Genomic DNA, 57,671 nt, shown 5'->3' on the forward strand with positions numbered 1-57,671 from the left:
GCTGACGCGCTGACGCGCTGACGCGCTGACGCGCTGACGCGCTGACGCGCTGACGCGCTGACGCGCTGACGCGCTGACGCGCTGACGCGCTGACGACCGGGCCGGGCCGGCGAACGGCACCCCCTCTTCCGCCGTGCGAGAGGCCGAGCAGCACGTCCACCGCTGTCGGCAGGAGCTGAGGGCGCGAGCCGGCCCGCCTGCGTCTGAGTGACCGGGGCAAGCCGGACGGCCACGCTGCTCGCGATCGGGATGCGCTCACCGGGCCGCTCCCGGCCCGGCCCGGCGGCCAGCAGGTCGAGCGTGTAGGGATGGGCGGGCGCGCGGAACAAGTCGTCCGCCGGGGCACTCTCCACCACCCGTCCGGCCCGCATGACCACCACATGGTGCGCGATCTGCCGTACGCCGGCCAGGTCGTGCGAGACGAACAGGTACGCCACTTCGGTGTCGGCCTGCAACCGCGCGAGCGGCCGCAGGATCTGTGCCTGGACTGAGACGTCGAGGGCAGGCAGACCGGCTCGTCGCACACCACCAGGTCCGGCGAGAGCGTCAGCGCGCGGGCGAGCGCCACCCGCTGACGTCGGCCGCCGGACAGTTCGGCGGGCCTGCGCTCGAGCGTCGACGCGGGCAGCGCCACCTGGTCCAGCAGCCCGGCCACGCGGGCCGCCCGACCAGCCCGGTCGCCCACCCGGAAGGCGCGCAGCAGCTCGCCGATCACCATGGCATCGTCCGCACACTGCCGACGCAGGCTCCGCTCGGCACATGACAAGCCCTTACAGAGGGTGACCGGCTGAGCTGTTGGCCTCCGCCCTCAGCGGCGCCCACTCTGGTGTTCGGCGAAGGGCGCGACACCGCTGACCTATGATTAACCATCCCTGGAAGATAATTCTTCGGAAGATGAGTGATGGCTGACCTGAAGCGGCTGTACCGGGAGCTGGTCTCGCTGGAGATCGAGCTGTGGAATGGCATTGAGGGGCGGTTGCGGGCCGAGTACGACCTGCCGCTGACCTCGTTCGAGGTGCTGCACCTGCTGTTGCGTCGGCCCGGGCCGCGGATCCAGGACATCGCGGAGGAGTTCTCCATCACCGTGGGCGGCACGAGCAAGGTAGTCGACCGTCTGGAGACGGCGGGCCTGTGTGAGCGGCGTGCCAATCCCAACGACCGCCGTTCCTCGATCGTCGAGTTGACGCCCGAGGGACGGAAACTGGTGGACGGAGCACTGAAGGTCTTCGAGGACGAACTGGAACTGCGGATCGGGTCGGCGATTCCCGAGAAGTCCGTGCGCGAGGTGACGGCGGTCCTCAGCAGGCTGCGGGCAGCCGGACGGGCTTTGGACGCGGAGCGGAAGGCCGCCGGGCAGACGCCGGTACCGGGCATGCGGGCGCCGAAGCAGCCCGGCCGGCCGGCGTCGTGAGCCGGGTCGGTCGGCGCTGCCGTCGAAGGCGCTGACCTTGTCGGTGCGCCCCGGGCGAGGAGGTTGTTCAAGGCCGCCGTTGCGTGCGGCGTACTCCTCGGCGCGGTCGTTGCCCATGCGGCGGGCGCCGAGGAGGTCGCCCCGGTGCAGCGTGTCGTCGGGGTCCTCGGAGATCTCGGCGCGTCCTCGGAGCAGGGCGAACGCGTACGGTGGCCGGTCCTCGTCGACGCAGAGGGCGAACCATCCGTCGCGGGCGAGGTTGCGGCCCTTGACGCCGTTCTTCTCGGTGGTGAGCACGATGTCGTCGCGGTCTGGGAGGAAGCAGACCGGTGTCACGTGGGGGCTGCCGTCGGCGCGCACAGTGGAAAACTGGCCGGTACGGGTGCCGTGCGTGACGAACACCCGCCACCGCTGCTCGGTCGTCTCCCGCATGCGGGCGCCTTTCGTGTGGCTACGCATCGACTCGTGGGTGCCCGGGACCGAGGCGGCCTCGGGCACCGCAGGTTCTAGCCCCAGAAGGTGTCTTCGGTGGCCGGGTCGGCGGAGAAGAGCCACATCTCGGTGATCTTGCCGTTCTCGACGCGCAGGACGTCGACGCCGTCCATGCTCATCGACGCGTCGCCGTGGCGGCCGGTGAAGTGGATGGTGGCGGCGACCAGGTCCCCGTTGCCCATGAGAGTGTGGATCTTGTCGATGGCGAAGGTGCCCTGGCTGGTCTCCATCATGCTGCCGAGCATCTGGAAGACGGCGCCCTGGCCCTTGTGCTCTCCGGAGAACCGGTTGGCGCCGGGCTGGTGCCAGACGATGTCGGCGTCGAGGAGTTTGCCGAGAGCACCCATGTCTCCGGCCTGGACGGCCTGGAAGTAGGTGCGGGCGATGTCGATGTTCGCGCTGGTCATGTAGTTCGCTCCTTGGGCTCTTGTACGGGGGTGGCAGTCATCCGGCGAAGTCGAGGCGGTCGGCGAGGCCGGCGTCGGTGAACGCGCTCTCGATCTCGTTTCGGCCTTCCTTGAAGTGGGCCCAGCTGTCGAAGTGGGCGGGGACGACCCGGCGGGCGCCGAGCATCTTCGCGGCCTGGGCACCCTGGGTGCTGTCGAGGGTGAGCAGGGCGCCTTCGAAGGCGAAGGCCATACGCGCGCCGCCGAGGAAGAGGACCGCGGTGTCGACGGGAGCGAACCTCTCGGCGATCTCCTTGACGTGCTCCAGGGCGGCGTTGTCGCCGCTGACGTAGACGGAGGGCAAGTCGTCGGAGGTGAGGATGAAGCCGATGACGTCGCCGGTGACCGGTTCACAGCCGACGGGACCGTGCCGGGCGGGTACGCCCGTGACGGTCACGGTGCCGCCGTCGGGCCGCTTGAGCTCGGCGGTCTCCCAGAAGGCCAGCCCCTGTGCGCTGCCGCCCAGACGACCGGCGCCGCTGACAGTGGTGAAGACGACCGGAACGTCGGGCAGGAAGGCGCGGCCGGAGTTGTCCAGGTTGTCGTCGTGCTCGTCATGGGAGAGCAGGATGGCGTCGATGCGGCCCAGGTCGGCGGCGGTGACAGGTGACGGCTCGGTCTTGACGAGCTTGTGGTCGCCGGGGAGGGGCATGGGGTACGCGCCGGGCGGGTCGAAGGTGGGATCGGTGACGAACCGGAGCCCGCCGTATTCGATCACGGTGGTCGGACCGCCGTAGACACGGACAGGGATCTTTTCGCTGGTGGCGCTGGCGCCGGACATCGGGAACCTCCAGGCGGGGAGCAGGGAAGACGTGGCCTTGCAGAACCGGTCAGGGGGCGGGCACGGAGAACACGCCGAAGTGGTTGCCCGCCGTGTCCTGCAGCCGGGCGAAGGTGAAGGCCGCGGAGTCGGAGACCGGTGCCATGAGCACCTCGGCGCCCAGCTTCTCGGCGCGCTCGACGGTCGCGGCGACGTCCCGGACGAGGACGTAGAAGATCGCGTAGTTGGGGAAGCCGCCCTCCGACTCCCACACGCCGCCCGCCGGCTGCTGGGCGCCCGGCGTCATCACCGAGTGATAGGTGACCCCCGGGGTGTTGGTGTTGAGGACGTACTTCCAGTCGAAGAGCTCGCCGTAGAACTCCTTGACCTTCTCCGGCTGGTCGGTGCCGAACTCGAACCAGGCGACCGAGTTGAAGGCGGGAACGGTCATGACACTCACTCCTTACGCCCCATCGGGGGAGAAATATGTCTTTCCATGGCAGGCCGAATCCAGGCGGTGACGCCACTCCGTGGTGGGGCGCCTTGCCGGAACTGGCAGAGGCGAGGCGGGGCGAGGCGGGGCGAGGCGAGGGTCCTCGTCGGTCCGGCGCCCAGCAAACCATTTATCTTCCATGGAAGCAACTTCCATGGATTATTCTTCCAGGGTGTGGTTTCGTCGGCCTTCAGTCGGCCGGCCCATGGAGAGGACAGGAGCCCGGCGTCTCGGACGCGGACGGTCGGGTCAGCAGGCAGGAGGCGGACATGGAGCCGGTCGAGATCCAGGCGAAGACCCTGATCCAAAAGTCGAAGACCCATCCATATCTTTCGGATTTCGGCGGTCGAGGATGTCGAGAACGTGCCACCGGCTCCGTCCCAGAGACATCAGCGGCCAGCACCGGCCGCACGAGAAGAAGGAGAAACCAGCATGGCGATTCAGCGGATGGACAACGTCGGCATCGTCGTCGAGGACATGGATGCCGCCATCGCGTTCTTCGTGGAACTCGGTATGGAGCTGGAGGCCAGGGCGGAGGTCGAGGGCCTCGTCGCCGACCAGTGCACCGGACTCGACGGCGTCCGCTGTGACATCGCGATGCTCCGGACCCCGGACGGTCACGGCCGGCTCGAGCTGGCGAAGTACCGCAGCCCCGCGGCGATCAGCGCCGGCCCGCGCAACCGGCCGCACAACATTCTGGGCACGCACCGCGTCATGTTCGCCGTCGACGACATCGAGGACACCGTTGCCCGTCTGCGCCCTCACGGCGCCGAACTCGTCGGTGAGATCGCCCGGTTCGAGGACAGCTATCTGCTCTGCTACGTCCGAGGCCCGGAGGGCATCATCGTCGGACTGGCCGAGCAACTGCACTGAGACAGAGGAACCGAACCGTGCAGCCGAACGAGGTCATCGAGGTTCTGAACCGCCCGGTCAGCCAGGAGCCGCTGGCCCGTGACGCGACCCGCCTGGCCTACGCCGTCAAGGACGGAACCCCGCGCAACGTACCGATCGCTGCCACCGGGAACGGGGTGACGCGTCGTCATGTGTACGACGAAGAACGCGCCCAAACTCCCGTGACCACCCTCGCGCACAGGCTCCTGAAACGACGGCGCGAATAGGTGAGGCACGTCTGAGTGCCTGGAAAACCGTCCCTTTTCGGCTCCGCCTCGCCTCCGTTTCCGATCGTGCGGTGTGCGCGGTGATGGCCCGCTCCGGTGTTCGCATCACGAAGGCTCGGTGTCGATGGCCAAGACGGAGAAGACAGAAGGCGCCTTCCCCGGCGCCAAGAAGATGGCCGACGCCATCATCACCTCGCAGACCGCCGAGATCACCAGGGTGAACGACCTCCTCGGCAAGAGCTGGCCCACCCCGGCAGTGGGGGTGTGGTGTGCCTGCGCGGTCGGCACACCTTCACTGCTTGGCACACTCCACCACTTCCCGGGAATACCCCCTAGGGGTATATTGTTGTGGTGTGGGACGCGAGATCGGGCCACACTGGACGGGAAGGGGATGACGGTCATGGACCACACTGCACACCACACCGGCACCGCTCACGACCACGCCGCACAGGCGGCCGGGGGGCACGGTGGGCATGGCGGCGCATCCTGGGGAACGGCGGCGAAGGCAACGCTGCACTGCCTGACTGGATGTGCGATCGGCGAGATCCTCGGCATGGTCATCGGCACCGCCCTGCTGTGGGGCGACGTGCCCACCATGGTCCTGGCGATCGCCCTCGCGTTCGTCTTCGGCTACTCCTTCACCCTGTTCGCCCTCCGCAGGGCGGGCCTGGACTTCAAAAGCGCCGTCAAGGTGGCCCTGGCGGCGGACACCGTCTCCATCGCGATCATGGAACTCGTCGACAACGGCGTCATCGCCCTCAGTGGTGCGATGGACGCCCACCTGTCCGACGCCCTGTTCTGGACCGCGCTGCTCGGCGGCTTCGCTGTCGCCTTCGTGATCACGACCCCGGTCAACAAGTGGATGATCGGCCGGGGCAAGGGTCACGCCGTCGTCCACGCCTACCACTGACCTCTCACACCGAAGCGCGCCCGGGCGCGTATGCACTGCAGGCGTCATCTGGTGGTGTCCGGCGACTGACTGACCGACCGACCGGCCCGGGACACAGGTTCAGTGAGGCAGGAGGCTCTGCTCGCGCCGGCGGCGGCGACCGTAGCGGGGCACGCCTCGCGGCGGCGGATTCGACGACCAGGTCCGGTCGGACGGGGCGGTACTCCAGTTCGCCGCGGGTTCCCCACCCGGCGCTGAAGTGCCGCCCGTGCCAGGGGTGTTCGGTGCCTGCGGGTGCCAGCCGCCGGCCCACGTCGCGCCGGACCGCGGTGTTCAGCGATGTGGTGCGGGCGACCAACCGCAGGCGACCGGTATCGCAGTAGCGGCGCAGTAGCGGGGTGAGCGGAATCTGGGCGGATGGTGAAACTGCGCGGACTCAGCCCTGTGAAGTGGGCTGTCCAGGACGACTCTCATGCCGTGATCAGTCCTGTCGCGATCAGGTTGATCCCACTTCGAGATCACTTACGAGGTGACCGTTCGAGTGGCGCCGATCCGACTGCCTCCTTGCGCCCGGCCAACGGGAGGGCTTCGAGACGCTCCATGTGTTCCTCGCCCCACTGGCCGAGTGGGACGAGAGCGGTGATGAGCGAGTGACCGAAGTCGGTCAGTGAGTACTCCACCTTCGGTGGTACCTGGTGATGGACCTCGCGGTGCACCAGGCCGCTGGCCTCCAGTTCCCGCAGCTGCAGGATCAGCATCCGTTCACTGATACCGGACACCGTCCGGCGCAACTCGCCGAAGCGCAACGGTCCTTCGTCGAGCCAGAAAAGGATCAACCCCTTCCATTTCCCTCCCATGACGTCGATAGCGGCGTCCAGCCCGCAGGTATAGCTCCGCCTCTTCATCAGCACTCTCTCCCTAACAAGAATGTGGGTACCGGACAAAATTGTAGGTACTTGCAGAAGCGTTGGCGCCCCCGCAGCATGGAGCAGGCATCGCACCGGGATCGCACCAACTCGGTGCCTACGCCTCATACCTGACGTTATTTCAGAGCATCAAAACGATCGGTCTCAGGCAGGAGCAACTAATGACCGGGCACCACCGCACTCCCGTGACCGTCATCGGGCTGGGCTCGATGGGCAGCGCACTGGCCGAGGCATTCATCGACGCCGGACACCCGACCACCGTCTGGAACAGGACCCCGTCGAAGGCCACGCCACTCGTGTCCAAGGGTGCCGTTCACGCGCACACGATGGACGAGGCGATCGCTGCGAGTCCGCTGGTCATCGCCTGCCTGACCACGTATGACAGCACCATCGAAGCCCTGGAGCCAGCCGCTGCCGCGCTCAAAGGCCGGGCCCTTGTGACCCTGAACAGCGGTTCACCAGCCGGGGCCCGTCAGATGGCCGAATGGGCGCTCGGGCACGGCGCACGCTACCTCGACGGAGCGATCAAGAACGTGCCGTCCGCCGTGAGCGCCGAGGACACCCTCCTGTACTACGGCGGCGACAACAGCGTCTTCGACGAGTTCGCATCGACGCTACGGGTGCTGGGTGGCGACACCGTCTACCTCGGCGCCGACGCCGACCTCGCCGCCCTGTATGAGATGGCGGTGGGCGGCACCCTGCTGCCCGCGCTCGTCGGTTTCTTCCAAGGCGCGGCAGCGATGCAGGCCCGTGGACTCACGGCGGCCTCAATGGTTCGGTTCAGCATCAAGTGGTTCGAGATGATCAACTCGGTACTGCCGGTCTTCGCTGAGGAGATTGACAGCGGCGACTACAGCAAGCCCGGCTCCTCCGTGAACCTGTTCCTGGCCGGAGCCGCCCATGACGAGGAACTCGGCAAGGAAGCCAACCTCGACATGAGTTGGCACAAGCCCTACCACGACCTGCTCAAGCGAGCGGTCGAAGCCGGTCACGGCGACCACAGCATCTCTGCCCTGACAGAGATCCTTAAGAACCCTGGCCAGACCGGATAACCCCGGACGGCACCCAGCCAGGTGGGAAGCAGGCCAGTCACCCAGCTACCTGGGCCCCGGACGGCGCGCTCGACCTCGGCGCGTCGAACATCCTGCGAGGCCAGCCCCCGCAAGGACCAACGCCGGCGTACGGACAGCTTCGCTGGGTAGCACGTATCCCGGCACACATCATTCTTTGCCGCACGCTCGGCACCTGAGCGGCTCGTTGAGACGAAGGCCGTGGCCGCCGTGCCCCACCGGCTCAATTGCGGGACACCCTTCAGCTCCTCCGACTCGCCGACCGGGCGGAAGGGGCCGTCCGGCGAGTCCGACCACGCCGAGCCGATGCACTGCCGATCGCTCGCTCGGTCATGGGCGGTGTACTGCAGGGTGACGTCACTGCCGTTGTCGAAGACCTCCGGTGCCCACACCAGATCGGGCCGGGCACCGCCCATGCGCCGAGCGCGGGCAGCAGGTCGCGGTCGACGACGGCCGGCGGGGGACGGCCCGCCGGGGTCGTCCGCGCCGATCGCCGTCGCCGTCTGTCCCACGACGAGGGCGAATGCGGCTCCGAGAAGGCCGACTCCGATCGACCATCGACCATCGGTGAGTCGGGCGGTCGAGAGTCATGCGGGTTCCGTTCGGTACGGCACTTGGCGTGATCATGTGCGAGTCGGCCCTGGGTTGCGCCCTCGGCGCCCTGACCAGCGCCCTGACCGGTGTCAGGTAACCGCTCGCTCAAGTGCCGGTAGCCGTCAGCTTCTTGGGCGTGTGCCGGCGGGTGGCCGAAGGTGTGGCGGAAGACGTCGATGAACGCGTCGATAAACGCGTCGGCGGACGACCATGACGCGGCCGGTGGCCCGGTCCAGGTGTGTGAGGCGGGCAGAAGTGACCTTCGATGAGGTGCAGGCCCTCGTTGGTGCCGATGACGATGAAGCTCGGCACCTCAGCGAACAAATAATCGGTTGCCTATCGGCGATGGTGGTGGATCCAATGACCCGCATGATCACCCGGGCGCGCCTGCTGCGGCGAGACGTGACGATCGCGAACCGCCAACCCCGGCCGACGCGTGATCCGGGCGGACCGCGACCGCATCATCCCAGGGGAGACGCCACCCGATGAACACGCCACCATCGCTGTCCGGAGCGGAGCCCACGGACGGCTCGTCTGTCCGTCTGGGCGCTCTCGTCCCGCTGACGCGGCCCGGCTGGGTCGAGGCGGGCCGACACCTGCTCGCAGGACTCGACCTGGCCGTTCGCGAGGTCAACGACGCTGGCGGGATCGACGGCAGACCACTGGAGCTGGTCGTCCGGGACACCGCGGCCGATCCGGAGCGGGCCGCCGCGGCCGTGGACGAACTGGCTGGCCTGGGCGTGGCCGCCGTGGCGGGCGAGTACCACAGCGTCGTCGCCCGCGCCGCCGCCGCCCGGGCCGATGCCCTCGGCGTGCCGTTCCTCTGCTCGTCCGCGGTGCTCGACGCGCTCACCGAGGAGCCGACGGACTGGGTCGCGCGCCTGGCCCCGGCCCAGTCGCACGGCTGGCGGATCTACGCGGACTTCCTCCTCGGCGCGGGCCGGCGTCGGATCGCCGTGGCGGCCCAGCCGAGCGTCTACTGGGCGTCCGGGACCCGCGTCCTGCGGGACCACCTCGCTCCCCGTGGCGGCACGGTCGTCGAACTCGACACGAACGCGCTCACCCCCGAGGCCCTGTGCGACGCGCTCGTCGACCACGGCGCGACGGCGCTCCTCCTGCTGGTCGGCCACCCGGAGCCGGCGGTGCCGATCGTCAGGGCCGTCCGGGGCGACCGGCGGCTCGCGGAGATCTTGATCGGTGCTCCGGCCGGACAACCGGAGTTCGCCGAATGGGCCGCCGTGCTGGGCGAGGACGGCGCCGGGATCCCGTTCCTGCGCTACCTGCCCGAGCGCCTCGGTCCGCTCGGCGAACGCGTCGGGAAGGAGCTCCGCGAGCGGCTGGGCGAAGCGCCCTCCTTCGTCGCCTTCGAGGGCTGGGACACCGTCGCCGTCCTCGCCGACGTGCTGCGTTCCCACGGCACGGACCGGGCGGCCATCGCCGGGTCATGGCCGAGCGTGGCGGTCGAGGGCACCCGCGGGCCGATCCGGTTCTCCCGCACGCCGGGCATCAGCGTCTGGCAATGGGTTTGGACACCCGTCCAAGTCGTTGACCGGGACCCGGCGGAGCCCGATCGCTTTCGGATCGTCCACGCCGGCTGAGAGAGCACGGAGGCCCAACTGCCGAGACCTGTCCGGGTTTGAGGTTGTCTACCTGCCCATACGGGCTCTCAGCTTCGCGGCGGGGCCACGAAAGCATTCTCGGGCTGTCGTGCGGCAGTCGGCGCCGCGATGGTGACCCAGTCGGTGATCGGCATGTCCACGGCGTCCATGAGGCCGGGCGGTCTACCTCTCCTGAGAGCTGAGAGCATCTTGCCGAACCCGACGGGGCCGGGCCTCATCCGTCAAAGCGTTGGCACCCGTCCAACGTCGCTAGGAGCTGTCCGGCCGATCATCGTCGTGGGCGGTACGGCATGATGCCGGGGTGAGCACCATCGTCGAGTTCTTCGCGGCTCCAGATGACGCGTCAGCGGCTCTGGCTCTTCAGGCCGGGCCGCGACGCGCATTCGAGTCGCTCTCTTTCGGCAATTTCGATCCCGAAGAGGCTGTGGTCGAGTGGGAGTGCCTGTTTGCCGGCGGCAGCTTCGAGGAACTTGTCGAGGCTGGTGAGCCTCGTCTCGTCGCCGGTCAGGACGACGACGGGTGCGTCGTTTTCGCGATCTCGCCTCGCCTGTCCGCCGTGCTCGCCAAGGCCGGGAGGTCCGAGTTGAGGGATGCCGCTGTCGCGTGGTCCTTGCAGCGGGCCAAGGACGGCGAGGTCATCGACACGGAGATCGCCGAAGTGATTCTGAGTGATCTGGCCGCTCTCGTCAGCAGCACCCGACGCCAGGGCCAGAACGTCTACTGCTGGGTCGCGTAGAGGTTCACGTTCGGAGCCAGATGAGCAGTGCTGCCGCGGTGACGGTGCCCAGGTAGACGTATCCGAGCTTGTCATAGCGGGTGCCGTCGCTCTGAACAGCCTGAGCTTATTGATCGCCCTCTCGACCGTGTTGCGCTTCCTGTACCGGGCCTTGTCGCAGCCGCACCGGGAGTTGTCCCAGGGGGTGTGGCGGGAATTAGGGCTGCGGCAGAGACCGGAGTCGTCACATACGCCGCCGCGGTCGGCGGAGTGGTCGGGACCGGAGTCGGCAGTGCTGCGGGCCCTGGTGCTGTGCTGCCGTAGTCGGTAGTTTCGCGCCTGGAGGTGCCGCGGGGTACTACGGAGCGGACATCGTCGCTTACGGGTAGCACGGGACATAGCTGGAGCAGGGATTCTGGCGGCTATCGCCTTCCTAGGTCATCGGAAGACTCGCTCCTGACACGGTCAGGAAGTCGTTGCGCCACTTCCAGCAGGAGCGCAATGCCTTCGCCTCAAGCCCGTAGCGCCCGCGCTACGGCAGATCAAGGACGGTGTCGTCTTCATGGTCTCGGTCCGGCGGCCGTCTCCTCGCGGTAGAAGTGCGGGGCGACACCGGTCACCCGGCGGAACACCCGGCTGAAGTAGGCGCGGTCGCGGAAGCCCACCGCCCGGGCCACGCTCTGCACACTGTCGTCGCTCAGCCGCAGGCGTTCCGCGGCCCGCCCGATCCGCACCCGGGTCAGGTACTCCCAGACCGTCAGGCCGTAGCGCTGCTGGAAGAGCCTGCCGAGGTGGTCGGGGCTGACCCCGGCGGCCTGTGCCACCTGCCAGCGGGAGATCGGCCGCCGCCAGTGTTCGTAGAGGAAGACCAGGGCCTCGTCGAGGACGTCCCGGGTGCGCGGCGGCAACCAGCCGTCCTGGCCTGCCAGGTCACGGACGAGCGCCGCCGCCTCGTGAGGGGCGAACACGTCCAGGTCGAGCATGAGCAGCGCCGGGTGCGGCCGGCCGCGTCGCGCGTCGGCCGCGGTCAGTCCCTCGTGCCCGGCGACGACGACCGGGCACAGCGCCCGGCCCGCGCCGTCGTGCAGACGGTCCACGACGTCCAGTCCCTGCATGTCGGGCAGGGCCCGTTCCAGCAGCACCAGCCGTGGTCTCTCCTCGGCGACCAGGGACAGCACGGTCGTCGCGTCGGCCACCACCCGGGCGGGGTGGTCGGGCAGCGCGGCCTCGGCCAGCCGGCGCAGTGTCTCCCGGGACTCCCGCGAGCCGCCCGCGACGATCACGGGGGCGGCGAACCCGTCGGGCCGCAGCACCCGCAGCGCGTGCCGCAGATCGGTGCCGTCGGCTCCGAACAGCAGGAACGGCGTGTGCCGCAGTACGGGATGGTCGTGCAGCCGCTGCACGGCCCGCCACTCCTGCGGCCGGTCGGGGGTCGCGTCCCAGACGACGGCCGCGGGGGTGCGCCGTTCCACCGACGGGATGACGTCGTGCTCGGCGGCGGGCCGGTACACCTCCAGCCCGTGCCGGGCCGCGAGCGCCTGCACGTCCGTGCCGATCTCGCCGGGGGTGAGGACGAGGAGCGGCCCGTCGCCGGCACCGGACAGGTGCGCCTGCTCGTCCGGGGACGGCAGGGGCAGGCGCAGCACGTACTCCGGGCGGCCCGCGGCCTCGGCGACGGTCAGCGCCCCGCCGTGCATCATGGCCAGCCGGCGGGCCGCGGAGACGCCGACGTCGAGGAGCCGGCCGGGCCGCGCGGACGGCACGCGGGCGTCGGGCACGGCCACCGTGACGCGTATGCCGGAGAGGTCCAGGACGGCGGTGACCTCGGGCGAGCCGCTGCCCGCCCGGTCCGCGGCCGTGGTCAGGACGTTGAGCAGGATCTGCTCCAAGCGTGTCTCGTCCACCCACACCGACGGCAGCCGCTCGGGCAGGTCGAGCAGCCAGCCGGAGTGCGCGGACCGTGCGGTCGCCATCGTCGTGCAGGCACGGGCCAGGACGGGCAACGGGTCCAGGAGTCTCCGCGACAGCAGCAGGTCACCGGCTTCCGAGCGGGCGAGGTCGAGCAGGTTCTCGATGAGGTGCAGCACCCGTACGGCGTCCCGGCGCACCTCGGTGAGCGCCTCTGCCGGGTCGCCGCCGTGGTGGAGCATGGCCTCCACCGGGGAGCGCACCTCGTCCGTGACATGCGTCAGCAGCCGTGCCTGGAAGCGGCTGGCCTGCTCGGCCGCGTCGCGGGCCCGCCGCACCTCGTCGAAGAGGCCGATGCCCTTCAGCGCGGCGCTGAGCTGGTCGCCCAGTTCCCGGTAGAGCGCGCCGTCGTGGTCCACGGCTTCGGTGGAGGTCGCGTCGAACACGGCCACCCCGAGGTGTTCGTCGCCGATGTGCAGGGGTTCCAGGACCAGGGTGAAGCGGCCGTCGCGGGGCAGCAGGGCGTCGGGCAGCAGCAGGCTGGCCGAGAACGCGGGACCGCCGAGCACGCCGGAGGTCTGGGCGAGCCGCTCCTCGGCCGGGGTGAGCAGGGTGCGTGCCATGCCGCGCACGGCCGTGTCGGCGGATGCGCCCGACCGGTCGTAGAGGATGACCCGGCAGTGTGGGACGCCGGGTTCGGTGAGGTGCCGTTCCATGACGTCGGAGAGCCCTTCCAGGTCCACGACCGTGGTCAGGGCGGTGCCGAACTGCCGTAGTCTGCGCGCGCGTTGGGTTTGGGACCAGCGTTCGTACTCCAGCAGGGCACGCGACCGCTCGGCCGCGAGGAGGCGGGCCCGCCCGAACAGCAGCTCGGCGTCCCCGCGCCGCGGCGGGGGCAGCGCGTCGACCACGCCACGGCGTGCGCCCTCCAACGCCTGGTGCCAGCGGTCCACTTCGGTCTGGGTTCCGGCGTGGCCGCGCAGCAGCTGCTCCACGAGCGAGAGGAACCCGCCGGGCCGCTCGCCGGGGTCCGCCGCCCCGTCGGCCGGCCCACCGGGGGAGCGCAACTCGTCGCGCATGCCGCTGAGTTCGGCGTGGAAGGCCGCGGCGAGCGGAACTCCCGCGGACGGCAGCACCGAGTCCAGGGCCGCCCAGCCCTCGGGCCGTTGCCCGACGGGCGCCGCCGTATGCCCGGACACCGCCGGGGGAACCGGTGCGGGCGGGCAGGAGGTGGGATAGGGGCAGCCGCAGGAACGGCGCGGCACCAGCGTGGCGGGGATGGTCGTGCGGTCCGGTGGCCGGGTACCGCGTAATCGGGAGACGAGGGTGTCGACCGCCAGCGCGCCCAGTTCCGCGAAGGGCAGGGCCACCGAGGTCAGGGGCGGGTCGCCGAGCCGGGCCTCGGGGGAGTCGTTGAAGCCGACCACCGCGATGTCCTCCGGGACGCACACCCCGCGGTCGGTCAGGTAGCGCAGTGCTCCGGCCGCCAGGACATCGCTGCACGCCACCACCACGTCGAAGTCGACGCCCGGGATCAGGCCGCGCGCCTCGGTCAGTGCCCGCATCGCCGACGCGCCGGCCGACGCGGCGAAGTCGACGGCGGCGCCCACATGGGTGTGCTCGTGCGGGATGCCGTGGTGGCGCAGCGCGTCGACGAAGGCGCGGTAGCGCTCCTCGGAGACCGGGTTGGCGAGCGGGCCGCGGATGCAGGCCGGCCGTCTGCGACCGTGCCGGACGACGAGGTGCCCGACCAGTTTGCGCATACCCGCGTGCGAGTCGATCGACAGGACGTCGGTGTGCTCGCTGAGCTGCTGGTTGAGACTGATCAGCGGCAGGTGGGCCAGCCGGCGCAGCAGACCGCGGGCCCGGGGGCCGCCCGAGGGCAGTCCCAGGGTGGAGCTCCAGCACACGACACCGTCCAGCCGGGCCGGTCCGACGAGCTCGTACAGTTCGCTGCGGGCCACGTCGCCGTGGCGCAAATTGCCGCCGGGGAAGCAGACGAGGTTGACGTCGTTGCGCCGGGCGGCGGCGCGGACGCCGGACCACAGGGTGGCGCCGACGCCGAGATGGATGTTGGCGGTGAGCAGTCCCACGGTGAGCGGACGGTTCGGTGCCTGCGCCGTGCCGGCCACGGCACACGGATCTACGGCCATCTGCGCCCCCTTGGTCGCCCTCCGCCGGGGGCCCGCGGCGGCGGTGCCGGTGCCGCCGGGGCGTGGGGGAACCTAGAGGAGGAGGCGGTGCGTGGCAAGACCGGTGACACGGAGGTCACCGGTCCGGCCTCGTGCGGTGGTGCGGGTCAGATCTTGCCGACACCCGCGCCCGCGGTCACCGTCGCCTTGACGGTGGACGCCGACTGCGCGGTGTAGCTGTACGGGATCGAGGCGACGGAGCCGCCGGTCTGTCCGGTGCCGGAGCCGACGAGGTGGTTGTTCCTCGCCACGAGCGAACCCTCGTCGGAGCTGCCCTCACCGAGGTGGTAGGGGTCCTCCGTGTTCTCGAAGTAGTTGCTCTCCACCAGGACGCCCGCGTTCTCGGTGGACGCCACCCCGTAGGAGCCGATGTCGCTGAAGTAGTTGTTCAGCACGTGCACCGGGTTGCCGAAGCGGACTCGCGGGTTGCGCTGGTTGGTGCCGTCGAACCAGTTGTACGCGTAGGTCACCTTCAGCTTGCCGGTGTCCTCGGACGCGTTGTCGTCGGAGTGGCCGAGCAGCATGTTCTTGTCCTGGTCGTGGGTGCGGTTCCAGGACACCGTGATGTTGGTCGAGGCGCGCTTGATGTCGACGGCTCCGTCGTTGGCGTCGGAGATGTCGTTGTGGTCGATCCAGACGTTCGTCGAGTACTGCACGTTGATGGCGTCGTCGTTGGACCCGGTGAACGAGAGGTTCTGAATGATCACGTTGTTCGCGTTGGCGACGTTGAGCCCGCTGCCGGTGATCTTCCCGGCGGTGCCGACGCCGACGATGGTCTTGTTCGAGGCGACCTTCGTCATCGACGACAGGGCGATGGTGCCGTTGACCCGGACCGTCTGGGTGGTGGTGCTCTGCACCGCCGCTATGAAGGCGGAGGCGGTGCTGACGGTCACCGTGCTGCCTCCGTTCCCGCCCGTGGTGGCGGCACCGAAGCCGATGGGGCCGGCGGCGGCGACCGCCGTCGGCTCCGCGGCGGCGGATCCGCTGGCGGTGGTGGCTCCGATCACGGCCATCGCCACGGCCGTTGCCGCCGTGGCTCCGACCAGGGTGAACCGTGCGCTCGTCCTGCGCATGTGGAACTCCGTCCGTGGGGTCTGGAGAGGTGTCGTGCTGTGGGGGTGCACCACCGGGGCCGCGCGGTCGGCTCGCTGTGAGCCTAGACCGGAGGGTGTGGACAATGGCGTGCTGTGTGTGGACTATTGCGTTCCGGCCGCTCCGGAACACGCCGGCGTCCCGGTCGTCGGCCCCACATCCGGGCTGTCCGTCGGGCTGTCCGTCGGGCTGTCCGGACTGGACGCCGCGAGGGGCGGCCCGCGGCCGGGCCGGCTGACGCTGGTGGCTGCAGCATCGAACGTCGGCGGAAGCCTGCCGGGTCCTGCCGCCGCACGGCGGACCGCGCTCGTCGACCGCCGCGCGGTCCTGTAGGCGGCGTCGGGACCGAACAGGGATGAGGTCTTCCGCCGGATCATCTCCGCCGAGACCGAGGATGACCACCCGCGCCTGAAGCAGCGCCGCCTCACCGAGCACGAGCAGCAGGCCCCCCGCCAGCTGGTCCAGGCAGGCGACGTGCTGCTCATCGATGACGGCACCGACCTGAGGGCCGAAGACGTCGCGGAAACCGCGCCGCACATGGAGGGCCTGGCCCTCGTGGTCGTGGACCGCCTCCAAGCCGCGCACAGCGCCCGCCTGCCGCTGGCCGGGGACCGTCTTCCTGACGCCTCCCGCGTCCTGGCCGGCCTCGCACGCACCGTGCACGGACCGGTGCTCGCCGTCGTGGCCAGCGACGACCCCGCCCTCCTGGGCCTCCCGATCGCCGACGTCCTGGTGACGCTCACGGCGACCGCGGACCCGGGCAAAGTCCAGGACCCCGCCCTCCTGGGCTTCCCGGACGCCGACGTCCTGGTGACGCCCACCGCGACCGCGGCCCCGAGCAAGATCCAAGTGACGGTCACGTGCCCGTAGATGGGGTCCACCGAGGCCATGGCATCACCCGAGACGGCCAGACCGCCGGGGAATCGCCCCAGTCCGGTGAGGCGGCGTCGGCGGCTCTCGCGGAAGGGGAGGTGCCGACCTCGCCTGCCAGGGCGCAGTGGTCTGGTCCGCCACCTGTTGCAGCGGGCTGACACAGCGCCGCGTCCCGGCCCGGAGCCGGTCGGGATCCGCTGTGCCGGTGGGAGCGCTGTCCCACGTCCGCCGGAAGCGGGTCTCGCCCGCCCCCATCGTCACGATGCGAAGGCGCGACGGATTTGATCAGTCGTCAACTACCGGGTGTGTTCAATGCGTTGACACGTGCATTACGGAGGCTTTACGTTCCGGCCATCTGAGAGCGCTCTCAGACTCCTCTCTGTGAAGACTTGAGGTGCCGTATGCCATCCCCACGCACCAGATCGGCAGTGGTCCTGCTTCTGGCCACAGCCCTCGCCGTCGTCGGCCTCGGCCCGGCCGCCGTACCGGCGGCCGCCGCCACCGTCCCCGTAGGCTCCGGCAGCTACTCCGACACCCGGCCACCCGGCGCGTCGGGTCCCACCACCAACACGGGAACACCCGTCACGCCCAAGCTGACCGCCGCCGTCCGGAACCGGCCCGTGCCCACCAACGACTGGTGGTCCTCCCTCGCCTTCCAGCGCTACGGCGACAACCCGTACTCGACCCCCATGTACGGGCACCCCCTCACCTACCAGGCCACGGCCGGCGGGCTCGACGTCGGCTACCCGACGACCCCCGCGATCGTCGGTGACGGCCGCCAGTACGAGTACGCCCACAAGCGCGACCTCACCATCGGACTGACCGGCCTCAACTCGCCCGACACCAAGGCCGACGGCTGGTCCGACTGGACGGTCACCCCCCTGTGGTCCGACGGTGCCCGCACCCTGCGCACCACCATCGGCCACGGCTCCCCGTTCGTGTACGCCAAGGGCTCCGGCGGCAACGCCCAGATCACCACCGCCGGCGCACCCACCGTCTTCGCCGACCAGGGCAACGTCCTCGGCATCACCGTCGCCGGACACCACTACGCCCTCTTCGCACCGACAGGCAGCGACTGGAACGTCGCCGGCTCCACCGTCACCGCGGGTCTCGGCTCCAAGGACTACTTCTCCGTCGCCGTGCTGCCGTCCACCGGCGCACTGGCGACCTTCCAGAAGTACGCCTACAGCTTCGTCACCGACTCCAAGGTCGCCTGGAGCTACACCGGGGGCACCGTCAAGGCCACCTACACGCTCACCACCGAGGCCGAGGAAGGCACCGAGCGCGGCACGCTCCAGGCCCTCTACCGCCACCAGTGGCTGAACACCGCGGACACCTTGACCTCGTACACGTATGTCTCACCACGCGGCACCATGAAGGTCCGCGAGTCGGCCTCCTTCACCACGAGCCAGAAGGCGTCCGCGGTGCTGCCCGCGCTGCCCAAGTCGAACGGTGTGGACACCGCCCGGCTGCGCGGTCACCTGAACGAGGTCGTGAACGCGGCCGATCCCTTCTCCGGCGCTTCCGACACCTACTGGACCGGCAAGGCCCTCGGCCGCCTCGCCCAACTCGTGCCCGTCGCCGAGCAGATCGGCGAGACCGGCATCCGCGACAGGCTTCTCGGGCTGATCAAGGGCAAGCTGCAGGAGTGGTTCACGGCGGGTGGCGCGAACGAGTTCAGCTACGACACGGACTGGAAGACGCTCACGGGCTACCCCGCCTCCTACGGCAGCGACACCGAGCTCAACGACCACCACTTCCACTACAGTTACTACGTCTACGCGGCGGCGATCGTCGCCCAGTACGACCAGGGATGGGCCGCCGACTCCGCCTGGGGCGGCATGGTCAAGACGCTCGTCCGGGACGCCGCCAACCCGAGCCGCACCGACACCACCTTCCCCTTCCTGCGTGGCTTCGACGTCTACGCGGGCCACAGCTGGGCCTCCGGCCACCAGGGTTTCGCCGCGGGCAACAACCAGGAGTCCTCCTCCGAGTCCACCAATCTCAGCGCGGCCCTCGTCCTGTGGGGCTCCGCCACCGGCGACACCTCGCTGCGTGACCTCGGCACCTACTTGCTGACCACCGAGTCGGAGTCGATAGCCCAGTACTGGTTCGACGCCGACGAGCAGGTGTTCCCCTCCTCCTTCGGCCACGACACGGCCGGCATGGTGTGGGGGAGCGGTGCCGCCTACGCCACCTGGTGGACCGCCAACCCCGAGGAGATCCACGGCATCAACGTCCTGCCCGTGACCGGCGGCTCGCTGCACCTCGGAGGGGAGAAGGCCGCCATCCGGCGCAACATCGCGGAGATGGAGCGGGAGAACGGCGGTCCGGCCGTCGAATGGCGCGACATCCTCTGGGAGTTCCAGTCCTTCGCGGACCCGGCCGCGGCCAAGGCGAAGTGGGACGCGGGCCACGCCGGCTACACCCCGGAGCAGGGGGAGTCCAAGGCGCACACCTACCACTGGATCAGCACCCTCGACGCCCTCGGTGCCCCGGACGCCACTGTGACCGGTGACATCCCCACCTCCGCCGTCTTCACCAAGGGGACGACTCGCACCTACGTCGCCCACAACCACGGTTCATCGGCCCGTACCGTCACGTTCTCCGACGGCAAGACCCTCTCCGTGCCGTCTCGTTCCACCGCGAGCGGCACCGGGACCGGGCCGGGGGACCCCGACCCCGACCCGCCGGCCGGGAACACCTTCCAGCTGCGCAGCGGTGGCGTCCTGACCACGGCGACCGGCGGTACGTCGGGCAGCGACACGATCCCCTCCGGGGGCGGCGCCAACCACGACGGCACCCCGTACCAGCCCCTCGTCTACGAGGTCCGCGGTGTCAACGCCACCCTCACCCCGGGCGTGGGGAGCACATTCCGGCTCCAGGTGGACGCCGGCACCACGGTCGGCCTCGGCCCACAGGCGCGGGTCAGCTACGACCTCACCGGTGACGGGACCTTCGACCGGGCCGAGACGTACCACTACTTCGCGACCGACCCGGTCACCGGGTGGGAGGAGTACACGCAGGCGCGCGGTCTCAAGGGGGCCACGGGCACACTGGGCAACCTCAGGGGCGGCACCGTACGTCTCGAGGTCTGGAGCGCGATCGGCAACGGCGCCGCGAAGCTCCAGACGGGCACGGACAAGTCCGTGGTGGTGATCCCGTACAGCTGAGCCGGCGAAGTCGTGCGGCGGGGAACTGCGTCAGTCCGTTTCCCGCCGCACCGGCGTGTCCACTCAGGTGGCACGGCGCTGTCCGCATCCGCCGTCTGTGGCGGGCGTCTCCCTCGCCGGCCGTCGAACGCCGTCCCTGCGACACAGGTGGCAGCGGAATCAACTGCCGAGGAAGCGCGGCGTCTGTCCCTGGCCGGATTCCGTGGCGCGCACGCCCGCTGGCACGGCGCGGAGGGCTCCACTCCGCTGAACTCCGCTGCGCACGGGTACGGCGCGGCGTGCCGGTCAGTGCCGCAGTGCGGCGAGGGCGTCGTCGGTGGTGGGGTGGAGGGTGAACACCTGGTCGAGGCCGACGGTCTGGAAGACGCGGGTGAGGTTGTGGTCGAGTCCGGCCAGGCTGAGGGAACAGCCGGCGGCCTCGGTGCGGTGGTAGGCGGTGACGAGCACGGTGATGCCGGTGGAGTCGCAGTAGGTGAGACCGGAGAGGTCGATCACCAGGGCGGTGCCGGGGGTGAGGGGGACGCCGTCCAGTGCCTGGGTGAGCTGTGGCGCGGTGTAATGGTCGAGTTCTCCGGCCACCTTCAGCAGGACGGGGCCGGCCTCATGGATCTGCTGGTCGACGGTCAGGATGGGGTCGGTCACCGGTTCTCCTGATGGGGGATGCGGACGGGTACGGACAGGGCGAGCAGGGCGGTGTCGTCGCCGACTTCCGGACCCAGGCTGCCGAGGAAGCCGTTCAACAGTGTGCAGCAGATGGTCGGCCGACCGTGTGCCGACGGCCGTGAGATGCCCGGCGAGATGCTCTTGGCCCCACATGTCGCCGTCCGGTGTGCGGGCCACGATGAGGGGTGTGCCTGCCTCGATGAGGCCGTCGGTGCACAGCAGCAGAGCGTCGCCCGGGCCGCCAGGGAGACAACCTTGTCGAGGGCATGATCGAACGGGTGTCGGCACGCGGGTACCTGCGAACAGTGGCCAGGCGTCTGTCCTTGTTGGAGGAACGGGCGAGGAGGCGTGCCGGAGGGCAGGGCGAGGAGGCGTGCCGAGGGACGTGAAGCCATTGCCTGGCGCCCCCTGCGTGAGCCGCTCCGCCACCATGCCGAGTGCTGATGCCCTGACTGGCCGACCTATCCTACGAAGCGATCGGCTTCGACGTGGGCAAGACGAACAAGGTACCGAGTTCGACGTGGGCGAGACGAATAGGGTACCGAGCGGAAAGCGTGCCGGCCCGGCGCCATGCGTGTCGGCCTGCCTGCCCCGTTCGGTGGGTACGTCGCTTTGTCGAGGGACGCGGTACACGGGTCGGCCACGCTGCTCGCGCGCGGTGGCCGGGGGTGGACGGCATGGACGAAAGGGTTGCCTGTGGGGCGTTCTGCAGATGCCGAGCACCGGCCGCCGGCCGCGGCGGCCGATGTGTTCGCCGCCGACGAGGCGGTCGGCGGGGACCTTGCCCTGGTGGACTGGAGTGCGACCCCGCTGGGGCCGCCGGACCACTGGCCGCAGAGTCTGCGGACGGCGGTGAGCATCCTGCTGTCATCACGGTTTCCGATGTGGATGGCATGGGGACCCGACCTGACGTTCTTCTGCAACGCCGCCTACCGCCGGGACACGCTGGGTCAGAAGTACCCGTGGGCGCTGGGCCGTCCGGCGAGCGAGGTGTGGGCGGAGATCTGGGACGACATCGGCCCGCGCATCGACGTCGTGCTGACCACGGGCCAGGCCACCTGGGACGAGGCGCTGCTGCTCTTCCTGGAACGTTCCGGGTATCCCGAGGAGAGCTACCACACCTTCTCCTACAGCCCTTTGCGGGATGACTGCGGCGTGGTGGTCGGGATGCTGTGCGTGGTCAGCGAGGAGACCGAGCGGGTCATCGGCGAACGGAGGATGGCCACGCTGCGGGACCTCGGCTCGGACCCCAGCGTCGTGCGGACCGAGGGGGAGATGCTCGCCTTCGCCGGGCAGCAGCTCGGCCGCAACCCCCGTGACCTGCCGTTCACGCTGACGTATCTCTTCCAGCCGGACGACACCGCGCGACTGGCGGGGTCCACCGGGCTGCCCGCTGGACACCCTGCGGCGCCCGTCACCCTGCCGGCCGACGCCGGGGACGCCCTGTGGCCGACCGCGGCGCCGGCCCGGGGAGAGTCCGACGTCCTCACCCTCGACGGCGTGCCGTTCACCGCGCTGCCCGTCGGAGAGTGGCCGCAACCGCCCACCCGCGCCCTGGTCGTACCCCTGTTGCAGCAGGGCAGTGATCCCTACGGGTTCCTGGTGGCCGGAGTGAACCGCTACCGCCCCCTGGACGCGAGCTACCGCGGTTTCGTCGAGCTGGTCGCCGGACACATCGCGGCCGGGATCGCCAGCGCGCGCAGCTACCAGTCCCAGCAGCGCCGGGCCGAGGAACTGGCGGAGCTGGACCGGGCGAAGACCACGTTCTTCTCGAACATCAGCCACGAGTTCCGCACTCCGCTCACTCTGATCATGGGGCCGCTGGAAGAGCTCCGCGCACGGTTCGACGGTGCCGGCTCCCGGGTGCGTGAAGAACTGGAGGCCATCCACCGCAACGGTCTCAGGCTGGGCAAGCTCGTCAACAGCCTGCTGGACTTCTCCCGTATCGAAGCCGGACGGATGCAGGCGAGGTACGAGCCGGTGGCCTTGTCGGCGGTCACCGCGGAGCTGGCCAGTGTCTTCCGCTCGGCCGTGGACAAGGCCGGTCTCGCCTTCGAGGTGGACTGCCCCGCACTGGACGAGCCGGTGTACATCGACCGGAGCATGTGGGAGAAGGTGGTCCTCAATCTGCTCAGCAACGCGCTGAAGTTCACCTTCGACGGCTCGATCAGCGTCGCGGTCCGCGGCGAGGGCGACCATGCGGTGATCACGGTCGCCGACACCGGCATCGGGGTGCCCGCTGACGAGATGCCGAGGCTCTTCGAACGCTTCCACCGCATCGAAACCGCCCGCTCCCGCTCCAACGAGGGCAGCGGCATCGGCCTCGCCCTGGTCAAGGAACTGGTCGCTCTGCACGGCGGCACGATCACCGCCGACAGCACGGTGGGCGAGGGCACCCGCTTCATCATCCGGCTGCCCTTCGGCTCCGGGCACCTGCCCGCCGACGCCCTCGCGCCGACCGCGTCAGCCGGGGCGGTCTCGGCCACGGCCGAGCCGTACGTCCTGGAAGCACTGCGCTGGCTGCCCACCGGCGCGTCCGGCCCGGACGCGCCCATGGTACCGACGTCCGACAGCGCCGCGCCCTACACCTCCGGACCCGTCGTACCGGCGCGGGTGCTGATCGCGGACGACAACGCCGACATGCGCGAATACCTCACCCGCATCCTGCGGGGCGCCGGATACCACGTGGAGGCGGTCGTCGACGGGCACGAAGCCCTGCGAGTCGTCCGCGCCGACGCCCCGGATCTCGTGGTCAGTGACGTCATGATGCCCCGGCTCGACGGGCTGTCCCTGGTGAGGGAGTTGCGCGCGGACGCGCGTACCGCGGCCGTGCCCGTGCTGCTGCTCTCCGCCCGGGCCGGTCAGGAGGCCTCCATCGAGGGCCTTCAGGCCGGTGCCGACGACTACCTCGTCAAGCCGTTCGCGGCGGCGGAACTGCTGGCTCGGGTGCGGGCCAATGTGGAACTGTCCCGCCTGCGCACGCATCACGCCCGCTGGCGCACCGCACTGGTCGACTCACTGCAGGAGGCGTTCTTCGTCTGCGACGAGGGCGGCGCGGTCATCGAGATCAACGGGGCGTTCACCGACATCCTGGGTTACGGTCCCGACGAGCTGCCCTACGCGCCGATTCACCCGTGGTGGCCGGACGCCGACAGTGATCCGGTCGCTCACCAGCAGGTCGCCGAAGCATTCGACGGTCTGACGGGGGAGGGACACGGCCGCTACACCGTGCCCGTCACCCACCGCGACGGGCATCGGCTGTGGATCGACGCCGCCTTCAACCAGGTGCGGGACCCCGACACCGGACACCGCGTGATCGTCGGCACCTTCCGTGACGTCACCGCCGAGCACTACGCCGTGCAGCGCGACAGCGCCCTCACGGCGCTGAGCCTGCGCGTCTCCCAGGCCACCAGTCTGCCCGACGCGCTGACCGGTGCCCTGAGCGAGCTGAAGGACCTGTGGCGGGCTCGGCAGGTCCTGGCCGTCGTCTTCGGCCATCGAGCGGAGCCTGTCCTGACCGCCGCGGACCCCGCACCGGAGTGGCGGGAGTTGCCAGCCGACCGGCGCGAGGCACTCGTTGCTCTGTGCGAGCGGCCCCTGCTGACTCCGGTCACCGACCACACCAGCGCGGGCATCACCGTGGAGCACCCCGACGGCCCGATGGTGCTGTGGGTGGATCTGGGGCAGAGCCGGCCGTTCACCGACGAGGACAAGCTGTTGTTGTCGCTGCTGGCCGGACACCTGGCCCAGGGCCTGGTCCGCGTCCACCAGATCGACCAGCAGCGCGAGACCGCCATCGCCCTGCAGCGGGCCATCCTGGGCCCGTCCCATCTGCCCGACGGCTTCGCCGTCCGCTACGAACCGGCCACCCAGCCCCTGGAAGTGGGCGGTGACTGGTACGACACCGTCGCCCTGCCCGACGGGCGGATCGGCATCGTGGTCGGGGACTGCGTCGGCCGGGGACTGGAAGCGGCCACCGTCATGGGACAGTTGCGCAGCGCCTGCCGCGCCCTGCTCCTGCAGGACGCCATCCCCGCCCAGACCCTCATGGCCCTGGACCACTTCGCCGCCGGCATTCCCGGCGCCGAGTGCACCACCGTGTTCTGCGGCGTCCTGGACCCGGAAACCGGCCGGCTGACCTACTCCAGTGCCGGCCACCCGCCGGGCATTCTCGCCCACCGCGACGGCACCACCCACCTCCTGGAGGCCGGGCGGTCCCTCCCGCTGGCGGTCCGCCCCGGCAGACCACGCCCCGAGGGGGAGTGCATCATCCCCGCCCGCGCCACCCTGCTGCTGTACACCGACGGCCTCGTCGAGCGCCGTCGCCGCCCGCTGAGCGAGGGCATCGACCAGGCCGGCGAGGCCGTCCAGGACGGCAGGGACGCCGCCGTCGACGACCTCGCGACCCAGGTCATGACCCGCCTGGCGCCCGAGAACGGCTACGACGACGACGTCGCCCTGCTGCTGTACCGCCACCCCGCGCCGCTGGAGCTGACCTTCCCCGCCGAGTCGTCGCAGCTCACGTCGGTCCGCAAGGCACTGCGGGCTTGGCTCGAACGATGTCAGCTGCCCCCGCAGACGGCGCAGAACGTTCTGGTCGCCGTCGGCGAGGCCTGTGCCAACGCCATCGAACACGGCCACCGCCACGCCCCGGGCGACCCCGTTCGGCTGCGCGCCGAGGCGTATGTGAACGACGTACGCGTCATCGTCGCCGACAGCGGCCGGTGGAAGACCCCGCGACCCGATGCCAACGCTCACCGCGGCCGCGGCATGACTCTGATGAGAGCCATGATGCAGCAGGTCACCCTCACCTCCGGCGCCGCCGGGACCACCGTCGAGATGCACACGAGGATCACGTGATGACCACTCCGCTCACCCTGACCCCCGGCCGGCGGCCCGACGGCACCGCGCTGCTCACAGCCGTCGGCGAGATCGACATGACCAACACCGAAGCCCTGGCCGAGGCTCTGGACAGCACGCACGGCCGGGTCGTCCTCGACCTCACCGGCGTCGAATACCTGGACAGCGCCGGCCTCAACGTGCTGTTCTTCCGCGCCGACCGCGTCGAACTCGTGGCCACTCCTCTCCTCGCCCCCGTGCTGACGATCTCGGGACTCACCGACCTCACCACCGTCCACGGTCTGTAGCGGACGCCTCAGCCCTTCCCCGTACCGCCCGGACAGCCGCCCCCGCAGCCGGGAAGCGCGCGGGGTGCGGACGTGTCCCCCCGTCGGGGACGTCTTGGCCGCGAGGGAGAGGCCGGACGCGGAAGGATGCCCTCGACCGCGGACACCGGCGCGCACGACGACTTCTTCGGGCCGGGCGGAGACTCGCCGGGCGTCGCCCGGGTACGGCAGGCCCTGCTCGACCGACACGGCCTGGACCTCCCCTGCACGGTCATCTTCCGGCAGCGCGTCCCACACCGGATCAGCGTGGCCGCACAGCAGAACGGAGACGTCGGCTGGGTCGGTGTCGGCAGCGCTCACCGCACCCGCGCGCCGCACCCGCACGGCCCCACCGTCGGCACGCCGGAAGCGAGCGTGGCCTCGGCCGCACGCTCGCGTGCACTGTTGCACACCCGGCCCCTACGCCCCGGCGGTGTGAGGCGCCGAGGTGCTTCGGCGCAGGACCAGGCGTGGGGTCATCGTGGTCTGCACGGCGTGTTCCCGGCGACCCTCGACGCGTTCGATGAGCAGGCGGGCGGCGGTGCCGCCCATGTCGTGTCCGGCCTGGTCGACGCTGCTGAGCTGGACGGTGGCGAGATCGGCGAGCGCGGTGTTGTTGTAGCCGACCAGGGAGACGTCCTCGGGGACGCGCAGGCCCAGTTCGTGGGCGGCCCGCCAGACGCCGAGCGCGGCGACGTCGGCGCCGGCCATGATGGCGGTGGGCCGGTTCTCGCCGGTCAGCAGGCTCATACCGGCCTTGTAGCCGCCCTCGTCGGTGTAGGCGGCCCGGCAGATCCGGGTGTGTTCGGCGAGGCCGTGGCGCCCCATCGCCTCGGTGTAGCCGTTGCTGAGGACGATCTCGGGCGTGCGGGCCCACTTGCTGGAGCGGGAGCCCGGCGAGGAGACCAGGGTGATGTCGCGGTGACCGAGCGAGACGAGGTGGTCGACCACCAGTGCGGCGCCCACTCCGTCGGCGTCGACGACCGAGTCGTGCAGGTCGCAAGCGTCGTGGTGACCGATGACGACCGTGGGTGTGCCCTGGGCCGTCGCCAGCACCTCGGCCCGCGGAGTGCCGGGGGCGATGAGGATCAGGCCGTCCATCTGCCGGTCCACCATGGCCCGCGTGGTCTTCCCCTGCGCCTCGGCACCGAAGCCGGCCGCGCCGATCAGGACGGTGTACTCGCTGTCGCGCAGCTCGTCGCGGACGCCGTCGAGGATGTCGGCGAAGAACGTGTTGCGGATGTTGTCGAGCAGGACGCCGATCGTGTAGGTGCGGCCGCGCATCCCGCGGGCGGCGGCCTGCGGGCGGTAGTCCAGTTCGGCGATGGCGGCGCGGACCTTCTCCTGCATCGCCGCGCTGACGCCGTAGGCGTTGCGCAGCACCTTGGAGACCGCGGCGGTGGACACCCCTGCGTGCCGCGCGACGTCGGTGATGGTGGTGCGCTTCTTCCGCCCGGCGTCCTGCTGCATTGCCATGCCCCCTGAGTGGTCACTAGTGGATACAACGGTTTACACGATGAGGTGTCCTGGCCGCCAGCCACGGCCACGTTTTCGTCGACGTTTCGGCTCCGTGTCTTGACCTTACGGTGCGGCGGAGGCACTGTGGTGCGCACTTCGGCGTGAAGAACGTTCCACAAACGTCTGCTGAGTCGCCCGTACCGGACCTGCGCCGCGCACCTCCGTTTCAACGATGACTGGGAGCCTTGCCGTGATCACCGACTCGTCCCGTGCCAGAAGGGCCCGCCTCGCGGGTCTGTCCGCGAGCGCCGCCGCGCTGGCTCTCCTCGTCTCCGCCTGCGGCGGGACGGGCGGGGGTTCGGCCTCCTCCGCCGAGGAGTTCAGCTACCTGAGCGTCACGGAGAACACCACGGTCAAGACGGCCCTGACCACCTTGTCCAAGGGCGCCTGCGCCGACCAGAACACGGAGCAGCCGCTGAAGGTGGAGACCGTCCCGCAGACGAGCCTCGACCAGAAGCTCCAGCTGCTGGCCGGACAGAACGCGCTCCCCGTGCAGTTCGCGGCGGGCAACGCACCGGCCCTCACCCAGCAGCTCTACAAGTCCGGCAAGGTCGCCGACCTGGAGAAGGAACTGACGAAGCTGGGCGTGTTCGACCAGCTGGAGCCGGCCGCGGTCTCCACGATCAAGGCGCTGTACGGCGGCAAGGTCGAGGTGCTGCCGTACGAGTACAACATCGAGGGCATCTTCTACAACAAGAAGGTCTTCGCCGACAACGGCATCACCGTCCCCGGCACCTGGGACGAACTGGTCGCCGCCGCTGCCGAGTTGGAGGCCGAGGGCATCCAGCCGTTCTCCGCCTCCGGCCAGCAGGGCTGGCCGCTGACCCGGCTGATCAGCGGTTACCTCTACCGCAGCCTGGGTCCGGACGCCCTGAAGCAGGTCGCCGACGGCAAGGCGAAGCTGACCGACCCCGCGTACGTGAAGGCGGCCCAGGCGGTGGCCGACCTGGGCGAGAAGAACTACTTCGGCAAGGGCGTCGGCTCCATCGACTACGACACCTCGATGAACCAGTTCCTGACCGGCAAGGCCGCCATGCTCTACATGGGCAGCTGGGCGCTGGCGAACATCACCGACGAGAAGCAGAACAAGGTCGGCGCGGATAATGTCGGTTTCATGCCGTTCCCGGCCGTGTCCGGCGGCAAGGGCTCCGTCGACCAGTACCCCTCCAACGTCGGCCTCGGCATCACCCTCAACGCCAAGTCCTTCGACAAGAGGACCGGTGACTGGGTCTCCTGCATCGCGAAGAACTACGGCAGCACCGCGCTGAAGGACCAGGGCGCGATCTCCGGCTTCAAGGTCAACACCGAGGTGGCGAACGCCAACGAGGTCACCGGCCAGGTCCGCGACACCATCAGCTCCTCGCAGCAGAACGTGCTGTGGTTCGAGGCGCTGTTCAGCACCAAGGCCACCACGGTGAGCCAGACCAACGCCGCGTCCCTGGTCAACGGAAGCATGAGCGCCGAGCAGTTCATGCAGACCGTGCAGGACGCCCTCGCCGGCCGGTGAGCGGAGCAGTCCGGGGTCCGGCGTCGGTGACGACCGGGCCCCGTACCGCACAGCACTCCTCTTACGACGAAGTGGACTCTCCTCCATGCACCGCGTACTCGGTGACCGCCGGGCCGTCCTGATCCTGCTCGGCCCCGCTCTCCTCGTCTACTCACTCATCATGCTCGCGCCCATGGGGTGGTCGCTGGGGTACTCCTTCACCAAGGGCAACCCCATCGACGGTTTCACCGGCAACGGCCTGGACAACTTCCAGCGGCTCTTCACCGACCAGGCCGTCCGCGACGCCCTGTGGTTCACCCTCAAGTACGCCGTCGTCGTCACCGTCGGCCAGGTCGTCGCCGGCTACCTCCTCGCGCTGCTGTACGTGTTCTTCCTCAAGAAGGCCTCCGCGCTGATCCGCACCCTGGTGTTCTTCCCGGTGGTGCTGCCCACGGTCGCGGTCGGTCTGCTCTTCCAGAAGTTCTTCCAGGTCGCCCCGCAGACCGGCCCGGTCAACTCGCTGCTGAACGCGGTGGGGCTGGACTCGGTCGACTGGTTCGCCGGTGCGGGCAGCGCCTTCTGGGTGCTGGTCATCATGGACATCTGGCGGTCCATGGGCTTCTACGCCGTCCTGCTCTTCGCCGGTCTGGTCGACATCCCCGAGGAGGTGCTGGAGTCGGCGCGGCTGGACGGCGCCTCAGGGCTGCGCCTGGTGCGGCACATCGTGCTGCCGATGTCGTTCCCGGTGCTGATGTCCTCACTGATCTTCAGCATCAACGGCACGCTCAAGGTGTTCGACTCCATCGTCGCCCTCACCAACGGCGGGCCCGGCAGCGGCACCACCCCCCTGACCCTGTACATGTTCCAGACGTCGTTCACCTACAGCGACTACGGCTACGGCAGCACCATCGCGCTGCTGCTGACCGTGGTGTGCCTGCTGGTGAGCCTGGTCGTCTTCCGCGTCTCGCGGCGCGACCTCACGGAGGGCTGATCCCATGGCCGTCAACACGCCCTCGAAGAGCGCGGCGACCGGCTTCCCCCGGCGTGCCGTTCCCACGGCAGGGGGCCGGCCGAAACGCCGCCGGCCGGGCCGCGCGGGGGTGCGGATCGTCGTGGCGCTGTTGCTGGTGGTCGAGGTGTATCCGCTGGTCTGGATGTTCCTGACCTCGCTGAAGTCCAACGACGACTACCTGAACAACTCCACCTGGAGCCTGCCCACGACCTGGGAGTGGGGCAACTACAGCGAGGCCTGGACCACCGGCAACCTCGGCCTGTACGTGCAGAACAGCGCGCTCGCCGTGCTGCCCGCCCTCGCCCTGATCCTGTTGCTCGGCACCGCCGCCGGCTTCGCCCTCCAGATCATGGTGTGGAAGGGCCGCAGCCTCACCCTGCTGGTCTTCCTGGCCGGGATGATGGTGCCCCCGCAGCTGATCCTGCTGCCCCTGTTCACCGTCTACTTCCAGACCGGACTGTCCGGCACGCTGTGGCCGCTCATCCTCACCTACACCGGCACCGGTCTGCCGCTGACGGTGTTCATGATGGCCACCTACTACCGCACGGTGCCCCGCGAGCTGTTCGAGGCGGCCACCATCGACGGCGCCGGCATCCTGCGCGCGTTCTGGACCATCAGCGTGCCCATGGTCCGCAACGCCATCCTCACCGTCGGCCTGGTGCAGTTCTTCTTCATCTGGAACGACCTGCTCATCGCGCTGACCTTCACCAACAGCCAGGATCTTCGCACCATCCAGGTCGGCCTGCTCAACTTCACCGGCGACTTCGGGGCCACCCAGTACGGTCCGCTGTTCGCCGCCATCTGCATCAATGTCTTCGGCACCCTGGCGATCTACCTCTTCCTCAACCAGAAGGTGATGAAGGGGCTGACCTCCGGAGCCGTCAAGGGCTGACGACCGGCCTCACCCCCTCGCTCCCTCCCGCCGCTCCCGGCGGCGAGCCGGTCGCCCCCGCCCGTTTTCACGGAAGGTCCCCCATCTGATGTCGTCCCAGCCTGCCCCGGTCACGTTCGAACACGTGCGCCACGGCCTCGGTGTCGGCGTGGCCGAACCCCGCCTGTCCTGGATCCTGCCGCCCGGCAGCGGATCCCAGGACGCCTACGAGATCGAGATCGACCGGACCGGCCGGGTCCACCGCACGGGCCGGACACCCGCAGCGGACCAGGTCCTGGTGGCCTGGCCGGACCGCCCCCTCCGGTCCCGGGAGCGCGCCGGCGTACGGGTACGGGTGTGGACCGGCGGGGCCACCGCCCCTTCGGCGTGGAGCACGACGGCCACGGTGGAGGCGGGCCTGCTCGACCCCGCCGACTGGGTCGCGCGGCCCGTCGGCGGGGCCTGGCCCGAGGACGCCGACAGCGACCGCCGCCCGGCCCGCGTCCGCAGGCAGTTCACGCTGTCGAGGCCGGTGCGGCGGGCCCGTCTCTACGCCACCGCGCACGGACTCTACGAGGCGGAGATCAACGGCCGCCGCGTCGGCGACGACGCCCTCTCGCCGGGCTGGACCGTCTACGGCGAACGCCTGCGCTACTACACCTATGACGTCACCGCACACCTCACCCAGGGCGCCAACGCCATCGGCGCCTGGCTCGCCGACGGCTGGTACCGCGGACGCATCGGCTTCGACGGCGGACACCGCAACCTCTACGGCACCGACCAGTCCTTCCTGGCCCAGCTGGAGGTCACCCACGACGACGGCACCACCACCGTCCTCGCCACCGACGCCTCCTGGCAGGCCGCCCCCGGCCCGATCCTCTTCAGCGGCCTGTACGAAGGCGAGACCTTCGACGCCCGCCTGCACGACCCCGGCTGGGCCACCGCCCGCCCCGGCACCGATCCCGGCTGGAGCCCCGTCGCCGTCCGCGAGCGGGACCCCCGCACCCTGACCGCACCCCGCAGCGCACCAGTGCGCCGCACCGACGAACTCCGCCCGGTCGCCGTGACCCGCAAGGACGACGGGCGTTTCCTCCTCGACTTCGGCCAGAACCTCGTCGGCCGTCTGCGGATCACCGTCGACGGGCCGGCCGGCACCCGGGTCACCCTGCGCCACGCGGAAGTCCTCCAGGACGGCGAACTGGCCACCCGCCCCCTGCGCGAGGCCGTCTCCACCGACACCTACCTCCTCGACGGCTCCGGAGCGCAGAGCTGGGAACCGCGCTTCACCCTGCACGGCTTCCGCTACGCCGAAGTCACCGGCTGGCCAGGGGAGTTGACCGAGGACGCCGTCGTGGCCCGGGTCCTGCACACCGACATGCGCCGCACCGGCTGGTTCGAGTGCAGCGACCCGATGGTCAACCGGCTGCACGAGAACGTCGTATGGAGCATGCGCGGCAACTTCGTCGACATCCCCACCGACTGCCCCCAGCGCGACGAACGCCTCGGCTGGACCGGTGACATCCAGGTCTTCGCCCCCACCGCCGCCTTCCTCCACGACTGCGCCGGCATGCTCGACTCCTGGCTCACCGACGTCGGTGTCGAACAGCTGCCCGACGGGACGGTGCCCTGGTACGTGCCCGTCATCCCCGGCGGCCCGCAGTGGACCCCGATCAGACCCGGAGCGGCCTGGGGTGATGTCGCCTCTCTGACCCCCTGGGTGCTCTACCGGCGCTTCGGCGACCTCGACCTGTTGCGCCGTCACTTCCCCATGGGCCGCGCCTGGGTGGACCTGATGGAACGGCTGGCCGGACCGACCCGGCTGTGGGACACCGGCCCGCAGCTGGGGGACTGGCTGGACCCCATCGCCCCGCCCGACGACCCGGCCGGCGCCCGCACCGACCGCCATCTCGTGGCCACCGCCTACTTCGCCCGGTCGGCCCGCCATCTTCAGTGGTCCGCCCGCGAGTTGGGGTACACCGGGGAAGCGGAACGCTACCGGCGGCTGGCCGACGAGGTCACCGCCGCCTTCCGACGCCGTTACGTACGGCCCGGCGGCCGGATGACCAGCGACAGTCCGACGGCCTACTCGCTGGCCCTCGTCTTCGAACTGCTCGACGACCCCGAGCAGCGCCGGTTCGCCGGCGACCGGCTTGCCGAACTGGTCCTGGCCGACGACGCCCGTATCGCCACCGGGTTCGTCGGCACCCCGCTGATCTGCGACGCCCTCACCGACACCGGGCACGTCGAGGTCGCCTACCGGCTGCTCACCCAGACCGAGTGCCCCTCGTGGCTGTACCCGGTCACCATGGGAGCCACGACGATCTGGGAACGCTGGGACAGCCTGCGCCCCGACGGCACCCTCAACCCCGGCGGCATGACCTCCTTCAACCACTACGCCCTCGGAGCCGTCGCGGACTGGCTGCACCGCGTCGTCGCGGGCCTGGACCTCACCTCGCCCGGCTACCGCACCCTCGCCTTCCGTCCCCGCCCCGGCGGGGGCATCACCTGGGCCAGGGCCCGGCACGAGACCCCCTACGGCACGGCCGCCGTCTCCTGGCAGAGCACCGGCACCGCCATGACGGTCGACGTCGTGGTACCCGACGGCTGCGAGGGCGTGATCGACCTCCCCGGATACGCCTTGCTCGCCGTCGGCCCCGGCGAGCACCGGATCGACACCCGTGACCTGGAGCGCGCGGCCGCCTGAGGAGGGAGACCGGGAGCGGGACGCCGGGCTGCCCCGACCCGGCCCCGACGCCACCCGGCCCGCTCTCCGCTGCCCCGCGGGTTGCCCGCCCCGAACGGCCGGAAACCGGAACACGATGGCCGGATCACGCGCGACGGCCACCCGCCGGTCACGAGGGCGCCAGGATCTGGATCCTCCCACCCCTGACGCCCGCACGGACTCCACGCCGCGCGGCCACGCCACCGCCGGTGCACCCGTTCCGTATGCGCGGCCCGGCGTCAGTGGAGTCCGTAGGCCCGGGCGAGTACGCCCACGGTGGCGGCCATGGCTCGGCGCAGCTCGGCCGGTGCGACGACCTCCACGTCGATACCGAGCCGCAGCAGCTCGCCGCAGGCGTGATCGGTGCTCTCCGTCGGGATGACGGCCTCGATCCACCCGTCGTCGCCGACGGCGGTCGCGGTGGAGTCGACTGCCCGCACCACCTCCGGGGGGACGTTGTCGGGCAGGCGTCGGCGTCCTCGCGGGGACAGGCGGACGGTGGCTGTGCCGGTGTAGCGGCGTGTGTGGAAATCGTCGAGGTAGGACGTCCAGTACGCGCCCAGGTCGAAGCCCTGCGGCCGCTCGAACCGCTCGTCGCTCAGCACCGCGTCCAGGACCTGGGCGGCACGGTAGGTCGCGATCTGGCTCTCCGCGGCGGCCACGAGATACCAGACACCGGATTTGAGCACCAGACCGTAGGGGAGAAGGCGGCGATGCACCTCCTGCGGCGCGCGCCAGCGGCGATAGCGCACGTCCACCGCCCGCCGGGTGAGCACCGCGTCGACGAACAGGCGCAGATGCGGCGTCTGTTCGGGCTCCCGATACCAGCCGGGAGCGTCCAGGTGGAACACCGCCGCGGTCCGCGCCGCCTCGTCACGCAGTCTCGCCGGCAGCGCGGTCATCAGTTTCAGCCGTGCCGCCGTCACCTCCGCCGCCAGGCCCAGGTCGGCGGCGGGCCCGGGCAGTGAGGCGAAGACCAGTGCCCGGGCCTCACCCTCGCTCATCCCGGTCAGGCGGGTGCGATAGCCATCGAGCAGCTGATAGCCGCCCGCGCGGCCCGCCTCCGCGTACACCGGGACCCCGGCGGCCTGCAGGCGTGCCAGGTCACGGTAGGCGGTCCGCACGGACACCCCCAGCTCGTCGGCGATCCCTCGCGCGGGCATGCGGCCACGGGATTGCAGTAACAGCAGCAGTGACAGCAGGCGACCGGCAGACATGGGCGCGATTCTCCTCCGAAAACCCTGACAGCACCTGACACACGGTTCCCTTAGCGTCGATCCAGGTCCGGCTCCCACCGAACGAGCCGACCTCATGCCCGGACAAAAGCACCGAACAGGAGTCCGCCGTGCCCCGAACCGATCCCGTCGGCCGCCCCGCTGTGATCGAGCTCCGCCAGTACACGCTGCGTCCCGGCCGGCGCGACGGGTTCATCGCGCTGTTCGACCGGGAGCTGGTGGAGACTCAGGAAGAGGCCGGGATGGCCGTGCTCGGCCAGTTCCGGGACCTCGACGATCCGGACCGCTTCGTCTGGCTGCGCGGGTTCGGGGACATGGAGGGACGGCGCCGCGCGCTGACGGCCTTCTACGACGGACCCGTCTGGGCCGAGCACGGCCCCCGGGCGAATGCCGCCATGCTCGACTCCGATGACGTCCTGTTGCTGCGACCCCTGTCCGCCGGGAGCGACTTCTTCGGCCGCCCCTCCGAGCGCCCCCGGGCCGGTGCTCCGGAACCGGACCGATGCGTGACCGTCACCCTATGGTCCTTCCCTCCCGGACGGCACGACGGCATCACGCTGATCCGGGACGGTCTGCTCCCCGTGCTCCACGACATGGGAACCGCGCCGCTCGCCGTCCTGGCCACCGAGACAGCGCCCAACACCTTCCCGAGGCTGCCGGTCCGCACCGGAGAGAACGTCGCCGCGGTCGTCACCTCCCACCCCCACGAGCGCGCGCGTGACCAGCACCTGGCCGAGGTGCGGGCCCACCCCCTCGCACGGGACGAGATCCTGCCGGGCATCGAGCGGGAACAGACCGCAGCCCCCCGGACACTGCGACTGGCGCCCACGAGCCGCTCGCTCATCGCGTGACTCCTGACCGGCGGCGGCACGACCACCGGCGGCGGAACAACAGACGGTTCGCATGGGCGCAGTCATGGCCCGAGGCGTGCACGGCGAGTACGGCCATGCGTGCGTCGGCCGGACGCCGATCATGTGACCGACTCAGGGCTGAGTGCCGCCAAAAGCTCGGTCTGCCGAACGTGAGTCGCCGTCAACGCCCGCACGGTGGCCCGTACTTCCACTGAGGGAAGTACTGCCGCCATTCGGCGCGGACGATCGCGGGGAAGACCGTGTCGCAGATCCGGGCGGCGACGCGGTCGAGGTCGGGGTCCCAGAGCAGGGCGGTCCAGTCCTCGCTGCCGGTGGCCAGGGTGCGGCCGTCCGGACTGAAGGCGAGGGTGTCCACCGCCTTGGTGTGGCCGGTCAACAGCGCCGGTTCCCGGGCCTCGCCGTCGGCTGTCAGCTCGTACAGCCGCACCTTCTTGTCCGAACTCGCGGCGGCGAGCTGCCGGCCGCGCGGGCCGAAGGCGACGGACATGACGCCGTCGGTGTAGCCGGTGAGGCGGCTGCGCAGGAGTGGATGGCGGGGGTCGTCGAGGTTCCAGAGGCCTACGGTGCGGTCCTCGCTGCCGGTGGCCAGGGCGCGCCCGTCGGGCGTGAAGGCGACCGACTTCACCGCGCCGGTGTGGCCCCCGAGGACCGACAGACGGGCCGGGTTCCGTCGGCGGGTGACGTCCCACAGGGTGGCCGTGCGGTTCCGGCTGGCCACGGCCAGGGTGCGGCCGTCGGGGGCGAAGGCCACGGAGTCCACCGCGCCGGTCAGCCGCAGGGCGGACAGCGGGCGAGGACGGCGTACGTCCGGCGTGTTCCACAGACGTACGGTGCCCTGCTCACCGCCCGTGGCCAGGGTGCGCCCGTCGGGACTGAACGCGAGCGTGTTGACGTGGCCGATCCTGGCGGGGACCGCCTTCAGCGGGCGGGTGCGGCCTGCCGCTCCCAGGGCCCACAGACGGAGGGTTCCGTCGGCGCTGGCGCTGGCCAGGGTGCGGCCGTCGGGGCTGAAGGCGACCGAGTTGACGGGCCCGGTGTGGCCGGCGAGCAGGGACAGCTGGCGTGGGCGGCGGCGGTCGGCGAGGTTCCACAGACGCACGGTGCGGTCGTAGCCGGCGGTGGCGAGCAGCCGTCCGCCGGGGCTGAAGGCGACCGAGTAGAGCGAGCTGGTGTGGCCGGTGAGGGCGGGGCCGGGCAGGTCCCAGAGACGGGTGCTCTGGTCCTCGCTGCCGCTGACCAGCGTGCGTCCCCCCGGGCCGAAGGCCAACGCCCTGACACCTCCGGTGTGTCCTATGAGGGCCGCCGCCTCGCTCGCGGAACCGGCGGGGCTCACGTCCCACCGCCGTACGGTGCCGTCGGTGCTGCCAGAGGCCAGTTGACGTCCGTCGGGGCTGAAGGCGACGGCGTTGACGGCGTCGGTGTGCGAGGTGAGCGTCTGAGTCCGGCGGGGCCGGTCCGGGCGGGCCACGTCCCACAGCCGTACGGTGAAATCGGCGCCCCCGGTGGCGAGTTGACGTCCAGAGGGGGCGAACGCCACCGCGTTCACCTGGCCGGTGTGGCCGGTGTGGCCGGTGTGGCCGGTCGGGCCGGCCTGGTCGGTCCCGTCGGCCCCGCCGGACTCGGCGGTCCGGGCGGTCGCGCCGGTGTGTCCAGGCACAGCCGACAGTCGCCGCGGCCGCCCGTCCGACGTGGCCGACTCCCACAGTCGCACCGCCCCGTCCCCGTGCCCGGTGGCCACCGTTCGCCCGTCCGTGTGGAACGCCACCGCGGTGACATCGGCGCCGGCGTCCAGCGTGACGAGGGCGCGTGGCCGGCGGAGGTCCGACAGCCGCCACACCCGGATCCCGTCACGAGCGGCGGCCTTGAGGGTACGTCCGTCGGGGGCGAATCCCACCCCGACGACCGGACCGGCGCCGCCCGGCAGCCGCGCCGCCAGCCGGGATCGCCGTACGTCGCCGATGTCCCAGACCCCGATCGTCCCGTCCTCGCCCCCGGCGGCCAGCAGCCGCCCGTCGGGGCTGAGGGCGACCGTGCGTGCGGTGCCGCCGAGGCGGCCCAGCGTGACCGGCTCGGCCGGCCGGTGCGGATCGGGCACCCGCCGCAATCGCACGGTCCGATCGGCATCGCCGGTGACCAGGACGCGGCCGTCGGCGCTGAACGCCAGCGCGGTGACGATGCCGGGCCGGCCGGTCAGCTGGGTGGCGTACGGAGTGGCGAAGGTGCTCAGTACGCTGCCGCGTGCCTCCGGAGTGGGGGACAGCCGGTAGGCGCTCAGGCTCAGCTGGGCGGCCAGAGCCGGGTTGACCGGCCGCAGCGCTGCGGCCTGTTCAGCGACCCGCTGGGATCCGGCGACGTCGCGCTGCCGGTCCGCCGCCCGCTGCGCCCGTACAGCGAGGGCCGCGGTCGTGGTGGTCAGCACGAGCAGGACGCTCAGCAGTCCCACGCCCAGGCGCCCCAGCCGGGCACGGCGCCGCACCGCCGCGTGTTCCGCCTCCCGCGCGGCGAGACCGGCGTCGAGGAATTCCCGTTCCTGCGCGGACATTGCCGTACGGTCGAGCGCGGCGGCCAGGGCGAGGCGGGTGCCGCGGTACAGCGCGCCGGGCTCCCGCGCCAGCGAGCCCCAGGTCTGTGCCGCGTCGGTGAGGTGGCGCGCGGTCCGGGTCGCCTCGCGGTCCTCGGTCAGCCAGCCGTGCAGCCGGGGCCAGCATCGGATCAGCGCCTCATGGGCCAACTCGACGCGCTCGCGGTCCAGGGTCAGCAGCCGCGCGCCGGCCGCCAGGTCCAGTACGGCACGGATCTCCGCGTGACCGGCCCCGGCCAGCCCGTCCAGCTCCTCCAGGCGGGCCGGGCGCCGGGTGTCCTCCGTCCCGTCCCCGAGAGCGGTGAGCCGTACGAACACCTGCCGTGCGAGCTTCTGCCGCCCCGCGTCCAACTCCTGGTAGAACTCCTCGGCGGTGCGCGCGAGGGCGCCCTCCAGGCCGCCCGCCGCCTCGAACGCGTCCAGCGTCAGCGCGTTGCCCCGCCGTCGCCGCCAGGTCTGCAGCAGGGCGTGCGACAGCAGCGGCAACACGCCGGCCTGGCCGTGCGCCTGCGCGACGAGCGTCGTCAGCAGCGCGCTCTCGACGGTCAGCCCGGCCCGCTGGGCGGGCTGCACCACGGCGCGACGCAACTCGTCCAGGTTCATCGGCCCGACGGGCACCTGCGCGTCGCGCATCGCCTCCACCAGGAGCGCGTGGTGGGTGCAGTGCGCGTAGAAGTCGGCACGTGCTCCCAGGGCGACGCGACATCGGCCACCGGCGTCCGAGGCGGCCAGGACGAGAGCCGCGATGAAACGGTCGCGTTCGCCCAAGTCCTGGCAGAGGGTGAAGGTCTCCTCGAACTGGTCGACGACCAGGACGAGTTCGCCGTCGGCGGCACCTGACCGGGCGGTGATCTGCCGCACCACGCGCCCGAGATTCTCCGGGTCGTCGCTGAACTCCCCGTACAGGGCACCCGGCATGAGGTGCGCGATCGCCCCCAACCGCACGGCGCACTCCTCCAACGGCCGCTCCCCAGGCGTCAGTACGACCACGGTCGTGGCCGCCGCCTCCTTCAGCCGTGGCACCAGCCCGGCCCGCAGCAGCGACGACTTGCCGGATCCCGAGGCCCCCATCACCACCACGAACCGCTGCCGCTCCAGCCGCCCGGCCAGCTCCTCCAGCAGCCGCTCCCGCCCGAAGAACCACTCGCAGTCCTGCTCCCGGAAGGACCGCAGCCCCGCGTACGGAGGAGCCGCTCCGACCTCGCCCCCCGCCCCGGACTCCGGATCCGCCTCCCCCAGCAGTCGCGCGACCTCCCGCCACCGTTCGCGCCACCGCGCAGTGTCCCCGTCACAGGCCCGCACGTAGGCCAGCGTCACCGCCAGCGTCGGCAGCCGGTGCCCGGAGGCGGCGGAGGACAGGGTCGAGATCGAGTAGTGCGCCCGTTCCGCCAGCCTGCGGTACGGCGGATTCCCCGCCTTCCGCCTCAACTGCCGCAATCCCGCGGCGAACTCGGCTAACGGACCCTCCTCCGGATCCAGCGGTCGCTCTCTGCGCGGCATCGCCGCACCTCCCCGATGTTCCCGCAGCTCCCCGTGCATCCCCGTTGCCACCGTGTCGCAGCTCGCGCGGCTGGTCGCATTTTTCAGGACTTGTTTGTTCGACACCAGGCTCCGAACACGAACAATCCGCGAGCGGCTACATCTGGCAGCACCGATCCAGACCAGAAGCAGGGGGACGCACATGCAGCACTCCAAGCGCAGAACACTGCGGACGATGCTCGCCGCACTGGGTGCCACCGCGGCCGCCGTCGCTCTCTCGACGGGCCCGGCGACAGCGTCGGACGCCCGGTTCCCGACACCGAGGGGGGCCGGTGCCACCGCGCCGGCATCGGCAGCCGCGGGTTGCTGGGGCACCGGTCCGACGGTCACGGACTACTACGGCCACACCTTCACAACGCAGTACTGCCACAACTACCAGGCAGGCAACGTCGTCCGGGCGAATCAGTCGTCCCCGACCATCAACAGCGGCTATCTGTACGCGGGCGACAACTGGTTCGCATGCCAGGCCCAGCTCAGCTGGGAGAACCCGCCGGTCGGCAACGCCCGCAACAACTGGTGGCTGTGGACTCAAGGCGACGTGGGCTACTCCGAGGGCGGCTGGGGCTGGTTCCCCGCCACCAAAGTCTCCGGCGGCGGCAACTACGAACCCATCCCCGCCCTGGACTACTGCGTGTTCTGACCGGCCCAGGACACCGTGCGCCATCCCCACCATCGTGATCCCGGCATTCCCTGGAGGAATCTCGTGACCCTCATCAAACGGCTCGCCGTCATCGGCGCGGCGGCCGCCTCGATCGCCGCCGCCGGCCTGGCCACGGCTCCCAGCGCCTCGGCCGACACCTACAACGGGTGTGTCTGGCCGCGCGTCTGCTTCTACCTCACCGACGCCGACTGGGCAGCGGGTGTGCCGACCGCGGCCTACCAGGACATCACCAGCGCTCCCCAGAACCTCGGATCCCGCAGCTACAACTCCGAGTGGGTGTTCAACTCCCGCAACGACGACGGCGCGCTCCTGTACTACACGAACGGCCAGACGCGCTGCCTGTACCCGAACAACTGGATGGACAACAACGACTGGGTGGTGAACAGGATCCGGATCATGGACTCCCCGACCTGCTAGAGACCCCCACGGTCTCCGTCGGGGCCGCCCGGCCAGGCGTCCGGGCGGCCCCGACGGCACGGTGGCGGAGAGTGCCGCGTGATCGCTCCAGGCGGGAGTCGGCAGCGGGAGCCTTCGAGGCGCCCCGCGGCGGCCGGCGAACGCGTCACCGTCGGCATCACCCTGGCCGACCACCCCGGGGGCAGGAGCGCGGTGAGAAGTGCGATACTCGCAAAGGTCCACATTTCATACTTTCCGGGCTCAATCATGAGCATGGCGACGCCCGCGCTGTTGATCGTCCTGCACCGGTCGAAGACGTGATCCTGGTGGAGCGGTGACAGGCCGGCTGACGGCTCGTCGAGCAGCAGCAGCTGGGACTCCGTCATCAGGGCGCGGGCCATCGCGAGCATCTGGCGTTCGCCGCCGGACATCGCACCGGCCTTCTGCTTGCGGCGGTCGGCCAGCACGGGAAAGAGTTCCTCGACCGCCGTGACCCGCCGCGCGTGGTCCCTGGGCCGCAGATAGGCCCCCATCCGCAGGTTCTCCTCGACGGTCAGCGTGGGAAACACGTTCTGCAGCTGCGGTACGTAGCCCACGCCCCGCCGGACCAGCTCGTGCGCGGGCCGGCCGGTCACGTCCTGGCCGCGCAGCCGTACGGTTCCGCCGCGCACCCGCAGCAGCCCGAAGACGGCCTTGACCAGTGTCGACTTGCCGGCGCCGTTGGGGCCGATCACGCCGATCACCTCGCCCGGCCGCACCTCGACGCTGCATCCGCGCAGCACGTCGACACCGGGGGACGTAACCGGCGACGATGTCGTCGGCCGCCAGCACCGGTGCCTGCTCCTCGGCGGACATCGCTACTCCTCCTTGCCCTTCTCCCCGCTCTGGTCCTCGGTCGTCTCCGGCTCGTCGTGCCGCTTGCCCAGGTAGGCGTCCACGACGGCGGCGTTCCGGCCGATCGTGTGCGGCGGGCCCTCGGCCACCAGACGACCGTCGGCGCGCGAACTTGTACGCGTAGACGTTCCTGCCGAGGCTGCGCGCGGCGACCTCGTCCTCACGGATCGACCGGATGACACGGCCCCACGGACCGTGGATCAGCAGGGCGAGCAGACATCCGACCACGAGCACCAGCGCCCATCCGGCGATCATCACCCAGAGGTCGCGGGAGCTGAACCTCACGAGCCACACGCCGTAGGTGCCCGGCTCGATGGGGCTGAGCGCGTGCAGCGCCCACCCGTACTGCAGGTCGACCGGGAACCACAGGGTGGACATCTGGGCGACGACGCCGATGACGAGGCTGCCGGCCATCGCCCCGTAGGCGGAGCCGAGACCGCCCAGGACGATCCCCGCGAACATGAGCAGCAGGAGTTTGAAGCCCATGTCCCAGGTGACGATCTCGACCAGGCCGAAGAAGACCCCGCCGAGCGCGGCCAGTCCGCCGCCGAGCATCCACACGAACAGCACCACCCGCCGCACATCGATGCCCGACGCCTCCGCGAGGTCACGGTTGGCGGAGACGGCCCGGACGGCCGTGCCGATCCGCGTCCTCTGCAGGAGCGCGGCGATGGCGAGCAGCACCAGCACGGCGAGGAGGGTGACCGTGAGGTCCCGCGGGGTGATGCCGGCGGGCCCGAGGCCGATCGTGCTCTGGATGTCGTACTGGGCGTAGGAGGCGGACCGGGTTCCGTACAGCACGAGTACGACGTGGCGCAGCACCAGCGAGCCCGATGGTGACGATGAACATGTTGATCAGCCCGGTGCCCCGGGCCCGCAGCGGGCGCCAGATGCCGCGATCGACGGCTCCGCCCAGCAGAGCGCCGAAGACCACCGCGGCGAGGGCGGCGGGAATCAGGTGCCAGCCCGGACCGGCGGGGGAGACGTTGAGGAAGAACGCGAAGGTGGCGCCGATCGTGACGAACTCACCGTGCGCGAAGTTGATCAAGTGAATGGTGCCGAAGACCAAGGAGAGTCCGACCGATGTGATCGCGATGACCGAACTGGATACCGTCGATCAGCGCCTGCAGAGCGCGCGCGGCGAACGTGGGGCCGCGCGGGACGTCCTCACCCTGTGCCCGCGCGGAGATCACGGGCATCATGACGAGGACCAGGGCGAGGCCCGGTACGAGCATCCGCTGATAGCGCATGGCGGTTCCGGTATGTCATGAATGGCCCTTATGGGCCCAGTGTAGGTGCGGGTCGGGAGCGGCGACACGGGTAGCGGGCCACACATGGGTGCCCATGGGAAGCGAAGGACGCGGGATGGGTGACAGCGGGGACATCGCGAGTGCGTACAACGACGACAGTGTGCTCTTCCGGGTGTTGCGCCACCTCGGTTGGGACAGCCTGGCCAACATCGGCTACTTCACGCCGCCCACCCTGCCGTTCGCGGCCCTGACCGGGCCGGTGCCCTTCCAGCGCCGGCTGGCCCGCCGGTCGCTGGCGCTGCTGGACGCCCGGCCCGGACAGCTCGTCCTGGATGCCGGATGCGGTCGCGGTGACACCACGGCACGGTTGGGCGCCTCGGGATGCCGGGCGCTGGGGGTGGACATCCAGCCCGCGCAGATCGACCAGGCGCGTCACCGGTTCGGCGGCCGTTCCGGCGCGCGGTTCGCCGTCGCCGACGCCACCGCCCTGCCGGGGCAAGCCGCGCAGATGCCGCTGAGCGACGGTTCCTTCGACCGGGTGCACTGCCTGGAGGCCGCCTTCCACTTCGGCCACGAGGGCCGTAGGTCATTCCTGAGTGAAAGCTTCCGGCTGCTCCGCCCAGGAGGCCGGCTCGTCCTCGTGGACGTCACCTCCCGCACGGATCAGCCCATCGAAACCTTCGACCCGGACGGTCTGGTACGCGCGACCTGGCACTTCGACGACATCGAACCCTACGAGCGGTACCCGCTGATGGCTTCCGCCGCCGGCTTCACCACGCACCGGATCCTGGACTGGACCACTCCCGTCCTCCATCGGGCAGCCCAGCTCTGTGCCCTGTTCGCCGCCACCGCGTCCACCCGGACAGGCCGACAGGCCCTGTGCCTGCGATGGCCGGGCCTGAGAACTCTCGACGCACAGGACTGGGACGAGGTCATCGCCGTCGTCCGAGCCCACCGGGCCATCGAGCGCGTCACGCGCTACACGGCGTACGTCTTCGACAAACCCGCGGACGGGACTGCACTGTTTTCCGCCAGCGCGGCGGAATGAGCGCGTCGTGCCGGCGGTCCCGTCCGGTCTGGGCAACGGATGCCGCGGTGTGGCTTGCCTGACGCGAGGCATTCCAAGCGCCGCAAGCAGCGAGTCCCAGTTCCTTGAAATGCGGCTGACATGGCGACCGCACTTCACCAGCTCGATCGTTGGTCCACGCGAAACTTCGGGACCAGAAGCCGCTTCAGTCATTGACGGTCCAAAAGGTGCTCCATAGCCTCCTCACGTGTCCGACTCCTGGCCGGACGCTGACCGAGAGGACGCTGTCGGTGAACTCCCTTCGCGACACGCCCGGAACAGACCGGCAACCGTGGCCGCCGCAACCTCGGTCGCGGCGTCGTCCCCCGAGGTTCGGCGGGCTGACACCCGCTTACGCGATGCCCACCCGACCCCGTCCGCACGCCCCGGAACAGGCGAACGCCGTCCTGCCCCAGCACGCGGCGGAACCCCGGGGGGACGCGCCCGATCACCGCCTGGGAAGGCGACGGACGAACCGGTCGGCGCCCTGAGGCGGGTCTGCGGCCACGGCATCGCGTCCCACCGGGTGCCGGCAGAAGGCCGTACGAAGCCTCTCCACCACAAAGGAGTCCGCATGGCAACACCGATCAGCCGTCGCACCGTTCTCGCTGTCGGCGCGGGCACTGCCGCCGGGCTGTCCCTGCCCGGCACCACCGCGTCCGCCCACGGCCACGCAACCACCAGCGTGAGATTCACCTTGAACGGGCGGGTGCTCGACGGTGGTGAGCAGATCACGTCGATCACCCTCAGCACAGCCCGGCTCGGCCCGATCGACCCGGCCAGTCTGACCACCGGAACCTTCAGCGTGCACGCCAAGGCCACCAGTCCTGTCCCCATCGCCGACGGTGACGTCATCTTCGGCGAGTACGACCTCGACCGCACGGTGACCGCCGTCCGACTCGACCACCGCGGCGACACCGTGCTCGACCTGAGCCACGGTGAGGGCCGGACCGGCGGCAGCACGCTCGGCTACATCGCGGGCAGGGGCCGCAACGTGCTGCTCGACCTCGACTACACCCTCACTCAGAACGCCCCGATCGTCTCACGTGGTCGCCGCTCGATCACCATCACCGACTTCGTGCAGGGCCGTCGACCTTCGAACCCCGAGGTCGACGCGTTCAGCTCGCACATCTCCGGCTCGGGAATGAAGTACCGGCTGTACTCGCCCACCGGCTCCCGTCCCTCCCGGCGGGGCAAGCACCCGCTGATCGTCTGGCTGCACGGTGGGGGTGAGGGCGCCTCATTACCCGACAACTACTACGACAACGAGACCACGCTCCGAGCCAACCGCGGCGCCCTGGGCTTCGCCACCCACCAGGCGCAGAGCATCTTCGACGGCGCCTACGTGCTGGTCCCGCAGAGCACCTCCGCCTGGATGCAGGACGGCCCCCGCTTCGCGCCCCTCATCCACGAGATCATCGGCGACGTCACGCGCAGGAACCGCATCGACCCTGACCGGATCCACGTGGCCGGCTGCAGCAACGGCGGCTACATGAGCATGAAGATGACCAGTGTCTATCCCGCCTTGTTCGCCGCTTCGGTGCCGATCTGCGGCGTCGTCACGTCCTTCCCGTCCGGAGGCGCACCGCTGATCCCCGACGGCGAGCTGGCCAAGATCAGCACCCCCAGTTGGCTCGTTGCCTCCCGGGACGACCCCACCGTGGACCCGCAGGCCAACACCGTCCATGCGCACGACCTCATCCCCGGCTCGCTGATGACGCTCTACGACCACGTCACCTGGGACGGTTACCGGTTCAACGGCCACTGGTCGTGGATCTACGTCGCCCGCAACGACCCCAGCATCGACGGAACCCACATCTGGCAGTGGATGGCCGCCCAGCAGCGGCACTGACGCCAAGCCCGGCACCGACGCCGGTCGACGGACGGTACCGGGGCAAGACCGAGTACGCGCCCTTCCCGCCCCGCGCGGGCGTACGCGCCACTCCGCCGTCGACGTTGCCTTCGCGCAGCTGTAACCCCGGGACGGGACGGCTGTGAACAGTCCGATCCCGGTCCGGAGTCCCAGAGGCGTCGCAGGGACTGCAGCGCCGCCGGCCGTCTTTCGGCTCTATGCAGGGCGGGGGGTGCGGGACCGGGGTGCGCAGGGATCCGTCGTCAGGGCCGGACGGCCCGGCTCTCTCGTCGCGGTGTGGGCGGGCTCCTCGGGGTGCGGTGCGCGGCGTCCGTCTCGCGCACCGTCAGGCTCCTCGTGCGGAGCCTGGGCCTGGGCCTGTCCATCGTCGACTCCATCGCCAGGGCCCACGGCGGGGCGATCACCCCCACCGCCGATCCCGCCGGCGGACTCGCCGTCCGGGTGGACTTCTCCGACGCGACCCGGCCCGGCCCGGCCCGACTAGACCTGACCTGACCTGACCTGACCTGACCGGGCGGAAGTGCGCTTCCGCATCGGTCCCCGGAGCCCGCCGACCCGGGGCCGGATGCCACGACGAGCAACTGAAGCGGGTCGCAGCTAGGCAGCCCAGGATGTGAAGGGCTCGGGGAGCTCATGGAGGTGATCGAGCGGTGTACCCCCGCTCGCCCAGTCGTTGGCATCGTCGGTATCCGTCGCCCAAGTAGGCGTCGCCCTCTGGCTGTTCGGTGCCGGCCCGGTCGGTCCGGCGCAGTGGCTGGGCTTCAGACGGCTGCTCTGGTCAGCCTGGGCATGGTCGTGGGGAATGCAGACGATCGGGCAGCTGACGGTGCTGCCCCGGAGCCACGGTGCTGCGGATCCTGGGACGGCCCGGCCGCGCTCACCGGGCCGCCTGCGTGCTGGTGCCGTAGGTGTGGGGATCGACGGGTTGCTCGGCCTTGGGCAGGTGGGCGACGACGAGCAGGTAGGAGTCGGTGACGAGTTCCCTGGCGAGCTTCTTGTCGACGCCTGTCCCGCCCTCCAGCGTGATCCAGTGTTTCTTGTTCATGTGGTAGCCGGGGGTGATGTGGCTGTTGTGTTCCCGGAGCGCGCGGGCCTCATCGGGGTCCGCCTTGAGGATCACGATGGGGCGCCCGGGGACCTCGGTCATCAGCATGAACACCTTGCCCCGTACCTTGAAGACCTCCCAGTCCGGGCCGAAGGGATGCTCCAGCTGCGCTCCGGGAAGTTCCTCCGCGCACTGGGCGGCGAACGTCTGCAGGGTCGATCCGTTCATGGGTGTTTCCTTTCTCAGGTGGTGGTGGTGGTGGTGGCGGCGGGCTGGGGCGTCGGCCACGGACGCGGACGGCACGTCCCATCCTTTCCAGCGACGCGGGCGCAACGGACGGTAAACTGCGGACATGTGATGGTCAGCAAGCGACAGCCCAGGCGGTCTCCACGCGTCGGACGCAGCGGGCAGGCCGTTCAGGCCGCGGTTCCGCTGTACGGTTTCCAGCCCCCGGTCGGCACTCCGTACGGCCTTGAGGTGAGCACCGTCGAGGACTTCTTCGCCGAGCACGACGACTGGCCGTGGAATCCGCCCCGTCCGGGCCGCGCCACTTTCCACTACCTGATCCTCGTCACCGAGGGTGAGCTGCTCCACGATGTCGACCACGTCACGCGGACCGTTGCCCGCGGCCAGTGGCTGTGGGTGCGTCCCGGGCACGCGCAGTGCTGGCATCCGCCGGGCGCCGCCCGCGGCCCGTTCATCCTGTTCGAGCCCGGCGTGCTGACGTCCGACGCCGCCCGCCTGCTGGCCCCGCTCACCGCGCACGAGGCCCCTGCCGTTCTCAGCCCGCACCCCGATGACGCGGCCTGGCTGAGCCAGACGGCGCTCCAGCTCCTGGACGAGCACCGTGCACTGGGGCGCCGCCGGCTCGATGTCCACCACGCCCTGCGGCGCAGCCTGCTCGAATCGCTGTTGCTGCGCCTTGCCAATTCCCCGGATGTCACCTCCACCGGCGCGTTGGCGGGCGGCACGGGCCGCAGGGTCACGTACGCACGGTTCGTGGACGCCCTGGAGCTGCACTTCCGGGAACTGCACCGGGCCGCGGACTATGCCGGGCTGCTCGGCTGTTCGGTCCGTACCCTCAGCCGCGCGGCCCGGGACGCCACCGGCAAGGGGGTGCGTGAGGTCATCGACGAGCGGCGGCTGCTCGAAGCCCGGCGCCTGCTGGGAGGGGGCGGTTGGGACGCCCGGACTGTGGCCGTCCATCTCGGGTTCACCGATCCCGCGAACTTCGGCCGCTTCTTCCGTGGCCACACCGGTCTCACCCCGGCCGCCTTCGCGGCCCGCGAAGCCAGGACCGGCATGTGAGGCGGGCGCGGCACAAGCGGGCATCCCCACGGCCGCCACGGCCGCCACGGCCTTGATCGCGTCCGGAGCAGGGGGCCGGGCCGGGCCGGCGGCCTCCTTGACGGCCTTGCTCACCGGTCGGTCCTTTTACCTTTTACCTGAGCACGCTGGTACCCGGGGGCGTTGCTTCGGGTCTCCCGGTCAGGAAGCGATCTCTTCCGTCACGGTCTGGGAGAACGCCCAGTTGGAGTGCGCGATGCGCCACTGGTTGTCGATGAGGCGGTAACCGTGGGTGGCGTTCCAGGCGCGCAGCTGCTTGTCCTTGCCGTTCTCGTCGAGAACGTAGGTGTTCAGGTTGTACGCCAGGACAGCGAAGTCACCGCTGTCGCTGACGTGAACCTGCGGGTTGAGGTACTCGTTGCGCACGATGTGCGGGTTGGAGTAGATGGAGTCGATCCATGCGATGACCTTGTCCCGGCCGACCAGGATGTTCTCGAGGATCGGGTCGACATAGCTGACCTCGTCGGCGAACGCGTCGAGGTAGCCGCGGTTGTCGCCGACGCTCCACCGCTCGTTGAAGGACTTCTCCAGTTCCAGGATGGTCCTGCTGATTTCTTCCTTGTTGACGCCCATGACAGTCTCCGTTTCGTGCGTGCCGCCGCCAGCCGGCTCCGGCCGGCGCGGATGGGTGTGATTCTCAGTCGTCGAGCAGCACCACGTGCTTGCCCGGCGTCGTGCCGGCCTCGACATCGGCCTGGGCATCGCGAACCTGCTCCAGGCCGTGGTGGACCTTCGCGACCGGGGCCTTGAGCCGCCCGGTGGAGATGGCTCGCAATTGCTGCTGGAACACCTGCGCGGGCAGGTCGGTGGCCCCGCCCGCGTAGCTGGTCAGCCGCACCCCACTGGGGATCATGAACGGGGTGAAGTCGGGGATCGTCCACTGGCCCGCCAGGGCTCCGGTGAAGCAGACGGTGCCGTGTCGGCGGACGGTGCGGAAGGTGTCGGCGAGGACCGAGCAGCCCACCAGTTCCAGTACGGCGTCGACGCCGTCCGGCATCAGCTCGCGCACCTGGTCGGCGATGGCGCCATCGTCGACCAGAGGATGGTCGACGCCCACGGCCCGCAGTTCCCCGGCCCTCGCCGGGCTGCGGGTGGTGGACAGCACGGTGGCTCCGAGGTCCTTCGCGATCGTGGCCGCGCTCAGCCCCACCGTGGAGGTGCCGCCGCGGATCAGCAGCGTCTGGCCGGCCTTGAGGTCCAGGCCGGTGGTCAGCGATCCGTAGGCGGTCTGGAACATCTCCGGCAGCGCGCCGGCCACTTCCCACGGGAGGCCCGTCTCGAACGGGATGACCTGTCCCGCGGGGACGGTCACGTACTGCGCGTACGAGCCGTCGAAGGACCGGCCCATGCCGCCCATCATGGTCGCCACCTGCTGCCCCGGGCACAGCCCGTTGTCCTCGTCGGCCTGGTCGACCACGCCGACGGCCTCGATGCCGGGGATCCGCGGGTAGGTGACCTCCGGGTCCGACTCGCCCTTGCGGGTGGTGACCTCGGACTCGTTGACGCCGAACGCCTTCACCTTGATGCGCACCCATCCGGGCTGCGGCTCGGGCATCGGCACCGTGGTGACCTGAAGGGCATCCAGGCCGCCGGGCTGAGAGACGACGACCGCTCGCATCGTCGCAGAGGCGGCGCCTGCGGATGCTGCACGTTTGTCCATGCCAGTTCCTTGCTCATCGTGTACGGCCCGCAGGTTCGCCATTCGGCATTCGCCATGCTGCGGCCCCGGGGCGAGGTGGTCGCCGCAGCACCTCTCGATCTTCCGTCGACATCCGGCGAATCGCTCAGTCGGTTGCGGACATCTGGTTGTCAATGGGGGACACCGGGTGAAGCCCCCGCGATCGCAGGGCTTCACTGGGCCCCTCATCCCGGGACAGAACAGCTGGGGAAGCGCTGAGCGCCCGGCCCGTCACCCGTTCGCTTCGGCCGGAACCGTTGTGGAGTGGTTCGGCCAGGAGGGACGGACCCGAGGCGTCCTGGTCAGGCCACCGGACGGCGAGAACGGGACGAGGGGCCTGTCACCGGTGCTGTGCCGTGCCCAGCTCATCGGTGTACCGGCGGAGGGTGTCCTCGGCCGTGGGGACGGGGCCGAACAGCTGCTCCTGGCGGCGGGTGTCGGCGACGTAGCGTCCGGTCTCGAACCAGCCGAACATCGCGGCCATGTCCTTGACCACCGGGTTGAAGCGGCCGACGACGGCTCCTGCGGCGCGGACGACGACGGTGGGGACGGCCCACACCTTGATCTTCTTTCCGGCCCGGCGGCCCATCAGGTCGGCCACCTCGCGCATGCTGACCGGACGGTCCCAGCCGATGTCGATGCGCTCACCGTCGGCAGCCTGGGCGTCGACGGCGGCTGCCAGGTACGCCGCGAGATCGGAGGTGCGGACGAAGGTCAGCGGGACGGTGGCCTTGGCCATCCAGATCAGGCGCCCCTTGTCGAGCGGGTTGCCCGCCATGGTTGCGATCTGGTCGAGGAAGGCACCCGGGCGCAGGGCGACGAAGGGGACGCCGAGCTGTTCGAGCTTGTCCTCGGCGACCTTCTTGTGCCAGAAGTGCGGGACGTGGGGCGTCTGGTCGCTGGTGAGGATGCTGGTCAGGACGAACCGCCGGATGCCGGTGCGGTGGGCGGCCTCGGCGAGGTTGGCGTTGCCGATGGTGTCGATGTCGTTGGCGTTCTTGCCACCGCGGGTGTAGCCGGCGGCGGTGGTGATGACGGCGTCGGCGCCGTTCATCGCGGCGACGAGCGAGTCGACGTCGAGCATGTCGCCGCGGGCGATCTCGACACCCCGCTTTTCGAGCCTGCTCGCGTCGGTGGCCGGCCGGACCAGGGCGCGGACGTTCTTGCCGCGCTTGAGCAGTTCGTCGACGACCTTGCCGCCGAGGGAGCCGGTCGCGCCGACGACGAGGACGGGTGAGGTGGTGGTCATGAGGGTCTCACTTTCCATCAGATCAGTGGTGGGGGGGTGGGGGGGGATGGGCTGGGCGGGGCAGGGGTGGCGCGTACGTGGGTGCCGTCGGCCCGGGGCGCTCAAGCTGGGCGGCGCGCCACATCCGCCGGCTCGGCTCACCGGGCTATTTCCGAGACCGGGGTGCAGGCCGAGGGGAGTTACTCAGACTCTTCCCGCGGTAGCGCGCGGCTGTTGAGCGCGTCGGCGATGGCGTAGGCGGTGCGGACGAAGGACTCCGCCTGCTGCGCCGACAGGTCCCGTGCGGAGGTCTCCTCCAGGGCCCGCCACATCTCCGCCAGGGGCTCGCGCATCGCCCGGCCCTTGTCGGCGAGGTGGACGACCATGACGCGCCGGTCGTGTTCGGCCGGCTCACGGACGAGCAGACCGGCGTCCTGCATGCGGCGCAGGGACTTGGAGACGGTGGACTGGTCCAGGCCGACGCTGTCGAGCAGCTCGGACCGGGTCTGGCCGTCCCGGTCGAGGAGTTGCATCAGCAGCAGTTCCTGTCCGAGGTGCAGGTCCTTCTCACGGAGCATGGCGGCGGCGGAGGCGCGGTGAGCGCGCGCGAGCTGGAAGATCGCGTAGCTCATCGGTCCTGTGCCGGCAGTCGTGGGGATGCGGGGTTCGGGGGTGGGCATGGTTCGGTTCCTCAGGCGGTGTGTGGGGTGGTAGTCGGTGCAGCCGGCCGCTCCGCCGCCGTAGAAGGTCGCCGGATCGGGGGTGTTCAGCGGCGCACCGGCGCGCGCGGAGCCGTTCGACGAGGTCCGGGCTGGCGGTCAGAAGGAGCTTGCCCGCACGTGCCCGGCGTCGCTGACCTGCTGGGCCGTGGCCGCCTGGTCGAGCGGACAGGCAGTGACGCTGGTGACGAGCTTGCCGGCTCTGGGAGCGTGCGACTCAAGCCGCTCACTGGGTGGGGAGTCAGCCGAAGAACTTCTCCAGTTCGGCTGCCAGGGCCTCCGGCTGCTCCTCCGCGATGAAGTGGCCGCTGTCCTCGATGCCGCTGTAGCGGATGTCGTTGGCCTTGCCTTCCATCATGGGCCGCATGAAGTCGGCGCCCTGACGGGCGATAGCCAAGGCGGGCATCTCCAGTGGGGGATATGAGTCGTTGTCGGCCACATCCTGGTGGAAGGTGTGGAATACGCCGAAGCCCGCGGTCAGCGCCTCGGGTGTGTCGTAGGCCTGGGTGTAGATGGCCCGGCTCTCCTCGCTGATCCGTTCCGGGTGGAGCGCGAGGTGTTCGGCCGACCAGTCGATCACGTGTCGGAACCGCCCCGCGAGAAGCTTGGCGGGCAGTCCCTCGACCTGGCTCAACGGGTATGTCCACAGGTTCAGATCACCGGGCCCGGGGAACGGCTTGGCGAAGTCCTGGAACATCTGCGAGAAGGGTGCGCCTTCCCACAGGGCGAGCTTCTTGGTGGCCTGCGGATGGTTGGCGGCGAAGCTGTAGGCGACCATCGCACCGATGTCACCACCGGCGATGTTCACCTGCTCGTGGCCCAGGCCGCGGACCAGTTCATAGATGTCCTTGGCCATGTTCTTCTTGTCGTAGCCGCCCTCGGGCTTGTCCGACTCTCCCTGACCGCGGTAGTCCACGGCGATGACGCGGAAGCGTTTGGCCAAGGGGGTCATGATCTTGTGGAGGCCGTGCCAGGTGCGCGGAAACCCGTCCATGAGGACCAGCGGCTCGCCTTCGCCGCCGATGACGTAGTGGAGCCGGGTGCCGTTCACGTCGGCATAACGGTCTTCGAATCCTTCAAGCATGTGTGGCTCCTGATCGGGCTGATCATTTCTGCGGTGGGAGCTCCCGCTGTGCGGGGCGGCACATGCGGGAGGGGTGGTGCACCTGCGGGGCCTACTGCTGGGACGGGCAGTGGAAAGAGGTGGAGCACCCGCTCGTGGTGTCGCTGACCGGCGACCGTCGCAAACCGCAACGGCGCTATGCGGTTGCTGCCGCTGCTGGACAAGGTCCCGGCCGTGGCCGGCGCCGTCGGCCCGGGATCACCCACCGCCACGTCCAACGCCTAGCTCCGTGAGATGACGTTGTCAGGACCTCTTGAGCCAGCGTTGCAGCGCCTCGGGCACGTTCGTCGGATGCGAGCTGAAGCTCAACCGGATGCCGGGCTGGAGGTCGATGAGCACGTTGACGATCCGTTCGAACAGGACGGTGTACTCCGGGACATTCTTGATGCCGCCGCCGATGAGCACCACCCCGAACGAGCGCCCGTCGAACAGCCGGCGCAGCTCGGCCTCGGCCTCGTCGGGGTCCAGGCTGACATAGCCCTCCTCGCCGTCGATGCCTGTGGCCTGGAGCGCAGCCCAGCTGCGCTTCCTCATGGCGACCAGCTCCTCGAGCGTCGCGACCCCCGGCGGAAAATCGTCCGGCGAAAGCGCATCGGAGGTGATGCCGAGGGTCAGCACGCGTTGATTGATCGGAGGCTTCACTTGAGAGTTCTTGTGGGACATGGGGTCGTTCCTCCAAGGCGATATGGCCCCCTCTGATGGCACACCCATGGGGTCTCCTCAGTTCTGCGGGGGAAGTTCAAGAGAAAGTGTGGCTGACCACATGAATAACGTAGCAGCAATCGTGTGGCTAGCCAAGTATTGATGGACGCGGGGGTGGAGGTGGCCACCTCGGCTCGCTTCGGGGGGCGTGGACCACGTGCGTGGCCGACCGCGTAAACGTACGCGGCGACCGCCAGGGTGTCCGTGCCGCGGATCGCCCAGAATCGCGTCATCACCGTGGGCAGAACAAGGGCGGTGTGGGTGCGCGGCGTGGATGTACGTCATGGCGGTGCGGGGGAGAGAGGCCGAAGAGGCGGATGGCCTCGTCCAGGATGCGGTCCACGCGCAGGCGGCCGGCCTGGTGGCCGTGGGCGCACGGTGTCCGACGACGGCACGTTCCCCGTAGACCTGCCCCCTGCGGCTGACGCCGGCTCCCGCGTCGGCACCCCGGCGGACGACCCCGGGAAGCTCGCTTCCGGCTGACCGGCCCCGAGCGCAGACGGTCGGAGCGGCGGCAGGGCACCCGACACCCACCCACCTGCCCGGCCGGTGCATGCCTCGCCACGCTGGGGGAACCCACCGCCTGCGGTATGCGGCGGCTGGTGGGAGTCTGAACATCATGGGCAAGAGTGCGCTGATCGTCATCGACATGATCAACACCTACGATCACAAGGACGCCGACCTGCTGATCCCTTCAGCGGAGTCGGTGGTCCCGGTGGTGGCGGGCCTGCTGGACCGGGCCCGCGACAACGACGTGACCGTGATCTACGTCAACGACAACTTCGGCGAGTGGCGCTCGCACCACGGCGAACTCCTCCAGGAAGCCCTGTCCGGACCGCACAGGAGACTGGTGGAGCCCCTCAAGCCCCATGACTCCTCGCTCTTTGTCGTCAAGGCCCGCCACTCGATCTTCTTCGAGACCCCTCTGGCGTACCTGCTCCAGCAGCAGGACATCGACCACCTCGTCCTGTGCGGCCAGGTCACGGAACAGTGCATCCTCTACTCCTGCCTCGACGCCCACATCCGCCACTTCGACGTCACCGTCCCGCGCGACGCCGTCGCCCGGATCCACCCGGACCTCGCGGACGCCGCCCTGCGCATGATGGAACGCAACATGGGGGCGCGGGTGTGCGAGAGCGGCGACCTGTGGCCGCCGTCGGAGGCGGGGAGCGGGCGGCACTAGCGCTGGATTCCTCATTCCCTGGGTATAAGTGCTGGTGGCGGGGCGGGCCGGGTACTCGGGGCGGGTGCTGGACGGTGGTGTTACGGGCGCGGCCGAGCTGTGACGAGAACGTGCAACGGGTCGTGCGTCGACTGTCGCGAGCGCACAAAGCGCCGCACGACTTGGTGCTGCGGGCTCGGATGGCTGGGGTACCGATGGCTGGCCGGCGCGGACGCACGGGCCAGCCGGGCCGGGCGGACGCCGAACTGGGATCTCCCCGTCGGCGACGGCCAAGACCACATGCGCACCGCACGAGTGCGGACAACGCCACCGCGGAGAGTCTGAACCGGCCCCCCGTTCCACCACTGTGCGTCCAGGCCGTAGTACGCCTCTACGAGGCCTCCGGTCACCGCGGCGACGGTGTCCGTGTCACCGCCGAGGACGATCGCCGCGCGTATCGCGTCTTGGGAGGGACCGTTGTCGCCGCATGCGGGCCTTCTCGCGCGGCCATGTGAGTAGGGACCGGTTATGGCCGCAGCGGCTCGTACGCGGAGCCGCCCGTCGGCACCAGGCCGGTGGGCACGGCCGCGATCGTGCCGGCAGGCGCCGCGCTGCGGGCAGGGAACTGGTCAGGGAACTTGCTCTTGGGACCGAGAGCGAGCGCGAGCGCGGACGCCCAGGGCCGGGGGACCTGCTCACCCGGCGGGGTCGGTCAGATCGACCAGCTCGGTCGAGTCGGCCAAGTCGCCCGACGGCAACGGCGAGTTGTTCGTTGGCATGGCGGTGTGGTCGGAGTCGGTCCGCGGTGCTGGGATCGTGATGGCGCGGTGTGCGTCCGTGCGGCTCTCGGCCATTTCTGCTGTGGCCTGCGCGGTCAGCGCATTGACTGCGGCGTTGAAGCGTTCCATGGAGGGATGGTCCGGGCCCAGGACGTACTCCTTGAGGACACGGCGGTGCGGCGCCATCGGGTCGTACCGCGGCGCGCGGACCGACCGCAGGATCTCCGGCAGCCGGGCGCAGGCACGGTCGAGCAGATAGGCGCCGCCGGCTGTGGTGTAGGCGGCCCGGAACTCGTCGTCGGGCAGGTCGTGGGCGTTGGTGAGGACGTACGGCTTCAGGCTGGCCACGAAGTCGGCGACCACTGAGGAGACGTCGCTGATGAGGATGTCCGCCTGGTTGAAGCACTCGTACAAGGCCGGCAGTCGCCCGGAGATCACGTTGTGTCGAACGGGGCCGCGGCTGTCCCAGAAGACGCGGTGCCACTCGGTGTGGAGGGCGTGCCACTCCGCCTCGTCGTCGCCGTCGGGGATACGCGCGTTGCCGGTCTGCTGGGCGTGGTCGCCTCCGTGCCGCCCCGCCATTTCGTCGAGCCGGGCCTCGATCTCCTTCAGGCGCGGCTCGGCGACGGCGATCACGGGTTCGGCCCGCTCGGCGCCCCGCCGCTCGTTGTCCGCGCTCAGCATCTCCCGGATGGCCTGGTCCGCGACGGCCGCCTCGGCTGAACGCCGGCCGGTGAGCGGGTGCGGCTTGTAGATGACGCGTATGTTCTGCGCGAGGAGCTTTTCCACCAGGGTGACGCCCATGGGGATCAGGGATGTGTGACAGTCGTCGTCGCTCCAGCCTTCCCAGGTGGGTGCGTACAGGACGACGGGCAGCGGGCCCGGAGTGCGGTCGGCGTCCAGGCGGATCGGGGTCAACTGAGGACGGCCCACCTCGACGATGGCCTCGTCGCTGATGGCGTGGCGCACTCGCTGGTAGCGGTCGCGGCCGGCCCGTCCGGCCACCCAGATCTCGTCGTACACCTTGCTGACACGGTTGCTGCTGGCGAGCTTGTCGCTGTCGCCGTGACCGATGAAGACGTGCTTGGCCTCGGCGATCCGCAGCATGTGCACGTTCTTGCCGGCGTTGCCGGGGTAGAGGACGACTCGCACGTCGGTCAGGTCCAGCTGGGCCAGGTCGTCGGCCTTGGGCACGCAGACCACGGGAATCGACGTACGGCTCAGATGCCGGAACGAGGCTTGCTCACGAAGAATGATCACCGGGCGCCGGTCAAGGCGTTCCAGCGTCTCGACCCACATGTTGACCTGGTACATGAAGTCCCGGGACACCGCGGCGAAACTGAAGTACAGCGCCACCTCGGGCCGGTACCGGGCCAGTTGGCGGTTGACCTCGGCGATCACGTCCTGCGGCTCCGGCATCCGGCGGGCCCTGCGCAAGTGCACGAGCAGCCCCAGCACCGCCGCCGTGGCCAGCGCGGCTGTCAGCACGTAGCCGACGACCGCCAGGCGCCAAGATCCGGCTGCCAGCGCGGCGAGGAGTCCGACGTGGGCGGGCAGGTCGAGGTGGAGCAGCTTGCGCAGGAAGCGCTGGTAGAGGAGGGCGGGCGGGCTCTGCGCGATGCCCGCCGCGCTCATGTCAAGATTACGCACTGCCGTCGGCAGCGTCCGCCGTCGGCGAATGGCGTGGTGCACCGCCGAGTACAGCATCACCAGCGTGAAGTGGGCGCTGAAGACGGCCAGTCCGGTGGCCAGCACGGTGTCCGGTGCACTCATCCTGTCGGCCAGGGCGAGCAGCATCAGTGTCCTGACGGCGAACCGCAGAGTGCGGTCGAGCTGCATCGCCGTCAGTCGGCGGACGAAAGCGGGATCCCGGTGATGCAGCGCCTCATCCGCGAGATAGCTGATGGCTGAAGCGGCGGCAAAGCCCCACAGGGACGGCATCAACGCCAAGACGGGCAGCGAGGCGAAGCTCGCGCCGAACAGGAGGACGAGCAGAAGGCTGCCCGCCCCGCGCACCCGTAGGGCATCAGACAGCCAACGGATCATCATGGGCACGGTTCCCCCTGGAGTGCATACGGCAGCGACGCCCATTCGACTGGAGCAAGGGGTGAAAGGTTGTACACCTGATGGCCACGAAGAATTCACTCTGGATGTAGACGGTGATGCCCAATGTGGTCTGGCGAGGCCTGAGTTGACGTTTTGAGGTGTGGTCAGGCCGCTGCGTGGCGTGGCGTGGCGGGGTGCGGACGGTTCGGCGGTGACGGTCCGTTGGTTGCGGCGAAGACGGCAGTACGGCATCCCCAGCTCGCTGTC

General features: G+C 70.2%; 45 protein-coding genes and 5 pseudogenes. 25 read left to right on the forward strand and 25 right to left on the reverse strand.

Translation table 11 applies throughout. The features are described from left to right. Nucleotides 1-269: 269 nt before the first annotated feature. Nucleotides 270-715, reverse strand: a pseudogene (locus tag ACWD0J_RS07505) (ATP-binding cassette domain-containing protein); the annotation flags it as partial. Between the two features lie 186 nt (nt 716-901). Here ACWD0J_RS07505 and ACWD0J_RS07510 point away from each other — a divergent pair. After that, a complete protein-coding gene (locus tag ACWD0J_RS07510; RefSeq protein WP_451494816.1) occupies nt 902-1,411 on the forward strand; it encodes a MarR family winged helix-turn-helix transcriptional regulator in 510 nt (169 codons plus the stop codon). A gap of 9 nt (nt 1,412-1,420) precedes the next feature. Here ACWD0J_RS07510 and ACWD0J_RS07515 read toward each other — a convergent pair. The 4 genes and pseudogenes from ACWD0J_RS07515 to ACWD0J_RS07530 form a co-directional block, all read right to left on the reverse strand. Beyond that, nucleotides 1,421-1,843 (reverse strand): annotated as a pseudogene (locus ACWD0J_RS07515) (PPOX class F420-dependent oxidoreductase); the annotation flags it as partial. Between the two features lie 74 nt (nt 1,844-1,917). Further along, the gene (locus ACWD0J_RS07520) at nt 1,918-2,310 is read right to left on the reverse strand and encodes a nuclear transport factor 2 family protein (RefSeq protein WP_451494817.1); all 393 of its coding nucleotides are present in this window, start codon (nt 2,308-2,310) and stop codon (nt 1,918-1,920) included. A 37-nt stretch (nt 2,311-2,347) separates the two neighbouring features. Next, nucleotides 2,348-3,130, reverse strand: a complete 783-nt coding sequence (locus ACWD0J_RS07525; protein WP_451494818.1) for an MBL fold metallo-hydrolase — start codon at nt 3,128-3,130, stop codon at nt 2,348-2,350. Nucleotides 3,131-3,179: 49 nt separating this feature from the next. Beyond that, a complete protein-coding gene (locus tag ACWD0J_RS07530) occupies nt 3,180-3,560 on the reverse strand; it encodes a VOC family protein (RefSeq protein WP_451494819.1) in 381 nt (126 codons plus the stop codon). Between the two features lie 474 nt (nt 3,561-4,034). On the opposite strand from ACWD0J_RS07530, the gene ACWD0J_RS07535 reads away from it, so the two are divergent. The 4 genes and pseudogenes from ACWD0J_RS07535 (at nt 4,035) to ACWD0J_RS07550 (ending at nt 5,630) form a co-directional block, all read left to right on the forward strand. Further along, the gene (locus tag ACWD0J_RS07535) at nt 4,035-4,475 is read left to right on the forward strand and encodes a VOC family protein (RefSeq protein ID WP_451494820.1); all 441 of its coding nucleotides are present in this window, start codon (nt 4,035-4,037) and stop codon (nt 4,473-4,475) included. A gap of 17 nt (nt 4,476-4,492) precedes the next feature. After that, complete coding sequence (locus ACWD0J_RS07540) at nt 4,493-4,720, forward strand: hypothetical protein (RefSeq protein ID WP_451494821.1); 228 nt, start codon at nt 4,493-4,495, stop codon at nt 4,718-4,720. 73 nt (nt 4,721-4,793) lie between these two features. Beyond that, nucleotides 4,794-4,940, forward strand: a pseudogene (locus ACWD0J_RS07545) (DUF305 domain-containing protein); the annotation flags it as partial. Nucleotides 4,941-5,120: 180 nt separating this feature from the next. Continuing rightward, nucleotides 5,121-5,630, forward strand: coding sequence for a DUF4396 domain-containing protein (locus tag ACWD0J_RS07550; RefSeq protein ID WP_451494914.1), 510 nt, complete (start codon nt 5,121-5,123; stop codon nt 5,628-5,630). 497 nt (nt 5,631-6,127) lie between these two features. On the opposite strand, the gene ACWD0J_RS07555 is transcribed toward ACWD0J_RS07550, so the two are convergent. Next, a complete protein-coding gene (locus tag ACWD0J_RS07555) occupies nt 6,128-6,514 on the reverse strand; it encodes a winged helix-turn-helix transcriptional regulator (RefSeq protein ID WP_451494915.1) in 387 nt (128 codons plus the stop codon). 182 nt (nt 6,515-6,696) lie between these two features. On the opposite strand from ACWD0J_RS07555, the gene ACWD0J_RS07560 reads away from it, so the two are divergent. The 3 genes from ACWD0J_RS07560 to ACWD0J_RS07570 all read left to right on the forward strand — a co-directional run bounded on the left by ACWD0J_RS07560 (nt 6,697) and on the right by ACWD0J_RS07570 (nt 10,554). Beyond that, on the forward strand, nt 6,697-7,587 hold the full coding sequence (locus ACWD0J_RS07560; RefSeq protein WP_451494822.1) for an NAD(P)-dependent oxidoreductase: 891 nt from the start codon (nt 6,697-6,699) through the stop codon (nt 7,585-7,587). Nucleotides 7,588-8,684: 1,097 nt separating this feature from the next. Further along, entirely contained in the window at nt 8,685-9,797 is a 1,113-nt protein-coding gene (locus ACWD0J_RS07565; RefSeq protein WP_451494823.1) for an ABC transporter substrate-binding protein, read from the forward strand. Between the two features lie 322 nt (nt 9,798-10,119). Further along, nucleotides 10,120-10,554, forward strand: coding sequence for a hypothetical protein (locus ACWD0J_RS07570; protein ID WP_451494824.1), 435 nt, complete (start codon nt 10,120-10,122; stop codon nt 10,552-10,554). 539 nt (nt 10,555-11,093) lie between these two features. On the opposite strand, the gene ACWD0J_RS07575 is transcribed toward ACWD0J_RS07570, so the two are convergent. Further along, nucleotides 11,094-14,594, reverse strand: a complete 3,501-nt coding sequence (locus tag ACWD0J_RS07575) for a substrate-binding domain-containing protein (RefSeq protein WP_451494825.1) — start codon at nt 14,592-14,594, stop codon at nt 11,094-11,096. A 146-nt stretch (nt 14,595-14,740) separates the two neighbouring features. Beyond that, a complete protein-coding gene (locus ACWD0J_RS07580; protein ID WP_451494826.1) occupies nt 14,741-15,706 on the reverse strand; it encodes a pectate lyase family protein in 966 nt (321 codons plus the stop codon). A gap of 493 nt (nt 15,707-16,199) precedes the next feature. On the opposite strand from ACWD0J_RS07580, the gene ACWD0J_RS07585 reads away from it, so the two are divergent. Further along, nucleotides 16,200-16,595: a hypothetical protein gene (locus tag ACWD0J_RS07585; protein WP_451494827.1), complete on the forward strand. Its 396-nt coding sequence runs from the start codon at nt 16,200-16,202 to the stop codon at nt 16,593-16,595. Nucleotides 16,596-16,999: 404 nt separating this feature from the next. Further along, on the forward strand, nt 17,000-19,771 hold the full coding sequence (locus tag ACWD0J_RS07590) for a glycosyl hydrolase (protein WP_451494828.1): 2,772 nt from the start codon (nt 17,000-17,002) through the stop codon (nt 19,769-19,771). 285 nt (nt 19,772-20,056) lie between these two features. Here the strand turns inward: ACWD0J_RS07590 and ACWD0J_RS07595 are convergent, their stop codons facing one another. Continuing rightward, nucleotides 20,057-20,413: an STAS domain-containing protein gene (locus ACWD0J_RS07595; protein ID WP_451494829.1), complete on the reverse strand. Its 357-nt coding sequence runs from the start codon at nt 20,411-20,413 to the stop codon at nt 20,057-20,059. Between the two features lie 717 nt (nt 20,414-21,130). On the opposite strand from ACWD0J_RS07595, the gene ACWD0J_RS07600 reads away from it, so the two are divergent. Further along, complete coding sequence (locus tag ACWD0J_RS07600; RefSeq protein ID WP_451494830.1) at nt 21,131-25,294, forward strand: SpoIIE family protein phosphatase; 4,164 nt, start codon at nt 21,131-21,133, stop codon at nt 25,292-25,294. Then, nucleotides 25,294-25,581, forward strand: a complete 288-nt coding sequence (locus tag ACWD0J_RS07605; protein WP_451494831.1) for an STAS domain-containing protein — start codon at nt 25,294-25,296, stop codon at nt 25,579-25,581. The genes ACWD0J_RS07600 and ACWD0J_RS07605 overlap by 1 nt, the downstream gene beginning before the upstream one ends. A gap of 438 nt (nt 25,582-26,019) precedes the next feature. On the opposite strand, the gene ACWD0J_RS07610 is transcribed toward ACWD0J_RS07605, so the two are convergent. After that, a complete protein-coding gene (locus ACWD0J_RS07610) occupies nt 26,020-27,075 on the reverse strand; it encodes a LacI family DNA-binding transcriptional regulator (RefSeq protein WP_451494832.1) in 1,056 nt (351 codons plus the stop codon). A gap of 214 nt (nt 27,076-27,289) precedes the next feature. Here ACWD0J_RS07610 and ACWD0J_RS07615 point away from each other — a divergent pair, with 214 nt between their 5' ends. The 4 genes from ACWD0J_RS07615 (at nt 27,290) to ACWD0J_RS07630 (ending at nt 33,190) form a co-directional block, all read left to right on the forward strand. Then, complete coding sequence (locus ACWD0J_RS07615; RefSeq protein WP_451494833.1) at nt 27,290-28,624, forward strand: ABC transporter substrate-binding protein; 1,335 nt, start codon at nt 27,290-27,292, stop codon at nt 28,622-28,624. 85 nt (nt 28,625-28,709) lie between these two features. Next, on the forward strand, nt 28,710-29,594 hold the full coding sequence (locus ACWD0J_RS07620) for a carbohydrate ABC transporter permease (RefSeq protein WP_451494834.1): 885 nt from the start codon (nt 28,710-28,712) through the stop codon (nt 29,592-29,594). Nucleotides 29,595-29,598: 4 nt separating this feature from the next. After that, on the forward strand, nt 29,599-30,507 hold the full coding sequence (locus tag ACWD0J_RS07625) for a carbohydrate ABC transporter permease (RefSeq protein ID WP_451494835.1): 909 nt from the start codon (nt 29,599-29,601) through the stop codon (nt 30,505-30,507). Between the two features lie 88 nt (nt 30,508-30,595). Further along, complete coding sequence (locus ACWD0J_RS07630) at nt 30,596-33,190, forward strand: family 78 glycoside hydrolase catalytic domain (RefSeq protein WP_451494836.1); 2,595 nt, start codon at nt 30,596-30,598, stop codon at nt 33,188-33,190. A gap of 257 nt (nt 33,191-33,447) precedes the next feature. Here ACWD0J_RS07630 and ACWD0J_RS07635 read toward each other — a convergent pair whose 3' ends face one another. Beyond that, nucleotides 33,448-34,425 carry a helix-turn-helix transcriptional regulator gene (locus ACWD0J_RS07635; protein ID WP_451494837.1) on the reverse strand — a complete coding sequence of 326 codons (978 nt, stop codon included), beginning with the start codon at nt 34,423-34,425 and terminating at the stop codon, nt 33,448-33,450. A gap of 128 nt (nt 34,426-34,553) precedes the next feature. Here ACWD0J_RS07635 and ACWD0J_RS07640 point away from each other — a divergent pair, with 128 nt between their 5' ends. After that, a complete protein-coding gene (locus ACWD0J_RS07640) occupies nt 34,554-35,294 on the forward strand; it encodes an NIPSNAP family protein (RefSeq protein ID WP_451494838.1) in 741 nt (246 codons plus the stop codon). A 181-nt stretch (nt 35,295-35,475) separates the two neighbouring features. Here the strand turns inward: ACWD0J_RS07640 and ACWD0J_RS07645 are convergent, their stop codons facing one another. Continuing rightward, nucleotides 35,476-39,396 carry an nSTAND1 domain-containing NTPase gene (locus tag ACWD0J_RS07645; RefSeq protein WP_451494839.1) on the reverse strand — a complete coding sequence of 1,307 codons (3,921 nt, stop codon included), beginning with the start codon at nt 39,394-39,396 and terminating at the stop codon, nt 35,476-35,478. 181 nt (nt 39,397-39,577) lie between these two features. Here ACWD0J_RS07645 and ACWD0J_RS07650 point away from each other — a divergent pair, with 181 nt between their 5' ends. Next, on the forward strand, nt 39,578-40,075 hold the full coding sequence (locus tag ACWD0J_RS07650) for a hypothetical protein (protein WP_451494840.1): 498 nt from the start codon (nt 39,578-39,580) through the stop codon (nt 40,073-40,075). Nucleotides 40,076-40,138: 63 nt separating this feature from the next. Further along, the gene (locus ACWD0J_RS07655; protein WP_451494841.1) at nt 40,139-40,513 is read left to right on the forward strand and encodes a hypothetical protein; all 375 of its coding nucleotides are present in this window, start codon (nt 40,139-40,141) and stop codon (nt 40,511-40,513) included. Here the strand turns inward: ACWD0J_RS07655 and ACWD0J_RS07660 are convergent. From ACWD0J_RS07660 to ACWD0J_RS07675, 4 genes and pseudogenes are all read right to left on the reverse strand, one after another. After that, nucleotides 40,510-41,274, reverse strand: a complete 765-nt coding sequence (locus tag ACWD0J_RS07660) for an ABC transporter ATP-binding protein (protein ID WP_451494842.1) — start codon at nt 41,272-41,274, stop codon at nt 40,510-40,512. The two genes, ACWD0J_RS07655 and ACWD0J_RS07660, sit on opposite strands and share 4 nt — an antisense overlap. Nucleotides 41,275-41,349: 75 nt before the next feature. Further along, complete coding sequence (locus ACWD0J_RS07665; RefSeq protein ID WP_451494843.1) at nt 41,350-41,475, reverse strand: ABC transporter ATP-binding protein C-terminal domain-containing protein; 126 nt, start codon at nt 41,473-41,475, stop codon at nt 41,350-41,352. Nucleotides 41,476-41,800: 325 nt separating this feature from the next. Next, nucleotides 41,801-42,112, reverse strand: a pseudogene (locus ACWD0J_RS07670) (ABC transporter permease subunit); the annotation flags it as partial. Further along, entirely contained in the window at nt 41,994-42,455 is a 462-nt protein-coding gene (locus ACWD0J_RS07675) for a hypothetical protein (RefSeq protein ID WP_451494844.1), read from the reverse strand. The gene ACWD0J_RS07675 and the pseudogene ACWD0J_RS07670, both read right to left, overlap by 119 nt. Here ACWD0J_RS07675 and ACWD0J_RS07680 point away from each other — a divergent pair. The 4 genes from ACWD0J_RS07680 (at nt 42,442) to ACWD0J_RS07695 (ending at nt 46,070) form a co-directional block, all read left to right on the forward strand. Continuing rightward, complete coding sequence (locus ACWD0J_RS07680) at nt 42,442-42,657, forward strand: hypothetical protein (RefSeq protein WP_451494845.1); 216 nt, start codon at nt 42,442-42,444, stop codon at nt 42,655-42,657. The two genes, ACWD0J_RS07675 and ACWD0J_RS07680, sit on opposite strands and share 14 nt — an antisense overlap. A gap of 94 nt (nt 42,658-42,751) precedes the next feature. Next, nucleotides 42,752-43,684: a class I SAM-dependent methyltransferase gene (locus ACWD0J_RS07685; protein ID WP_451494846.1), complete on the forward strand. Its 933-nt coding sequence runs from the start codon at nt 42,752-42,754 to the stop codon at nt 43,682-43,684. Nucleotides 43,685-44,276: 592 nt separating this feature from the next. Beyond that, a complete protein-coding gene (locus ACWD0J_RS07690; protein WP_451494847.1) occupies nt 44,277-45,554 on the forward strand; it encodes a prolyl oligopeptidase family serine peptidase in 1,278 nt (425 codons plus the stop codon). A gap of 297 nt (nt 45,555-45,851) precedes the next feature. Beyond that, nucleotides 45,852-46,070, forward strand: coding sequence for a hypothetical protein (locus ACWD0J_RS07695; protein WP_451494848.1), 219 nt, complete (start codon nt 45,852-45,854; stop codon nt 46,068-46,070). A 382-nt stretch (nt 46,071-46,452) separates the two neighbouring features. On the opposite strand, the gene ACWD0J_RS07700 is transcribed toward ACWD0J_RS07695, so the two are convergent. Further along, nucleotides 46,453-46,848, reverse strand: coding sequence for an MmcQ/YjbR family DNA-binding protein (locus tag ACWD0J_RS07700; protein WP_451494849.1), 396 nt, complete (start codon nt 46,846-46,848; stop codon nt 46,453-46,455). Nucleotides 46,849-47,097: 249 nt separating this feature from the next. Here ACWD0J_RS07700 and ACWD0J_RS07705 point away from each other — a divergent pair, with 249 nt between their 5' ends. After that, nucleotides 47,098-47,928: a helix-turn-helix domain-containing protein gene (locus tag ACWD0J_RS07705; RefSeq protein WP_451494850.1), complete on the forward strand. Its 831-nt coding sequence runs from the start codon at nt 47,098-47,100 to the stop codon at nt 47,926-47,928. A 180-nt stretch (nt 47,929-48,108) separates the two neighbouring features. Here ACWD0J_RS07705 and ACWD0J_RS07710 read toward each other — a convergent pair whose 3' ends face one another. The 6 genes from ACWD0J_RS07710 to ACWD0J_RS07735 form a co-directional block, all read right to left on the reverse strand. Further along, nucleotides 48,109-48,540, reverse strand: coding sequence for a YybH family protein (locus tag ACWD0J_RS07710; RefSeq protein WP_451494851.1), 432 nt, complete (start codon nt 48,538-48,540; stop codon nt 48,109-48,111). A gap of 64 nt (nt 48,541-48,604) precedes the next feature. Beyond that, nucleotides 48,605-49,585, reverse strand: coding sequence for an alcohol dehydrogenase catalytic domain-containing protein (locus ACWD0J_RS07715; protein ID WP_451494916.1), 981 nt, complete (start codon nt 49,583-49,585; stop codon nt 48,605-48,607). A 400-nt stretch (nt 49,586-49,985) separates the two neighbouring features. Further along, nucleotides 49,986-50,894, reverse strand: coding sequence for an SDR family oxidoreductase (locus ACWD0J_RS07720; protein WP_451494852.1), 909 nt, complete (start codon nt 50,892-50,894; stop codon nt 49,986-49,988). Between the two features lie 179 nt (nt 50,895-51,073). After that, the gene (locus tag ACWD0J_RS07725) at nt 51,074-51,553 is read right to left on the reverse strand and encodes a MarR family winged helix-turn-helix transcriptional regulator (RefSeq protein ID WP_451494853.1); all 480 of its coding nucleotides are present in this window, start codon (nt 51,551-51,553) and stop codon (nt 51,074-51,076) included. A gap of 280 nt (nt 51,554-51,833) precedes the next feature. Then, the gene (locus ACWD0J_RS07730) at nt 51,834-52,676 is read right to left on the reverse strand and encodes an alpha/beta fold hydrolase (RefSeq protein WP_451494854.1); all 843 of its coding nucleotides are present in this window, start codon (nt 52,674-52,676) and stop codon (nt 51,834-51,836) included. A 282-nt stretch (nt 52,677-52,958) separates the two neighbouring features. Continuing rightward, nucleotides 52,959-53,378 (reverse strand): hypothetical protein, encoded by a 420-nt coding sequence (locus tag ACWD0J_RS07735; protein WP_451185996.1) that lies wholly within the window; start codon nt 53,376-53,378, stop codon nt 52,959-52,961. A 658-nt stretch (nt 53,379-54,036) separates the two neighbouring features. Between ACWD0J_RS07735 and ACWD0J_RS07740 the strand changes: the two genes are divergently transcribed. Beyond that, complete coding sequence (locus ACWD0J_RS07740) at nt 54,037-54,600, forward strand: cysteine hydrolase family protein (protein ID WP_451494855.1); 564 nt, start codon at nt 54,037-54,039, stop codon at nt 54,598-54,600. A 347-nt stretch (nt 54,601-54,947) separates the two neighbouring features. Here the strand turns inward: ACWD0J_RS07740 and ACWD0J_RS07745 are convergent. Together ACWD0J_RS07745 and ACWD0J_RS07750 are read right to left on the reverse strand one after the other, a co-directional pair. Next, nucleotides 54,948-55,046: pseudogene (locus ACWD0J_RS07745) on the reverse strand (ADP-ribosylglycohydrolase family protein); the annotation flags it as partial. A gap of 228 nt (nt 55,047-55,274) precedes the next feature. Continuing rightward, a complete protein-coding gene (locus ACWD0J_RS07750; RefSeq protein WP_451494856.1) occupies nt 55,275-57,407 on the reverse strand; it encodes a hypothetical protein in 2,133 nt (710 codons plus the stop codon). Nucleotides 57,408-57,671: the final 264 nt, after the last annotated feature.

The organism is Streptomyces sp. NPDC003011, assembly GCF_053591515.1.

Coding starts and splice junctions, on each gene's coding strand:
- ACWD0J_RS07550 (WP_451494914.1), top strand. CDS start 5,121: ATGGACCACACTGCACACCACACCGGCACCGCTCACGACCACGCCGCA.
- ACWD0J_RS07535 (WP_451494820.1), top strand. CDS start 4,035: ATGGCGATTCAGCGGATGGACAACGTCGGCATCGTCGTCGAGGACATG.
- ACWD0J_RS07690 (WP_451494847.1), top strand. CDS start 44,277: ATGGCAACACCGATCAGCCGTCGCACCGTTCTCGCTGTCGGCGCGGGC.
- ACWD0J_RS07530 (WP_451494819.1), bottom strand. CDS start 3,560: ATGACCGTTCCCGCCTTCAACTCGGTCGCCTGGTTCGAGTTCGGCACC.
- ACWD0J_RS07590 (WP_451494828.1), top strand. CDS start 17,000: ATGCCATCCCCACGCACCAGATCGGCAGTGGTCCTGCTTCTGGCCACA.
- ACWD0J_RS07510 (WP_451494816.1), top strand. CDS start 902: ATGGCTGACCTGAAGCGGCTGTACCGGGAGCTGGTCTCGCTGGAGATC.
- ACWD0J_RS07650 (WP_451494840.1), top strand. CDS start 39,578: ATGCAGCACTCCAAGCGCAGAACACTGCGGACGATGCTCGCCGCACTG.
- ACWD0J_RS07520 (WP_451494817.1), bottom strand. CDS start 2,310: ATGACCAGCGCGAACATCGACATCGCCCGCACCTACTTCCAGGCCGTC.
- ACWD0J_RS07710 (WP_451494851.1), bottom strand. CDS start 48,540: ATGGGCGTCAACAAGGAAGAAATCAGCAGGACCATCCTGGAACTGGAG.
- ACWD0J_RS07735 (WP_451185996.1), bottom strand. CDS start 53,378: ATGTCCCACAAGAACTCTCAAGTGAAGCCTCCGATCAATCAACGCGTG.
- ACWD0J_RS07620 (WP_451494834.1), top strand. CDS start 28,710: ATGCACCGCGTACTCGGTGACCGCCGGGCCGTCCTGATCCTGCTCGGC.
- ACWD0J_RS07575 (WP_451494825.1), bottom strand. CDS start 14,594: ATGGCCGTAGATCCGTGTGCCGTGGCCGGCACGGCGCAGGCACCGAAC.
- ACWD0J_RS07730 (WP_451494854.1), bottom strand. CDS start 52,676: ATGCTTGAAGGATTCGAAGACCGTTATGCCGACGTGAACGGCACCCGG.
- ACWD0J_RS07635 (WP_451494837.1), bottom strand. CDS start 34,425: ATGTCTGCCGGTCGCCTGCTGTCACTGCTGCTGTTACTGCAATCCCGT.
- ACWD0J_RS07700 (WP_451494849.1), bottom strand. CDS start 46,848: ATGAACGGATCGACCCTGCAGACGTTCGCCGCCCAGTGCGCGGAGGAA.
- ACWD0J_RS07740 (WP_451494855.1), top strand. CDS start 54,037: ATGGGCAAGAGTGCGCTGATCGTCATCGACATGATCAACACCTACGAT.
- ACWD0J_RS07645 (WP_451494839.1), bottom strand. CDS start 39,396: ATGCCGCGCAGAGAGCGACCGCTGGATCCGGAGGAGGGTCCGTTAGCC.
- ACWD0J_RS07715 (WP_451494916.1), bottom strand. CDS start 49,585: ATGCGAGCGGTCGTCGTCTCTCAGCCCGGCGGCCTGGATGCCCTTCAG.
- ACWD0J_RS07560 (WP_451494822.1), top strand. CDS start 6,697: ATGACCGGGCACCACCGCACTCCCGTGACCGTCATCGGGCTGGGCTCG.
- ACWD0J_RS07605 (WP_451494831.1), top strand. CDS start 25,294: ATGACCACTCCGCTCACCCTGACCCCCGGCCGGCGGCCCGACGGCACC.
- ACWD0J_RS07685 (WP_451494846.1), top strand. CDS start 42,752: ATGGGTGACAGCGGGGACATCGCGAGTGCGTACAACGACGACAGTGTG.
- ACWD0J_RS07725 (WP_451494853.1), bottom strand. CDS start 51,553: ATGCCCACCCCCGAACCCCGCATCCCCACGACTGCCGGCACAGGACCG.
- ACWD0J_RS07625 (WP_451494835.1), top strand. CDS start 29,599: ATGGCCGTCAACACGCCCTCGAAGAGCGCGGCGACCGGCTTCCCCCGG.
- ACWD0J_RS07565 (WP_451494823.1), top strand. CDS start 8,685: ATGAACACGCCACCATCGCTGTCCGGAGCGGAGCCCACGGACGGCTCG.
- ACWD0J_RS07720 (WP_451494852.1), bottom strand. CDS start 50,894: ATGACCACCACCTCACCCGTCCTCGTCGTCGGCGCGACCGGCTCCCTC.
- ACWD0J_RS07750 (WP_451494856.1), bottom strand. CDS start 57,407: ATGATGATCCGTTGGCTGTCTGATGCCCTACGGGTGCGCGGGGCGGGC.
- ACWD0J_RS07555 (WP_451494915.1), bottom strand. CDS start 6,514: ATGAAGAGGCGGAGCTATACCTGCGGGCTGGACGCCGCTATCGACGTC.
- ACWD0J_RS07610 (WP_451494832.1), bottom strand. CDS start 27,075: ATGGCAATGCAGCAGGACGCCGGGCGGAAGAAGCGCACCACCATCACC.
- ACWD0J_RS07615 (WP_451494833.1), top strand. CDS start 27,290: ATGACTGGGAGCCTTGCCGTGATCACCGACTCGTCCCGTGCCAGAAGG.
- ACWD0J_RS07580 (WP_451494826.1), bottom strand. CDS start 15,706: ATGCGCAGGACGAGCGCACGGTTCACCCTGGTCGGAGCCACGGCGGCA.
- ACWD0J_RS07630 (WP_451494836.1), top strand. CDS start 30,596: ATGTCGTCCCAGCCTGCCCCGGTCACGTTCGAACACGTGCGCCACGGC.
- ACWD0J_RS07525 (WP_451494818.1), bottom strand. CDS start 3,130: ATGTCCGGCGCCAGCGCCACCAGCGAAAAGATCCCTGTCCGTGTCTAC.